This window comes from Tunturiibacter gelidiferens, from assembly GCF_014201335.1.
Taxonomy (GTDB): Bacteria; Acidobacteriota; Terriglobia; order Terriglobales; family Acidobacteriaceae; genus Edaphobacter; species Edaphobacter lichenicola_E.
Genome location: NZ_JACHEB010000003.1, coordinates 519,045 through 574,669, shown reverse-complemented (window position 1 = coordinate 574,669; position 55,625 = coordinate 519,045). Strand labels below are relative to the sequence as shown.

The 55,625-nt window shown below is 57.7% G+C and carries 59 protein-coding genes and 1 tRNA gene (2 of these 60 cut by a window edge); 29 read left to right on the top strand and 31 right to left on the bottom strand.

Going from position 1 to position 55,625, the window contains the following annotated elements; translation table 11 throughout:
- Positions 1-18 carry the end of a hypothetical protein gene (locus HDF14_RS08705; protein WP_183975508.1) on the top strand. It extends 1,200 nt beyond the left edge of the window, so only the last 18 of its 1,218 coding nucleotides appear in the window; the start codon falls outside the window, past its left edge; it ends in the stop codon at positions 16-18.
- A 129-nt stretch (positions 19-147) separates the two neighbouring features.
- On the opposite strand, the gene HDF14_RS08700 is transcribed toward HDF14_RS08705, so the two are convergent.
- Positions 148-744, bottom strand: a complete 597-nt coding sequence (locus HDF14_RS08700; protein WP_183975506.1) for a hypothetical protein — start codon at positions 742-744, stop codon at positions 148-150.
- Between the two features lie 187 nt (positions 745-931).
- Here HDF14_RS08700 and HDF14_RS08695 point away from each other — a divergent pair.
- Positions 932-1,008 (top strand) — tRNA-Arg (locus HDF14_RS08695).
- 69 nt (positions 1,009-1,077) lie between these two features.
- Here HDF14_RS08695 and HDF14_RS08690 read toward each other — a convergent pair.
- The 3 genes from HDF14_RS08690 to HDF14_RS26015 form a co-directional block, all read right to left on the bottom strand.
- Positions 1,078-1,458 carry a hypothetical protein gene (locus HDF14_RS08690; protein WP_183975504.1) on the bottom strand — a complete coding sequence of 127 codons (381 nt, stop codon included), beginning with the start codon at positions 1,456-1,458 and terminating at the stop codon, positions 1,078-1,080.
- 110 nt (positions 1,459-1,568) lie between these two features.
- Complete coding sequence (locus tag HDF14_RS08685) at positions 1,569-2,291, bottom strand: GNAT family N-acetyltransferase (protein ID WP_183975502.1); 723 nt, start codon at positions 2,289-2,291, stop codon at positions 1,569-1,571.
- A gap of 50 nt (positions 2,292-2,341) precedes the next feature.
- Entirely contained in the window at positions 2,342-2,929 is a 588-nt protein-coding gene (locus tag HDF14_RS26015) for a hypothetical protein (RefSeq protein ID WP_221304600.1), read from the bottom strand.
- 197 nt (positions 2,930-3,126) lie between these two features.
- Here HDF14_RS26015 and HDF14_RS08675 point away from each other — a divergent pair, with 197 nt between their 5' ends.
- From HDF14_RS08675 to HDF14_RS08660, 4 genes are read left to right on the top strand one after another with little or no spacing between them, the layout of a single operon-like run.
- The gene (locus HDF14_RS08675; protein ID WP_183975500.1) at positions 3,127-4,401 is read left to right on the top strand and encodes a Fe-S-containing protein; all 1,275 of its coding nucleotides are present in this window, start codon (positions 3,127-3,129) and stop codon (positions 4,399-4,401) included.
- A complete protein-coding gene (locus HDF14_RS08670) occupies positions 4,401-5,705 on the top strand; it encodes an ABC transporter permease (protein WP_183975498.1) in 1,305 nt (434 codons plus the stop codon). Before HDF14_RS08675 ends, HDF14_RS08670 begins: the two co-directional genes overlap by 1 nt.
- Entirely contained in the window at positions 5,705-6,808 is a 1,104-nt protein-coding gene (locus HDF14_RS08665) for an ABC transporter permease (protein ID WP_183975496.1), read from the top strand. The genes HDF14_RS08670 and HDF14_RS08665 overlap by 1 nt, the downstream gene beginning before the upstream one ends.
- A 13-nt stretch (positions 6,809-6,821) precedes the next feature.
- The gene (locus HDF14_RS08660) at positions 6,822-7,580 is read left to right on the top strand and encodes an ABC transporter ATP-binding protein (RefSeq protein WP_313899524.1); all 759 of its coding nucleotides are present in this window, start codon (positions 6,822-6,824) and stop codon (positions 7,578-7,580) included.
- 287 nt (positions 7,581-7,867) lie between these two features.
- On the opposite strand, the gene HDF14_RS08655 is transcribed toward HDF14_RS08660, so the two are convergent.
- From HDF14_RS08655 to HDF14_RS08645, 3 genes are all read right to left on the bottom strand, one after another.
- Complete coding sequence (locus HDF14_RS08655; RefSeq protein ID WP_183975494.1) at positions 7,868-8,725, bottom strand: NAD(+)/NADH kinase; 858 nt, start codon at positions 8,723-8,725, stop codon at positions 7,868-7,870.
- Between the two features lie 581 nt (positions 8,726-9,306).
- Entirely contained in the window at positions 9,307-9,606 is a 300-nt protein-coding gene (locus HDF14_RS08650; RefSeq protein WP_183975492.1) for a hypothetical protein, read from the bottom strand.
- Positions 9,607-9,675: 69 nt separating this feature from the next.
- Positions 9,676-10,215, bottom strand: a complete 540-nt coding sequence (locus HDF14_RS08645) for a hypothetical protein (RefSeq protein WP_183975490.1) — start codon at positions 10,213-10,215, stop codon at positions 9,676-9,678.
- Positions 10,216-10,413: 198 nt separating this feature from the next.
- On the opposite strand from HDF14_RS08645, the gene HDF14_RS08640 reads away from it, so the two are divergent.
- Entirely contained in the window at positions 10,414-12,660 is a 2,247-nt protein-coding gene (locus HDF14_RS08640; protein WP_183975488.1) for an AsmA family protein, read from the top strand.
- A 105-nt stretch (positions 12,661-12,765) separates the two neighbouring features.
- Here HDF14_RS08640 and HDF14_RS08635 read toward each other — a convergent pair whose 3' ends face one another.
- The gene (locus tag HDF14_RS08635; RefSeq protein WP_183975486.1) at positions 12,766-13,560 is read right to left on the bottom strand and encodes a TlyA family RNA methyltransferase; all 795 of its coding nucleotides are present in this window, start codon (positions 13,558-13,560) and stop codon (positions 12,766-12,768) included.
- Between the two features lie 233 nt (positions 13,561-13,793).
- Here HDF14_RS08635 and HDF14_RS08630 point away from each other — a divergent pair, with 233 nt between their 5' ends.
- Both HDF14_RS08630 and HDF14_RS08625 read left to right on the top strand, forming a co-directional pair.
- Positions 13,794-14,360, top strand: a complete 567-nt coding sequence (locus tag HDF14_RS08630; protein WP_183975484.1) for an RNA polymerase sigma factor — start codon at positions 13,794-13,796, stop codon at positions 14,358-14,360.
- Complete coding sequence (locus HDF14_RS08625; protein WP_183975482.1) at positions 14,357-15,247, top strand: anti-sigma factor; 891 nt, start codon at positions 14,357-14,359, stop codon at positions 15,245-15,247. Before HDF14_RS08630 ends, HDF14_RS08625 begins: the two co-directional genes overlap by 4 nt.
- 351 nt (positions 15,248-15,598) lie before the next feature.
- Here HDF14_RS08625 and HDF14_RS08620 read toward each other — a convergent pair whose 3' ends face one another.
- Positions 15,599-17,197: a YncE family protein gene (locus tag HDF14_RS08620; protein WP_260698120.1), complete on the bottom strand. Its 1,599-nt coding sequence runs from the start codon at positions 17,195-17,197 to the stop codon at positions 15,599-15,601.
- A 76-nt stretch (positions 17,198-17,273) separates the two neighbouring features.
- Between HDF14_RS08620 and HDF14_RS08615 the strand changes: the two genes are divergently transcribed.
- Positions 17,274-18,122, top strand: a complete 849-nt coding sequence (locus HDF14_RS08615) for a DUF92 domain-containing protein (RefSeq protein ID WP_183975480.1) — start codon at positions 17,274-17,276, stop codon at positions 18,120-18,122.
- A gap of 192 nt (positions 18,123-18,314) precedes the next feature.
- Here HDF14_RS08615 and HDF14_RS08610 read toward each other — a convergent pair whose 3' ends face one another.
- Complete coding sequence (locus HDF14_RS08610; RefSeq protein ID WP_183975478.1) at positions 18,315-18,989, bottom strand: YdcF family protein; 675 nt, start codon at positions 18,987-18,989, stop codon at positions 18,315-18,317.
- Positions 18,990-19,121: 132 nt separating this feature from the next.
- On the bottom strand, positions 19,122-19,766 hold the full coding sequence (locus tag HDF14_RS08605; RefSeq protein ID WP_183975476.1) for an L-threonylcarbamoyladenylate synthase: 645 nt from the start codon (positions 19,764-19,766) through the stop codon (positions 19,122-19,124).
- An 86-nt stretch (positions 19,767-19,852) separates the two neighbouring features.
- On the opposite strand from HDF14_RS08605, the gene HDF14_RS08600 reads away from it, so the two are divergent.
- The 3 genes from HDF14_RS08600 to HDF14_RS08590 all read left to right on the top strand — a co-directional run bounded on the left by HDF14_RS08600 (position 19,853) and on the right by HDF14_RS08590 (position 22,725).
- Complete coding sequence (locus HDF14_RS08600) at positions 19,853-20,704, top strand: TrmH family RNA methyltransferase (protein WP_313899523.1); 852 nt, start codon at positions 19,853-19,855, stop codon at positions 20,702-20,704.
- A 161-nt stretch (positions 20,705-20,865) separates the two neighbouring features.
- A complete protein-coding gene (locus HDF14_RS08595) occupies positions 20,866-22,221 on the top strand; it encodes a replication-associated recombination protein A (RefSeq protein ID WP_183975474.1) in 1,356 nt (451 codons plus the stop codon).
- Between the two features lie 48 nt (positions 22,222-22,269).
- A complete protein-coding gene (locus HDF14_RS08590; RefSeq protein WP_183975472.1) occupies positions 22,270-22,725 on the top strand; it encodes a VOC family protein in 456 nt (151 codons plus the stop codon).
- Between the two features lie 18 nt (positions 22,726-22,743).
- Here the strand turns inward: HDF14_RS08590 and HDF14_RS08585 are convergent, their stop codons facing one another.
- The 8 genes from HDF14_RS08585 to lnt form a co-directional block, all read right to left on the bottom strand.
- Positions 22,744-23,502, bottom strand: a complete 759-nt coding sequence (locus tag HDF14_RS08585; protein WP_183975470.1) for a class I SAM-dependent methyltransferase — start codon at positions 23,500-23,502, stop codon at positions 22,744-22,746.
- A gap of 102 nt (positions 23,503-23,604) precedes the next feature.
- Positions 23,605-24,003, bottom strand: coding sequence for a YybH family protein (locus tag HDF14_RS08580; protein WP_183975468.1), 399 nt, complete (start codon positions 24,001-24,003; stop codon positions 23,605-23,607).
- Entirely contained in the window at positions 24,000-26,105 is a 2,106-nt protein-coding gene (locus HDF14_RS08575; RefSeq protein ID WP_183975459.1) for a protein-disulfide reductase DsbD family protein, read from the bottom strand. The genes HDF14_RS08580 and HDF14_RS08575 overlap by 4 nt, the downstream gene beginning before the upstream one ends.
- Positions 26,106-26,143: 38 nt before the next feature.
- Positions 26,144-26,566 carry a CoA-binding protein gene (locus tag HDF14_RS08570; RefSeq protein ID WP_183975457.1) on the bottom strand — a complete coding sequence of 141 codons (423 nt, stop codon included), beginning with the start codon at positions 26,564-26,566 and terminating at the stop codon, positions 26,144-26,146.
- 9 nt (positions 26,567-26,575) lie between these two features.
- Complete coding sequence (locus HDF14_RS08565; protein WP_313899522.1) at positions 26,576-27,109, bottom strand: DinB family protein; 534 nt, start codon at positions 27,107-27,109, stop codon at positions 26,576-26,578.
- A gap of 51 nt (positions 27,110-27,160) precedes the next feature.
- On the bottom strand, positions 27,161-27,910 hold the full coding sequence (locus HDF14_RS08560) for a class I SAM-dependent methyltransferase (protein WP_183975455.1): 750 nt from the start codon (positions 27,908-27,910) through the stop codon (positions 27,161-27,163).
- A gap of 108 nt (positions 27,911-28,018) precedes the next feature.
- A protein-coding gene (gene prfB, locus HDF14_RS08555; protein ID WP_183975453.1) for a peptide chain release factor 2 occupies positions 28,019-29,153 on the bottom strand; the annotation gives its coding sequence in 2 pieces (ribosomal slippage) (positions 28,019-29,083 and positions 29,085-29,153; 1,134 coding nt in all).
- Positions 29,154-29,163: 10 nt separating this feature from the next.
- Complete coding sequence (lnt, locus tag HDF14_RS08550; protein WP_260698119.1) at positions 29,164-30,819, bottom strand: apolipoprotein N-acyltransferase; 1,656 nt, start codon at positions 30,817-30,819, stop codon at positions 29,164-29,166.
- Between the two features lie 68 nt (positions 30,820-30,887).
- Between lnt and HDF14_RS08545 the strand changes: the two genes are divergently transcribed.
- From HDF14_RS08545 to HDF14_RS08535, 3 genes are all read left to right on the top strand, one after another.
- Positions 30,888-31,025, top strand: a complete 138-nt coding sequence (locus HDF14_RS08545) for a hypothetical protein (RefSeq protein WP_183975451.1) — start codon at positions 30,888-30,890, stop codon at positions 31,023-31,025.
- Between the two features lie 143 nt (positions 31,026-31,168).
- A complete protein-coding gene (locus tag HDF14_RS08540; RefSeq protein ID WP_183975449.1) occupies positions 31,169-33,568 on the top strand; it encodes an APC family permease in 2,400 nt (799 codons plus the stop codon).
- A 125-nt stretch (positions 33,569-33,693) separates the two neighbouring features.
- Positions 33,694-33,954, top strand: a complete 261-nt coding sequence (locus tag HDF14_RS08535) for a hypothetical protein (protein ID WP_183975447.1) — start codon at positions 33,694-33,696, stop codon at positions 33,952-33,954.
- Positions 33,955-34,061: 107 nt separating this feature from the next.
- On the opposite strand, the gene HDF14_RS08530 is transcribed toward HDF14_RS08535, so the two are convergent.
- Positions 34,062-34,604, bottom strand: coding sequence for a class I SAM-dependent methyltransferase (locus tag HDF14_RS08530; RefSeq protein ID WP_183975445.1), 543 nt, complete (start codon positions 34,602-34,604; stop codon positions 34,062-34,064).
- 118 nt (positions 34,605-34,722) lie between these two features.
- The gene (locus HDF14_RS08525; RefSeq protein ID WP_183975443.1) at positions 34,723-35,145 is read right to left on the bottom strand and encodes a bactofilin family protein; all 423 of its coding nucleotides are present in this window, start codon (positions 35,143-35,145) and stop codon (positions 34,723-34,725) included.
- Positions 35,146-35,304: 159 nt separating this feature from the next.
- On the opposite strand from HDF14_RS08525, the gene HDF14_RS08520 reads away from it, so the two are divergent.
- Positions 35,305-36,267: a hypothetical protein gene (locus HDF14_RS08520; protein ID WP_183975441.1), complete on the top strand. Its 963-nt coding sequence runs from the start codon at positions 35,305-35,307 to the stop codon at positions 36,265-36,267.
- 9 nt (positions 36,268-36,276) lie between these two features.
- Here HDF14_RS08520 and menC read toward each other — a convergent pair whose 3' ends face one another.
- The 3 genes from menC to mazG form a co-directional block, all read right to left on the bottom strand.
- Positions 36,277-37,407, bottom strand: a complete 1,131-nt coding sequence (gene menC, locus HDF14_RS08515) for an o-succinylbenzoate synthase (protein WP_183975439.1) — start codon at positions 37,405-37,407, stop codon at positions 36,277-36,279.
- A gap of 104 nt (positions 37,408-37,511) precedes the next feature.
- Entirely contained in the window at positions 37,512-38,306 is a 795-nt protein-coding gene (locus HDF14_RS08510) for a GNAT family N-acetyltransferase (protein ID WP_313899521.1), read from the bottom strand.
- Positions 38,261-39,118 carry a nucleoside triphosphate pyrophosphohydrolase gene (gene mazG, locus HDF14_RS08505; RefSeq protein ID WP_183975436.1) on the bottom strand — a complete coding sequence of 286 codons (858 nt, stop codon included), beginning with the start codon at positions 39,116-39,118 and terminating at the stop codon, positions 38,261-38,263. The genes HDF14_RS08510 and mazG overlap by 46 nt, the downstream gene beginning before the upstream one ends.
- A 131-nt stretch (positions 39,119-39,249) precedes the next feature.
- On the opposite strand from mazG, the gene HDF14_RS08500 reads away from it, so the two are divergent.
- The gene (locus HDF14_RS08500; RefSeq protein WP_313899520.1) at positions 39,250-39,414 is read left to right on the top strand and encodes a DUF3311 domain-containing protein; all 165 of its coding nucleotides are present in this window, start codon (positions 39,250-39,252) and stop codon (positions 39,412-39,414) included.
- An 81-nt stretch (positions 39,415-39,495) separates the two neighbouring features.
- On the opposite strand, the gene HDF14_RS08495 is transcribed toward HDF14_RS08500, so the two are convergent.
- The gene (locus HDF14_RS08495) at positions 39,496-40,257 is read right to left on the bottom strand and encodes an OmpA family protein (protein WP_183975434.1); all 762 of its coding nucleotides are present in this window, start codon (positions 40,255-40,257) and stop codon (positions 39,496-39,498) included.
- Positions 40,258-40,522: 265 nt separating this feature from the next.
- Between HDF14_RS08495 and uvrC the strand changes: the two genes are divergently transcribed.
- On the top strand, positions 40,523-42,517 hold the full coding sequence (gene uvrC, locus HDF14_RS08490; protein WP_183975432.1) for an excinuclease ABC subunit UvrC: 1,995 nt from the start codon (positions 40,523-40,525) through the stop codon (positions 42,515-42,517).
- Positions 42,518-42,519: 2 nt separating this feature from the next.
- Here the strand turns inward: uvrC and ypfJ are convergent, their stop codons facing one another.
- Positions 42,520-43,434, bottom strand: a complete 915-nt coding sequence (ypfJ, locus tag HDF14_RS08485) for a KPN_02809 family neutral zinc metallopeptidase (protein WP_183975429.1) — start codon at positions 43,432-43,434, stop codon at positions 42,520-42,522.
- Between the two features lie 214 nt (positions 43,435-43,648).
- On the opposite strand from ypfJ, the gene HDF14_RS08480 reads away from it, so the two are divergent.
- Positions 43,649-44,971 carry an APC family permease gene (locus HDF14_RS08480; RefSeq protein ID WP_260698118.1) on the top strand — a complete coding sequence of 441 codons (1,323 nt, stop codon included), beginning with the start codon at positions 43,649-43,651 and terminating at the stop codon, positions 44,969-44,971.
- Here HDF14_RS08480 and glgA read toward each other — a convergent pair.
- On the bottom strand, positions 44,968-46,416 hold the full coding sequence (glgA, locus tag HDF14_RS08475) for a glycogen synthase GlgA (protein WP_183975425.1): 1,449 nt from the start codon (positions 46,414-46,416) through the stop codon (positions 44,968-44,970). The genes HDF14_RS08480 and glgA overlap by 4 nt on opposite strands.
- A gap of 71 nt (positions 46,417-46,487) precedes the next feature.
- Between glgA and rsmA the strand changes: the two genes are divergently transcribed.
- Positions 46,488-47,303 (top strand): 16S rRNA (adenine(1518)-N(6)/adenine(1519)-N(6))-dimethyltransferase RsmA, encoded by an 816-nt coding sequence (gene rsmA / locus HDF14_RS08470; RefSeq protein WP_183975423.1) that lies wholly within the window; start codon positions 46,488-46,490, stop codon positions 47,301-47,303.
- Positions 47,304-47,334: 31 nt separating this feature from the next.
- Here the strand turns inward: rsmA and HDF14_RS08465 are convergent, their stop codons facing one another.
- The 3 genes from HDF14_RS08465 to HDF14_RS08455 form a co-directional block, all read right to left on the bottom strand.
- Positions 47,335-48,051, bottom strand: coding sequence for a hypothetical protein (locus tag HDF14_RS08465; RefSeq protein WP_183975421.1), 717 nt, complete (start codon positions 48,049-48,051; stop codon positions 47,335-47,337).
- Entirely contained in the window at positions 48,051-48,557 is a 507-nt protein-coding gene (ruvC, locus tag HDF14_RS08460) for a crossover junction endodeoxyribonuclease RuvC (RefSeq protein ID WP_183975419.1), read from the bottom strand. The genes HDF14_RS08465 and ruvC overlap by 1 nt, the downstream gene beginning before the upstream one ends.
- Before the next feature lie 71 nt (positions 48,558-48,628).
- The gene (locus tag HDF14_RS08455) at positions 48,629-49,399 is read right to left on the bottom strand and encodes a thiazole synthase (protein WP_183975417.1); all 771 of its coding nucleotides are present in this window, start codon (positions 49,397-49,399) and stop codon (positions 48,629-48,631) included.
- Positions 49,400-49,788: 389 nt separating this feature from the next.
- On the opposite strand from HDF14_RS08455, the gene HDF14_RS08450 reads away from it, so the two are divergent.
- The gene (locus HDF14_RS08450; RefSeq protein ID WP_183975415.1) at positions 49,789-50,010 is read left to right on the top strand and encodes a DUF3185 domain-containing protein; all 222 of its coding nucleotides are present in this window, start codon (positions 49,789-49,791) and stop codon (positions 50,008-50,010) included.
- A gap of 63 nt (positions 50,011-50,073) precedes the next feature.
- Here the strand turns inward: HDF14_RS08450 and HDF14_RS08445 are convergent, their stop codons facing one another.
- Positions 50,074-50,349 carry a metal/formaldehyde-sensitive transcriptional repressor gene (locus HDF14_RS08445; RefSeq protein ID WP_183975413.1) on the bottom strand — a complete coding sequence of 92 codons (276 nt, stop codon included), beginning with the start codon at positions 50,347-50,349 and terminating at the stop codon, positions 50,074-50,076.
- A gap of 152 nt (positions 50,350-50,501) precedes the next feature.
- Here HDF14_RS08445 and HDF14_RS08440 point away from each other — a divergent pair, with 152 nt between their 5' ends.
- The 7 genes from HDF14_RS08440 to nuoE all read left to right on the top strand — a co-directional run.
- Positions 50,502-51,980, top strand: a complete 1,479-nt coding sequence (locus HDF14_RS08440) for a carbohydrate porin (RefSeq protein ID WP_183975411.1) — start codon at positions 50,502-50,504, stop codon at positions 51,978-51,980.
- A 115-nt stretch (positions 51,981-52,095) separates the two neighbouring features.
- Complete coding sequence (locus HDF14_RS08435; RefSeq protein ID WP_313899519.1) at positions 52,096-53,058, top strand: prepilin peptidase; 963 nt, start codon at positions 52,096-52,098, stop codon at positions 53,056-53,058.
- Between the two features lie 63 nt (positions 53,059-53,121).
- Positions 53,122-53,529, top strand: coding sequence for an NADH-quinone oxidoreductase subunit A (locus HDF14_RS08430; protein ID WP_183975593.1), 408 nt, complete (start codon positions 53,122-53,124; stop codon positions 53,527-53,529).
- Entirely contained in the window at positions 53,529-54,020 is a 492-nt protein-coding gene (locus tag HDF14_RS08425) for an NADH-quinone oxidoreductase subunit C (protein WP_183975409.1), read from the top strand. Before HDF14_RS08430 ends, HDF14_RS08425 begins: the two co-directional genes overlap by 1 nt.
- Positions 54,020-55,297: an NADH dehydrogenase (quinone) subunit D gene (nuoD, locus tag HDF14_RS08420; RefSeq protein WP_183975407.1), complete on the top strand. Its 1,278-nt coding sequence runs from the start codon at positions 54,020-54,022 to the stop codon at positions 55,295-55,297. The genes HDF14_RS08425 and nuoD overlap by 1 nt, the downstream gene beginning before the upstream one ends.
- Positions 55,298-55,303: 6 nt before the next feature.
- Positions 55,304-55,606, top strand: coding sequence for a transcriptional regulator (locus tag HDF14_RS08415; RefSeq protein ID WP_183975405.1), 303 nt, complete (start codon positions 55,304-55,306; stop codon positions 55,604-55,606).
- A protein-coding gene (nuoE, locus tag HDF14_RS08410; RefSeq protein ID WP_183975403.1) for a complex I 24 kDa subunit family protein crosses the window boundary here: on the top strand, positions 55,599-55,625 show its beginning. Its footprint extends 483 nt past the window's final position; 27 of the gene's 510 nt are visible here — the first part of the coding sequence; the start codon lies at positions 55,599-55,601; the stop codon falls past the right edge of the window. The genes HDF14_RS08415 and nuoE overlap by 8 nt, the downstream gene beginning before the upstream one ends.

Genomic DNA, 55,625 nt, shown 5'->3' with positions numbered 1-55,625 from the left:
CTCAAAACGTTTGCATAGCTGGCGGAGCTTTAGCTCTGTACCGAGCGGCTTGAAGAGGAAATTCGCGCGCCAGATTTCTAGAGACTATTAGATAGACGAGGGTCCAGAAAATTGCCCGGCCCCTCGTTGACTTTGGATGTGGAAGGTTCAACAGCGATAGAAAGCGCCGCCTACCTCCCATTGATATTGAGAGACCAGGTCGAACCAGTCCAGCTGGTTTGTCTCGATATTTTGATGGAAGCGATGCTGCCTGTTCCAGCCGCAGACAAGCGCAAAGTCTTTATCGAGTGCCCAATGGTAGACGAGCCCGCCTGAGGAGTTTCGGAAGTAGATATTGTGATAGAGGTTGTAATCCTCCCGGCCAGGATCGAAGTCATGAGTCGCCCCCGGGAACGGGCGGCCATCCGGCGTGCGTGCCCCATCCGAGGTGATGAGGTATTCGAGAGACATCTCGATTGAGACAAGGCCCGTGTTTGGATTGGTCAGGCGGATGATAGTGACCGTTACGTTGATGAGGTCAGCGATCCGTCCGCTGCCGTCGTTCCAATGAATTTCGCCCTGATCGGGGCCGAAGGTTTTCATTGGTATCTGCATGTCGGCCTGGATTCCGCGGAGCTTGGTAAAAGCCTCCAGGGGACCGACATGAACCAGCTTAGGTTTTGACGTTGCGTGAAGTCGCAAGTCGCCAGGCCTGAGTTGCATACTCGGAGAAGAGGAGACAGCTTTTTCTTTTACAGATTTCATTTGATTACTCCTGCAATACCCTGTTTGCAGCAGATGGTGGCAGGATGGTTGCCTCTGTTACTGTGCCATTCTCAGGCTATGTAGACAGTGTTTGTCATGTCATAAACCTTGGTGCGGAGATTAGGGCGGCAGCTTGATAGAAGGGGGAAATTCCTATATCTTTAAAAGGTTGCAACCCACGCAATGTGCGCCCGTAGCTCAGTTGGATAGAGCATTTGGCTACGAACCAAAGGGTCGGAGGTTCGAATCCTTCCGGGCGCACCATTCAATCGCAAAAGCTCAGACTTGTAACGGATCGCAACCACTGACTCTTTCGTGGCGGGCTTCCTGTTCCTAGTCGAATCGCCGCATACGGATGAACTCTTCGCGGACGAGTACGACGATCAGCCCGAAGACAACGCCAAGTGTGTCTATCCGGATGTCGGATCGCTCGAGTGCGTTGGTGTAGACAATGTGCTCGACGTATTCCAAGAAAAATCCGAAGGACACGATAACAGCCGCCAGGGCGAATCGAACCCTCAATGAAGTTACGCTGCCGGCGAGCAGGAGGGTCACGATAAGAAAGGCCACCAGATGGCCCCAACGATGATAGTGCCCGCTTGTGTGCAACAGGAGCTTGTCGTGATTGGGCAGGAACGACAAGACGGCAAGCATCATCATCCAGATGCAACCCATGACAATGGCCACCGTGCGGCTCTTACGTTCTTCCGACATATTCTGATCGTCTCATTTGGCGGTGGTTCACGTCGACGGGATTTTCGACTCTATTTGCGGAGATCGAACTTCCGAATCGCGGAGGGACGGGCCCTCGAACTATTCAAAGTTTAGACGTCTCCGTTACCCAACCGGTATCGCCAGTCTTTGCGAGAGACGAGGTGGAGCGTGACTTTACGGACCTCAGTGAATCCCATCCGTCGATAGAGGTCGATGGCACGCTGATTGGTGGCGCTGACATGAAGCCAGGAGACGAGCCCTTCGCGACGATGGCTTCTCGCAAGATGCCAGATCAGATTTTCCGCATAGCCTTTGCCGCGGTGATCGGGGTGTGTACAGATGCCGCTGATTTCGGGATAGCCGTCGAGGGTGAGGCGCTCGCCGCCCATTGCGATCAGTTGCCCGTTGGAGCGAATGCCGAAGTAAGAACCCATCTCGCAGGTTTTGGCGCGGAAGAAGCCGGGAAATGCGAGGTCGGTGAGGGCCACCATCTCGGGTGCGTGGTCGCTGGAGAGCGGAAGGATTTCAATGGTTGGCGCTGGGGGTGCGATATCTGCAGGAAGAACCATCTGGAGACAGAGCAGGGTCTTTTCGAAGGTCAGTTCCGAGGCTTGGGGGTAGCTTTCTCCTATGATCCAGACGGATTCGCCGGGCGCGAGGAGAGAGTGAAGTTGGAGGAGGGCGTCTGCGCTCGGAGAAGCTACAGCCGCGAAGGGAGCGACGTCGGCAGGATAGCGGCAGGCGTCTCCAATAGTGTGAGCGAAGTGGCGATGTCTGGTGTGCAGGGCGCTCCACACTGGATTGGCAAAGAGGCTTTCTGGCAGGTCGGTCATTCTTTTAGAGGATACGTCGTGCCTGCCGTTCGGTTCGATAGCCCGGTGGTTTATTGGGAGTCGCCGGGCATGAGCGCGTAGGGGAGATCCTGGATCGTGACTTTCCCGTTGACGTAGTCGATGCGCCAGATGCGGTCGTATTGCTGCTCAGGCCAGGGCTTGTAGGGCGGAGTCGCACCGAGGGCGGTAGCGAGTTGGGGGATCTTGCCGTGATGCCAGACTACGAGTACTACTTTGCCCGCGTACTTGCCGCTGAGAAGAGTGGATGCCAGGGCGCGATAGTCATTGTCCTTAAAGCTGTCATCGATGGGCAGGTGGAGTGCGGCAGCAAGCGGGGTCACCGTCTGAATGGGCCGGTTGGAGTGTGGGCTCTCGCGGGTGGCGAAGAGGACTTGAGGCGTTGGCAGATCAGGTCTTGCGCCGGAGGCAAAGACTTTGGGCAGGAGACGAGCGCGTTCGAAGCCGATGGGCGATAGATCAATGCGGCCGTCGGTGAGCTTCTCTGCGTGGCGAATGAGAAGGATGGTGGCGGGCGGTGGCCCTGTTTGTGCGACCTTTCGGGAGCAACCTCCGATCAGACCAATCGGGAGGAGGAGAAGGAGGGGCCAGAGGAGACGAAACCGTGCGCGGGGAGACATCCCGCAAGGATAACCGGCGACATTTGTTACTGGGGTAAGAAAATTGCGGCGGATAATCGAGGCGCTTTGATTGACGACCAAATTAGTCCTCAATACACTAGATACTGGAACGAGGGGGCAGCTCCAACCTCGTAGAGAGGCGCTCGGGGTTGGCGGTTGCCGGCTTTCAGGAGTGCCGCCAGGAAGAGAAAGACGTTATGTTACAGGCATTTATCATCACGCTCCGCGAGGGGGTCGAGGCATCGCTGATCGTCGGCATTGTCTTCGCCTACCTGTCCAAGATCGGGCGGTCGGAGCTGAAGCGGACGGTCTTCTGGGCACTCGGAGCGGCGATTGCCGCGAGTGTGGCGGGAGCGGTGGTGATCGCCCGGAGCAACTTCAACACCGACGTATTTGAGGGCTGGGTGATGTTGGCGGCAGCGGTGTTCGTCATCAGCATGGTCTGGTTTATGCATAAGGCCGCACGCACAATGAAGGGGTCGATCGAGGAGAAGATTTCGCAATACACCGGCACGGCGGGGGTGTCGAAGGCTGGGCTGTTTTTCTTTGTGTTTCTGTTGGTACTTCGCGAGGGCGTTGAGACGGTGCTGATTCTGTCGGCGGTGACGCTGAACTCGACGGAGTTGCTGAGCTTCACCGGAACGTTGCTGGGGATTGCGGTCGCGGTTGTGTTTGGAGTGCTGTTTATTCGCGGCAGCGTAAAGATTAACCTGCAGCGTTTTTTTCGTGTCACGACAGTCATTCTTTACTTTGTGGCGTTTCAGCTGATTGTGAGTGGGCTGCATGAGCTGAGCGAGAATGGCGTGCTCCCGTCGAGCCCGACAGAGATGCGTTTGATCGGGCCGATTGTGCGTAATGATCTTTTCTTTTTCGTCACGATGCTGGCACTGGCCGGGTTGATGATGCTGATGGAGTACAGGCGGCGGTTGCCTGCGGTTCTGACCGCAAACGCTACTCCTGCGGATAAGCGACGGGCAGAGTGGACGCAGAGACGCGAGAAGATGTGGATGACAGCCGTGGTTGCGACGAGCTTTGTTTTCATCTTTCTGTCGACCGCGGAGTTTATCTACGCGAAGAGTTCTACTGCGCTTTCGCCGACAGCAGCGGTGACGCTGGTGGGTTCGCAGGTGACGGTGCCTACGGCTGATGTCAATGATGACAAGCTGCATCGCTATGGCGTGCATCTCGACGATGGCAAGGGCGGGAATGTGGAGATACGGTTTCTGCTGTTCAGGAAGCCGGATGGGAATATTGTTTCCGTTGCGGATGCGTGCCAGATCTGTGGGCCGGTTGGGTTTTATATCGGCGATCAGGGGATCACGTGCAAGATGTGCGCTTCGCCGCTGAATGCAAATTCGATGGGGACGAAGGGTGGATGTAATCCGATTCCGCTGAAGTCGACTGTGGGTGGTGGGCAGTTGGTGATTCAGGCGGAGGACCTGCGGGCGCTTGCGCCGGTGTTTGAACGGTAATGTTCTTTCGGCTGCTCATGGAGAGCTTTCGCAGACAGCGTCGGCGCAAGATGCTGGCGGGTGTGGCGATACTGCTTGGGACTACTGCTGTAACGGCGATGCTGGCGCTGGCTACTACGATTGGGGATCGGATTCATAAGGAGTTGGCGGTGTATGGAGCCAACATCGTTGTGTACCCGAAGGCCGATCTGCTGGATGTGAAGGTAGGCGGAGTGGATGTGAAGCCAGCGAGCGGTGGGGTTTATTTGAAGGAGTCTGATTTAGAGAAGTTGAAGACGATTTTTTGGGCTAACAATATTACGGGCGTTAGTCCAGAGCTGCCGCTGCAGCTTACGGCCACTCGACAAGAGGATGGTCGGCTGTTCCCCGCTAGGACCGTCGGATACTGGTTCGATCATGACTTCGGAACTTTGAAGACTGGAGCTCAGGCCTTGCACCCTTGGTGGCGGCTGCAAGGAACATGGCCGCTGGTACACAGTAGGGACGTCGTCGTCGGAGCAACTCTCGCGAAACAGATGGAACTAAAGATTGGTGACAGTTTTCGTTTGCAGGGCATGGCGGGCAATGCCGGCCAACCAATATCACTCACCGCAAACATAGTTGGCATTGTGACTACGGGCGATGGGACCGATAGCGAGATCCTTTTGTCGTTACAGGACGCGCAGCTTTTTGCTGGAGCGAACGACGCTGTGCGGCGTGTCGAAGTAAGTGCGCGGACGAAGCCAGAGGATGCGTTTGCGCGGGTCGATCCTGATTCCCTGCCGCCAAAGCAACGGGAGATTTGGTACTGCAGGCCTTATGCGAACTCGATTGCTTATCAGATTCGCGAAGCGATTCCTGGAGCGCAGGCGGAGCAGGTGCGGCGAGTAGAGCAGAGTGAAGGGAATGTGCTGAAGCGTATTAGCGGGCTGATGTGGCTGATCAGTGCGGCGGCGTTGTTGGCTGCGGGGTTTGCGGTGAGCGCTGCGATGGCAACGGCGATTCTTGAGCGACGTGGGGAGATTGGGTTGATGCGTTCGCTCGGCGCGAGTAAAGGCTCGATTGCCCTGTTGTTCTATGCGGAGGCTGGGTTGTTGGCGGTGCTTGCCGGGACGATGGGCTATCTGCTTGGCTCGGGGCTTGCAGCGTGGTTGGGCGCGAGGATCTTTGCGGGTGATGGTGGTGCTGCGGAGGCGGTGTTGATTCCGGTGTTGCTGCCGGTGGTGGTGGCGCTGGCGCTGGTGGTGGCGATTGCTGGAAGCACGCCGTCGATTCGTGCGGCTTTGCGGATGGAGCCTTCGGCGATTCTGCGAGCGGATGCGTAATGGCTAAGCTGAGCTTGTTCGGGATGTTGCGGCGGTCGCTGGTGCATCGCAGGGCGCGAAGTGTGTCGGCGCTGGTGGCGATGACAGTGTCGGCTGGTGTGGCGACGGCGCTGTTGACACTCTATGCCGATCTCGACGCGAAGTTGCATAAGGAATTTCGTAGCTTCGGCGCGAACGTGGTGATTACGGCTCCCGCTTTCGCGCGACTAAGTGGAGATGCTCTGGCAAAAGTGAGAGAGACGGCTGGTGCGGATGCGCTGGCGGCGGAGTTTGCGTACGCCGTGGCTACGACGGATACGGATACACCGGTGGTGGTGGCCGGTACGGATTTTGCTGCTGTGAGGCGGCTGGATTCATGGTGGCAGGTGGATGCTTGGCCTGAATCTGCGGCTGAGGATGTTGCGTTGCTTGGGCAGCGGGCGGCTCAGTTTGTGGGCAATGAGCACGCGGTTGCGCTTACTTATGCGGGACACTCCGTGACACTGCGTGGAGTGGGACGGATCAAGACTGGTGGCGATGAAGATAGTCGCATTTACATGCCGCTTGCTGCGTTTACGACGTGGACGGGCGTGGGACCGAGCGTGATTGAGTTGCAGGTGCCGGGTGGGGCGGCGAGCGTGGAGACCACGATGGCGCGGCTGCGGAAGGCTCTGCCGGAGATGCAGGTGCAGCCAGTGCGTCAGCTTGTTGAAGGCGAGTCGAAGATCGTGGATCGGACCCATGCACTAATGTATGGTGCGGTGCTGTTGATTGCGCTGACGGTGGCGGTGAGCGTGTTGGCGACGCTTTCAGCGAGTGTGCTGGAGCGACGGCGCGACTTTGCGTTGATGAAGGCGCTGGGTGGATCGCAGATGCAGTTGATGGGGATGTTTTTGCTTGAGGCGCTGGTGCTTGCGTTAGCGGGTGTGGCTGCGGGGTTTGTGGTGGGGTCTGCGGCGGCGTGGGCGATTAGTGAGGGGAATTTTCATACGGCGACGCTGCCGCATCTGTCAGTATTGCCGTTGGTGCTGCTGCTGAATGTGGCGATTGCTGCGATGGCGGCGCTGTTCCCTGCTCGTGTGCTGCGTGGGTTGCAGCCGGCTGCGCTGTTGAAGGGCGAGTGAGAGGATAGAGAGTGTGAGCGAAGCTAAGATACAGACCGGGCCGTTGGTCGATCCACATGGAGAGACTCGCGACGACTGCGCCGTGATTGCGTTGAAGAATGTGACGCGAGAGTACGCCGGGCATGGCAGTACGGTGCGGGCGCTGGCGGATGCTACGTTCTCGATTGTCGCGGGCGAGTGGGTTGCGATTACGGGGCCTTCGGGTTCGGGTAAGAGTACGCTGGTGAATTTGATTGGGTGTCTTGACCGGCCTACGGCGGGGCAGTTGAAGATCGATAACGTCGATGTGGCTTCGATGACGGCGACCGAACTGGATCGATTTCGTGCGGACAAGATTGGTTTTATCTTTCAGCAGTTTCATTTGATTCCTTATTTGTCGGCGATTGAAAACGTCATGCTGGCGCAGTATTTTCACTCGATGACGGATGAGGCTGAGGCGCGAGCGGCGCTGGTGCGGGTGGGTTTGGGGGAGCGGGTGTCGCATCTGCCGAGTGAGCTTTCGGGTGGAGAGCAGCAGAGAGTTTGTATTGCGCGGGCGCTGATTAATAATCCGCCGATTTTGCTGGCAGATGAGCCTACGGGGAATCTGGATGCGGCGAATCAGACGATTGTGGCGGAGTTGCTGCAGGATTTGCATAGGAATGGCCACACGATTGTGATGGTGACCCACGATCCGGAGATGGCGGGGTTGGCGCAGAGACGGATTGCGCTGAGTCATGGGAAGGTTTTTTGTCACCCTGTCGGTGGGCCGATGGTTACTTTGCGGAGATAATTTTGTTTTGTGGTGCGGGCGCGTTTTTGCTGGGGGTTTTGGCGAAAAGGTGTGTTTTGTTGTGGTGTTTTGGTGGTGTGGGTGTGGTGGATTGCGTGGCTGATGTGGTGTTTTGGCAATCAGTGTTTTGCCGGCTAAAAATGCGCCAGGTTTTTTTTATTTTTTGTCGCTTGCTTCGCTGCGCGGGTGTCCTGCCGGACGGGCCTCCTGCGCGGAGAGCGGTCACTTCGTGACTTGTGTACCTTTTCTTGCCAAGTGATTTGCTTTGGGCCTCCCGTTGGTCGGCTTTAGCGCTCGCCCCATTTGAGCTTCGAGCGGAGGACGCTGAAGAGCCCGTTGGGACGGTGACGGAGGAGACGGACGGCTGCGTCGGACCGTTGACAGCGGACGTGGTCCCCTAGCTTGAGCTGGACCGCCTCCTGGCCGTCTACGGTGAGGTAGATCTCGTTGGGGACTCCCACCACTTCTACGCTGACGACGGAGTCGCCGGGAACGACGATGGGGCGGATAGTGAGCAGGTGAGGACAGATAGGGGTGACCAGCATGGCGTTGACGCTGGGCATGACGATGGGGCCGTTGGCGGCGAGGTTATAGGCTGTGGAACCGGTGGGCGTAGAGACGATGATGCCATCGGCGCGGAAGGTGGCGACGGCCTGCTCATCGATCTCGACCGAGAAGTCGCCCATGCGGGCGATGGTTCCCTTGGCTACGACGACGTCGTTAAGGGCGTCCCACTGTTTGACAAGACGGCCGTCGCGGATGATCTCGGCGCGCATCATGCTTCGGACTTCGATCTCGGCACAGTTGTCGCACCAGGCTTCGAGGGTGGCGTAGAGCTCGGTGAGGGGGATCTCGGTGAGGAAGCCGAGAGAGCCGAGGTTGATGCTGAGGATAGGGGTGGTGGTGCGGGCGAAAGCTCGTGCTGCGGCCAGGAGAGTGCCGTCGCCGCCGAGGACGATGACGAGATTCGGCTTGTGTTTGGGGAGATCGACGCGTGGGATGGAATGGACGCCTGAGACGTAGGCTGCGCTGTCGGGATCGAGGAGGTAGTGATAGTGGCGGGCATCGAGCCACGCGATGAGGTCGCGGAGGATGCCGGCGAGTTCCGGCTTGAGCGGCTTGGAAATGATGGCGGCCTGGAGCATTGATCTCTAGTGTAACTGGATGATGGCAATGGTACGTAGAGGATCTGCGAGTGAGAGTCGGTCGGGTTTTTGGATGCCGGGCGTTGGGTGATGGTGGCGGTTAGTTTGCGAATGGGTGGACGTTGTACAGGTAGTATCCAATGAAACCAATACTTCTGAGGTAATACCCTGCGAGCGCCGACCAATACCGCTTTGGATCTTTGGTTCGATAAGATACATCGCCAAAGCGACCTGGGAGCTTTCCCGTGCACGTTCCAATCACAGCCATAGCCAACATCAGCATTCCGAAGATAATGCAAAGTCTGAGCGACTGAACGACGAAATATGCACCGAAGACTCTCCCTTTCCTTTCCGTCATTGTTACTGTAGCAACGAGTGTAGCCAACATGTGCCTGCTGCGACACACTACGCTTCAAAAGTTGGTGTAGAGGTGCCGTTTTACCTTACGATGTTGCGGCGTGTGACGGGGTAAAAGCAAAAACAAATACAGGGATCCTTCGCTCCGCTCAGGATGACGACTCTTTGTAGTTGACCTCCGTGCAGCTTATGTTTTGTTTTCCCTTTTGTCCTGGTGCACAGGCTTATGGCTTCTTTGGGAAGAGGAGAGCTATCTGGAGTCGCATTCCCCAGGAGGATGCGCCGGGAGGGTGGACGGCGTTGCCGTAGAAGTTTGCTGAGAGGTTGACTGGCTGCATCCCAAGGCGCATGACGCGACCGACTCCGCCGCCGAAGGGTATCGTCCATCGGCCGCCTGGGGTGGTGTCGTCTCCGTCTGCCGCATCGCCTTCGGCTCCGTTATGCCAGTTGGCTGTGACGATGGGGCCGCTGTTGATGTTCCAGCCTTTTTTCAGGTTGTAGGTGATGAAGTATTGCAGCGTCATTTGGTTGACGGAAGGGCGATGCGAGGAGCCGACTACGGAGAAGACGTTGTTGACGAGAAATCCTAAGGTTCAGTGTCCGGGTTGGATGAGAGCGACGACGGAGGGACCGAAGCTTAGTTTTCCCTGGCCGAGGGTGGTGCTGGTTGCGGTGGGAAAGACCATCGCTGGGCCCACGCCCCAGATGATCTTTCCGGGCTTGGCGGGAGAGAGGAAGAAGGTTGGGCTCATGTCTCCGATGCCGTACTCGCCGCCGGTGGCTTCAGCGGCGTACGGCTGCCAGACGATTGGCTGAATGATTCTGGAGATGAGCATCCAGTTTTCGCTGATGCGAGCGGGGATGATGGGTTGGATGTTGAGTATGTCCTGGGTGCGGTTATAGGGTCCCACGGCGAAGTTGGAGTTGTTCTGGATGGGAACGCTGATGAGGCTGGCTACGGGGTTTTGTGTGGCTTTGGCGAGAGCGTCGGCGTCGCTTGCGGAGGGTGCTGTGGCGGGGGCCGCAGCTTGCACCTTGGGCGCTGGGGTGACAGGTGCGTCCTGCGCGAAGAGGGTTGCGGCGGATAGCCCCAGTATTACTAACAAGACAGTGCGGTCGCTTCGTGTCGCCATGAGACGTAACCTCTAGCTCTGACGTTGAAGGTTCGCTGAGTGGTCCTCCATACGGGAAGTGCAAGTGTGGGGGTTAGGAACAGGATAATATCACTCGGCGGTGAAATCCCGGGCAGGAAAGTCCTTTCACGATTGGCCGTGCAACATCGAATTTATCGGTCGCATCACAATTAGATACGGTACGGACGAGGTGATGGCATGGGAAAACCGGTTCGGTTGGTCCTGATTGCGGTGGGTGCCATTCTGGCGCTGATCGTCCTTGCGGCAATTTGTGTGCCGCTGTTCCTCAACACGGATAGCTTCAAGGCAAAGATTGAGTCGACGCTGACAAAGTCGCTGGGGCGGAAGGTGACGATTGGGAAGGTAGACCTGTCGGTGCTGTCGGGTAGCCTGAAGGCGGAGAATACGGTGGTTGCGGACGATCCGCGATTCAGCACGCAGCCCTTCATACAGGCAGATACGTTGAAGATCGGGGTGGAGCTGTTTCCTTTGATCTTCAATAAACAGGTAATTATTCGGGGGTTCTCGATGGAGTCGCCGAAGATACAGCTGTTGCGTGCGGCGAATGGGACGTGGAACTACTCGACGATTGGGAACAATAGTCAGCAGACTGCTCAAAGCGACGAGACGAAGCAGGCGTTTCCTAATCTGTCTGTAGGCGAGGTGAATATTGAGAATGGGCGCATCACTGTGGCCGCCGGTCCGGGAACGAGCGGGGCTGCGAGTGCGACAAGCCGCGTTTATGAAAATTTGAATTTGAAGGTGAAGGATTTTGCGTTTACGAAGTCGTTTCCGTTTGAGGCTTCGGCTGGTTTGCCGGCGGGCGGGACGGTGGAGTTGAAGGGGTCGGCGGGGCCGATTAATCAGACGGATGCTTCGGCTACGCCTTTTTCGGGGCATCTTGAGATTAAGCATCTCGATCCGCTGGCAGCAGGATTTGTGGAAGCATCCGATGGCGTTACCGGGACGATCGACAACCTGGTGCTGGATGCGGCGTGGAGCGGCACGCAGATGCATGTGACGAAGCTGGTGGTGGATACTCCGAAGCTGACGCTGGTGCAGAGTAGTGGGCCGAAGCAGCCGAAACCGAAAGATCCGAATGCGGAGGGGGCGTCGATGTTGAATAGCCTCTCTGTGGATGATGCGCAGATAAAGAATGGAACGATTACGCTGGCGACGGCGGGGAAGCAAGGGACTGCGGTGTATAGCCAGGTGAATGCTCAGCTGACGAATCTGTCGCCGAAGAGTGCTTCACCGTTTAGCTTGAGTGGGCAGTTGCCGAATGGCGGGAGCGTGAGCGCGAGTGGAACCGCGGGTCCGTTCAACCAGGAGAACAATGCGAGCACTCCGTTGAATGCAACAGTGAGTCTGAAGCATGTCGAGATTGGCACGGCTGGATTTGTGCCTCCGGATGCGGGGATTAGTGGTGTGGCGGATGTGCAGGCGAAGATTCAGTCGAATGGTCAGGTGTTGAATGCGCAGGGAGCGGCGACGGTTGTTGGAATCAAGCTCGCGAAGGATGGTGTGCCTTCGGCTAAGCCGGTGCAGTTGCAGTTCACGCTGGCGCAGAATGAACAGGCGATGAGCGGGAATTTGCAGCAGGCGGTGATTACGATTGGCAGCGCAGTGATCAACGTTGCGGGAACGTATCAGTCGAGCGGGCCTACGACGGCACTGAATTTGAAGGTTGTCGGTAATGGTGTTTCGATCAATGAGCTGGAGGCGTTTTTACCTGCGTTGGGAGTGCATCTGCCGCAGGGTTCGCGACTGCAGGGAGGGACGCTGACGACGGATCTGGTGGTAACGGGCACGACGGCTACTCCAGTGATTAGTGGGCCGGTGAAGATTAATAATACGCAGCTTGCGGGGTTTGATCTGGGATCGAAGCTGCAGGCTCTTTCTTCGTTTACGGGAGGGCGGATTACTTCTGCAACTGGATCCGGCACAAATATCCGCTCGCTGAGTATGAATGTGCGTGAGGAGGGCGGAAATATTCGGACGGATAATATTGCGCTGGATGTAGCTGGAGTGGGGACGGCGACGGGCGCTGGGAGCGTGAGTGCTGGTGGCGCGCTGGCCTACAATGTGGTGTTGAAGCTGACTGGTTTGTCGGTTGGCGGAGGAGGGACACAGCAGGCTAGCTCCGGCGGCGGCGCGGCGGGGGCGATTGGTGCTCTCTCTGGATTTATTCCGGGTGGAGGTGCTGGTGGTGCAGGCGGTGCGGCGCTGGGAGGGATTGCTGGAGGGGTATTGAAGAATGGCATCCCTGTCGCCATTGGCGGGACTACGAGCAATCCTACGTTTAGCCCGAATGTGGCGGGGCTCGCGGGGGCGGTGGGAGCGAATGCGGCGAAGGGTCTGCTGGGTGGCGCGACGGGGCAGAAGAAGGGGAACGCTGCTGATCCTCTGAGCAATGCTTTGGGTGGTTTGCTTGGGAAGCACTAGATGTGCCAGATGTGCCCTATGCGGGCGGCGGTCACTTCGTGACTCGTATACCGGCTTCGCCCCGTGGCCTCCCGTTGGTCGGCGCAAATATGGCTGATCGGGACACTAGAGGAAGCGGGCGTAGAGGAGGTATTCGTGGTTGCCCTCCATGCCGAGGATCGGCGAGTCGATGAGGTCGATGCTGGTGCCGTGCTGCTCGAGGACGCAGTCACGGACGCGCTCGATTGCGGCTTGGCGGGCGTCGGGGTCGCGGACGATGCCGCCTTTGCCGATGTTGGCGCGACCGGCTTCGAACTGCGGCTTGACTAGGATGACGGTGGTGCCTTGCCACGGTTGAGTGGGAGTGCCGAGAGCCGCGAGGACGGCGGGGAGAACTAGCGTCGCGGAGATGAAGGAGACGTCCATTGCGATGAACGCTGGCGGGTGCTCGTTAGGTGTGAGGAGTTCGCCTGGAGTGAGGAGGCGGGCGTTGGTGCGCTCGCGGAGGGTGACGCGTGGGTCGTCGCGGAGCTTTTGGGCGATCTGGCCGTAGCCGGTGTCGACGGCTAAGACGGATAGTGCGCCGGATTGGAGCATGCAGTCGGTGAAGCCGCCTGTGGAGGCGCCGATGTCGACACAGGCGAGATTGGTGAGGTCGATGGCCCAGTGGGCGAGGGCGCGCTCGAGCTTGAGGCCGCCGCGGCTGACGTATTTGAGATCGGAGCCGAGGAGGCGGATGACGGCGTCGGAGAAGACGGGGGTGCCTGGTTTGTCAATACGCTGCTCGTCGACGAGAACGCGGCCGGCGAGGATGAGAGCTTGTGCGCGCTCGCGTGAGGCGGCGTGCCCTTGATCGACGAGAAGCTTGTCGATGCGGAGCTTTGGTGATTTGTTGCGTTGGGGTGGTGTGGGATTGCTCATGCGTTGGGATCTTTCATGGGTGTTGCTGAGTGCGAAGTTAGCGCGTTGCTTTATGAGAATGAGATTGCAATTTCGCCAGTGGAAGAAGATACCGACTGTGCTGTTTCTTCTTTTCGGGTAAAGTAGCTCTGGTGAATGTTTAGCAAAATCATTCTTTATGGTTACATGGGTTGCATGAGTCGACCTAAATAGTTAACGGTTTGAGCAATCTGCAACAGTAGTGGGTGCGTTTTATGTACAGAGAAACGGGACTCGTGAATTCACCACCGCCCTCGGGGCAGGACGATGCTGCCCTGCTTGCCCTTGTGCAGAGGGGGGACGAGTACGCGATGGCGGCGCTGTTCGACCGCTATTCAAAAATTGTGTACTCGGTCGCGCTAAGGGTCCTGAGAGATCCTGCGGCGGCGGAAGACGTCCTACAGGAAGTATTCATGCAGATCTGGCGTAATCCTGATGGGTTTGTAGCAACTCGCGGCAGCCTTGGCGGCTGGCTCGCGGTGGTATCGAGAAATCGGTCGATCGACGCGCTTCGTAGAAAGCGGCCGGCCGAGTCAGTGGACGATATTGCACTGGCTTCGAACTACAATCTTGCGGACGAAGCGGAACGAAACAGTTTGATGGAGAAGGCGCGGGAGGTCATTACGCTGCTGCCGGTGGAGCAGCGGAAGACGCTGGAGATGGCATTTTTCGATGGGTTGACGCACTCCGAGATTGCGGAGATGACGGGCGATCCACTAGGGACTGTTAAGACAAGAATCCGCAGCGCGCTGACCTCGCTGAGAAAGGCGTTCCCAGCATGAGCGAGCCACGGCGTATCACATCAGAAGATCTGGCGTTGTTTGCCATGCAGCTGCTTCCACCGGAAGAGATGGCAGAGGTTGCCGCCTATGTGGAGCAGTCCGAGGACGCACGGCGCGAGTTGGCGGAGATTCAAGGCGATCTTGCGGCGTATGCCCATACGGTGGATATGCAGTTGCCGCCTGCGCAGGCACGCGAGCGGTTGATGAAGCAAGTGGCGCGCGAGAAGAAGGCAGTTCCTATTGATCGACCTGTCGAGACTGCGGCTTCAACAGTTGCGAGTGAAGGCGTAGCTGCGACCGAAGGATTTGGACGCGGTGCTGGGAGCATCTACTCGAGCGAGGAGGAGCTGCCGAAGCGCGGATTTGCGGGCAAGGTACTGCCGTGGGTCGGCTGGGCGGTTGCTGCCGGTCTGTCTTTAGTTGCGGGCGATCTTTATAAGCAACGTGAGACACTGCGAAGCGCAGTCACCGAACAGGCAGGCAGGATCGATCAGCTAACTGCGGATGAGGCGGCGGCGCGGCAGGTTCTCGACGCGATGACAGACAGTACGGCGCAGCGAGTGACTCTGAACGTGAAGGGAGCGCCTCCGGCTGTTCCGCAGGGGAGAGCCACGTATGTTGCCAGCAAGGGAACGCTGATCTTTACGGCGACTAATCTGACTCCGTTGCAACCGTCGAAGACGTATGAGCTATGGCTGATTCCGGCCACGGGACAGAATCCGATTCCGGCGGGTACGTTCCGTCCGGATGCGCGTGGGAATGCCAGCGTGATTCTGCCGCCGCTGCCAAAGGGCGTGGAAGCGAAGGCTTTCGGCGTGACGGTAGAGGACGAAGGTGGCGCGACGACACCGACTCTGCCGATCATTCTGGTGGGAGCTGCCGGATAATGGACCGAACCTTTCCTTTTTTGCGGAAACGAAAAAGAGTAGTGAGTCAGTTTGCGATTTCATGAAAAAGCTCTTCATTTTTCTTGATGCGATCTCTGTTGCGGCCTGGCTCTTCCTGTTGGTTGGGGGACTGGTGCTATGCATAATGCATCCCAATCAAAAGTGGCACTTTACTATTCCCATGCTTGCCATCGCATACTTATTTTGGCTACAGTTGGGGTCTTTGCGTCGAAGACTAGCGAAACAAGAATATTCAAACTGAGCCACTACCCGAAAGAAGCCATCCTTTGCGGATGGCTTCTTTTTTTGACTGGTTTGTTGCGAGCTTGATGTTTTGTTCGAGTCTTTTGATTAGGGTTGCGTGATACGAACGGCGACGCCTGCACCCTGCAACGCGACGGTGGTGTCGATGGCGTCGATATCGGTGCGGATGATGGTCATGAAGTTGGAGTCCGGCGATACGACGTAGACCTTGCCGGTGGGAGTGCCGCTGGTGACGGCGATGTAGTTCGGATGACCGTTTTTGGCCGGTGTCGCTGCGTCGGTGCTGATGCTGAGGGGAAGTGGGATCGTAGCTGAGACCGTATTGGTGCTGAGGTTAATCACGGAGACGGAGCAAGTGGTGGTGGCGGCTGTGACTGCAGCGCCCGGTGCGGCGCAGGGCAGATTTGGATTGCCACTGTTGATGACGTAGGCGCGGCTGTTGCCAGTGTCTTGCAGGACACCTACCATGACGGGGTTTACACCGACAGGGACCGTCGCAACGACAGTGCCGAAGCCTATCGCGTCGACGGGATTGGTGAGATCGCAGTTAGGATTGCCGACCTGAGCGGTTGCCGAACAGAGTGGGATGCTGATCACGCTGAGCGATCCTGGATTGACGCCATCGCCTGCATTTGCGACGAGCAACTCATTGCGGACCGGGGCAAAGTCTGCCCAGAGCGGGTTGACAGTTGCGGGGTTCGTACATGCCGGGGCGACGCAGAGTGCGATCGGGTTGGTGGTGCCCGGGGGAGTTGTGGGAACGATATCGAGCGCGTTGGTTTGTACGTTAATCACCGAGACTGTGCCGTCACCCTGGTTGAGAATGAACGCGCGTTTGGCGTCGCCGCTCATGACGCCGTAGACGGGGTTCAGACCGACGGGAAGCGCAGTGGGATCGATGGTATTGCTTGAGGTTTCGATTGTGGAGACCTGACCGACGCAGCCGCTACCGACGGGCTTACTGATGGCATAGACGCGAGGCGCGGCAGGGATACCGACGGTGTAGACAGGAGTGAAGGGCGTCGAAGCCGGGCAGGGAGAGATGGGGGGAGCGGGATTCAGCTGTTGGCGCAGGGCGAGGGGAGTGCCGGTGAACTGGGAGATGACACCCTGGCCCGGGTGGATCGTGGGGTCGGTGACATAGGTGCTCAGAGTCGTGGGAAGGATCGCAACAGGATTGGCGCCGGGAAGCAGCGTGGTCTGGAGGATCTGACTGGTGAGCAGGGTGGTGTCGATGTCGAAGCTGGTGAAGGTGTGGTCGCTGTTGAGCGTGAAGCCGAGGCTGGCGTTGGAGGCGACCGTGGTGCCGCTGGTGGAGGTGGTAGTGCTGTTGCCACCATTGAGGATGAGGTAATAGGGATCCACGCCCACGTTAGCGGTGATCAGGATTGTGTCACCTGAGAAGTCGACGAAGGTCAGCAGGCCGGGGGTGGGATTGGCCGGGGTGCCGGTGCTGGAGATCGCTACGGCGAACTTTTGCGGCTGGGCGGCGGGGCCGACAGGGTTGATGGCGCTGACGACGGGGCGGTAGTTGTTGCCGCAACCGGTGATCAATCCCAGACCCGGTGCCAGAACGGCAAGGATCGCTGCGAGGCTGAGTTTAGACCGGAGGGCTCGAGGTCGAACCGGGTTCTGGTGTGGCCGCGACTGGGTGGTTGCTTTTGCTTCGATGGCTGCTAAGTGCAAAACTGCTCCCGCGTTGGTGCTGGTGTTGGCTATGCTCAAGGTTCGATTGTAAATCACGAAGAGACGTGAGGCCGGAATGGACGAGGAAATACAAGGGGGCGCGAGAGATACACACTGGGGGAAGGCGATTCCGCGGGCGCGGGACCGGATGCAGTCCCTGTGGCTGGTTGTGGTGGTGGTTCCTGCGCTGGTGTTGGCGGCGGTGGGGAGTTGTGTTGGTTTGGTGTTGTCGGCGCAGGGGGGGCTGCCTCGCTTCCCTGTTGCCTTCAGTGTGGCGTTTGCGGCTTTGGTGTGGGCGATGCGTTCGGCGACGCTACCTGCGGCTGGCGTGGGACTGCTGGTGTGCCTGACTCTGTCGCTGAGGGGTTCGGGTGTTTTTTTTGCGCGGCCGTCGCTGTCGGCTTTGATTGTTTTGTTTGTACTGACCTTTGGTGCGACCAGGTATGGGAGGAGGAAGAAAGAGGCGCGCGGGTTGGCGGAAGCGAGGAGCGGGCGGAGGGCTTCGCAGGTTGTGGCGAATCTTGGTGTGGCCGCGCTTTTTGCCGCGCTGGGATGGGACGGCGCATGTTTGGCGGCGCTGGCAGAGGCTACCGCGGATACTCTGTCGTCGGAGATTGGGCAGGCCTTGGGTGGAACGACGTGGTTGATCACGAAGTTTCGACGGGTGCCCGCGGGGAGAGACGGGGGCGTAAGTGTCGCCGGGACTCTGGCGGGTGTGGTGGGTGCGGGTTTGGTGGTGATGGTGGGATTGCCGGGTCTTGTGCGCTGGAGAGATGGTGTGGTGGTGTTTGTCTGTGCTTGTGCGGGGTTGGCGTTCGACAGTGTGCTGGGGGCGACGGTTGAGGAGCGAGGATGGCTGGGGAATGATCTGGTTAACTTTTGCTCAACGCTGTTTGCGGCGGGGTTGGCTCGGTTGTGGCTGTGATTTTCATGGGTTCATACGCTTCGACAAAGTGAAGACGAATACGGGGTCTCTCCACTGCGCAATCGACGGTGAAACTGTCGATTGCTTCGGTCGAGATGACGGAGTTTGTGGGTTGGGAGAGAGGCAACAGCAGATCCCCTTCGGGGATGACAACAAGAAAGGCAATAGCAGACTAGACGCGAGTTTGCCGTCCTAGACTTCGGGTTTGCCTTCGAGCCAGCTGTGGAGGAAGCCTACGTTGACGTTGAGACGGAGGGCGGTGTAGCTGATGATCTCGTGCACGTAGCGCATGAAGAGATCGTAGTTGCTGATGTGGCCGAGCGAGGGGCGGGGTGAGGTGTAAACATCGAGGCCGGCGTCCTCGCAGAGCTTGCGGATGCGGAAGAGATGGGTGCCGTCGGAGACGACGACGATGTGGTGGAGATTGTTTTCGCGGGCGATGGCGGCGAGACGATGGACCTGTTGTTCGGTGTCGATGGAGCGGGTCTCGGCGATGATGTTGGCGAAGGGAATGCCGTTGGCGAGGAGATAGTCGCGGCCTACGCCGCCTTCGGTGTTGCCGGAGTCTTTGTCGGTTCCGCCGCCGAGGGTGATGACGAGGGGGGCGATCTGTTTGCGGTAGAGCTCGACGGCGTGATCGAGGCGGGCGTGGAGGACAGGCGAGGGATGGCCGGAGTACTCGGCTGCGCCGAAGACGGCGATGGCGTCGGCTGGTTGGGCGTTGTCCTGGCTGGCGACGTTGTCGATCTGCACGTAGACCCAGATGCACCAGGCGGTGGCGATGATCAGAAAGAGCGCGAAGAGGCGGCGGAGGAGAAGACCGCGTGTGGTGCTTCCGCTGCGCAGATTGGATTGAGGCGCGATCATGTTTTCCCCAGAGAGCGTGCGAGGGCCCAAGGCTATGCCAGAGAGTTCAACTTTTGCATCGAGCTAGTCTACAGGGTCGGGCCTGTGACGCTCGACGCAAAAGTTGTAGAAGGTTCGGCTGAAGGGAGATTGCTAGTGCTGGAGGGCGAGGGCGATCTCGTGGGTGGGAATGGCGCCTTCGCGGAGAATCATCCAGGAGTTGCCACCGCCGGAGAGATCGACGATGGTGGTGGCGGTGGTGCGGGCGGTGGGCCCGCCGTCGACGATGAGGGGAATCTTGTCGCCTAGTTGCTCGCGGACGCCGGTGGCGTAGGCGCATTCGGGGTGACCGGCGAGGTTGGCGGAGGTGGCGGTGATGGGCAGGCCGAGGCGGGTGACTACGGCGCGGGGGATGGCGGCCTCGGGGACGCGGAGGGCGAGGTTGCCGGTGTTGGCGGTGACGCGGAGGGGGAGTTTGGAGCCGGCTTTGACGACGATGGTGAGTGGGCCGGGCCAGAACTTTTCGGCGAGGCGATCGAAGGCGGAGTCGAGCTGGCGGGCGAGCTCGTAGGCCTGGGCGACCTCGGCGATGAGGAGCGAGAGGGGTTTGTGGCGGGCGCGGGCTTTGAGGTCGTAGATGCGATCGACGGCCTGGAGGTTGACGGGGTCGACGGCGAGACCGTAGAAGGTGTCGGTAGGGAGGGCAACGACGTTGCCATTGTTGAGGCTGGCGACGACGTAGTCGATGAGCGCTGGTTCGGGCTCGTCGGGATGGATACGGAGTGTTTCGGCCGTCAAATCTTGCTCCTGTGCCGGATAACCGGTCCGGTTGGGCCGGGTGCTGCTGGCGATGCCGCAGTCTCGCACCTTAGCATACCGCCTCTGTGGACTCAAGAACAGCGGAGAGGGTGAGAGGTGCGCGACGGCGTAAGATTTGGGAGATGCAGACTCCGGAGTTGGTGGTTTCGAGCAGGGCAAATGCGCGGGTGAAGCAGCTGCGAGCGGCGTTTCAGGGCCACGCGCGGTTGAGTGGTGGGATGGTTGCGATTGAAGGGGATCATCTGCTGGAAGAGGCTCTGCGGAGTGGGATGGTGCTGAAGAGCGTGTTTGTGAGTGAGCGGCGCGCGGTTCCGGGAATTGTGCCGCGTGGGGTGGAGGTGCTGCGACTGACGGATGAGGTGTTTGGGAGTGTGGTGGAGACGCAGTCGCCGCAGGGGGTTGCGGCTTTGATGGTGCCTCCGGTGAGGACTTTGGCGGACTTGTTTGATGGCGCGGGGGCGGCTTTGATTTTGATTGCGGCGGGAGTGCAGGATCCGGGGAATCTGGGGACGCTGGTGCGTTCGGCGGAGGCGTTTGGGGCTAGTGGAGTGCTGACAACGCCGGGGACGGTGAGTGCGTGGAATCAGAAGGCGCTGCGGGCTAGTGTGGGGAGCGTGTTTCGCGTGCCGGTGGTTGGGGTGACGGCTACGGAAGTTGCAGAGTTGAAGGGGCGGGGGGTTCGGTTGATTGCTGCTGTGGGTGCGGAGGATTCTGGTGTGATTGCCGCGCAGGAGATGGATTTTACTGCAGCCTGCGCGGTGATGATTGGGAATGAAGGCAGTGGGTTGGCGGTGGAGTGGATGAAGATGTGTGATGCTCGGGTGACGATTCCCTGCCCTGGGCCAGTGGAGAGCTTGAACGCGGCGGTGGCGGGGTCGTTGTTGTTGTATGAGGCGAGTCGGCAGAGGGGTATTTGATATTGCTGTGATGGTGCATCAAAGACGAAATACGGGGGTCTCCCCACTGCGGCGGCAAGTACGCCGCCTCCGGTCGAGATGACGATCATCTTGCCGGGGTTGAAAGACGACGATTTTACAGAGATTGATAGACGACGATTTTGTTGGGTCCGAGGGATTGAATGAGTTTGTTTGATGCTAGTCCGATGAGTGCTCCGGCTGCGCGTGGACGGCAGACGCCGCTGGCGGAGAGGATGCGGCCGCGGACGCTTGGTGAGTATGTGGGGCAGGATCATCTGCTGGGGCCGGGGAAGCCGCTGCGGTTGGCGATTGAGGGTGATGATCCTACGTCGATGATTTTTTGGGGTCCTCCGGGGACTGGGAAGACTACGCTGGCGAAGATTATTGCGCAGATGACTGAGGCTAGTTTTATTGAGTTCTCTGCGGTGTTGAGTGGGATTAAAGAGATTAAGAATGTGATGGTGGAGGCGGAGAAAGCAGCGAGCTTTGGGTCGCGGACGATTCTGTTTGTCGATGAGATTCATCGGTTCAATAAGGCGCAGCAGGATGCGTTTCTGCCGTATGTGGAGCGGGGGACGATTCGGCTGATCGGGGCTACGACGGAGAATCCTTCTTTTGAGATTAATGCTGCGCTGCTGTCGCGATGCAGGGTTTATACGCTGGTGGCGTTGACGGAGGAGCAGGTGGTGGGGCTGCTGCGGCGGGCGCTAACGGATGTTGAGCGTGGCCTGGGAGCGAGTGGCGTGGAGGCGGATGAGGAGGCATTGGCCACGATTGCTTCTTATTCGAGTGGGGACGCACGGAATGCTTTGAATGCGCTGGATGTGGCGGCGAAGCTTGCGGAGGGGCGTGGGGAGAAGCTGATTACGAAGGCGCTGGCTGCGGAGGCTTTGCAGCGCAGAGTGTTGCTGTATGACAAAAAGGGCGAGCAGCACTACGACATTATTTCTGCGCTGCATAAGAGCGTGAGGAACTCGGACCCAGATGCGGCGATGTATTGGCTGGGACGGATGCTTGAGGCGGGCGAAGATCCGATGTATTGCGCGCGGCGGATTGTGCGGATGGCGGTAGAGGATATTGGGTTGGCCGCTCCTGAGGCGTTGAATCTTTGTTTGAGCGCGCGGGATGCGATGCACTTTCTGGGGCATCCGGAGGGAGAGTTGGCGTTGGCGCAGGCGGTGGTTTATCTGGCGCTCGCGCCTAAGTCGAATGCGGTTTATACGGCTTATGGTGCGGTGAAGGCGGATATTGAAGCGACGGCTGCGGAGCCTGTGCCGCTGCATCTGCGGAATGCGCCGACGAAGTTGATGAAGTCGCTCGACTACGGCAAGGACTATCAGTACGCGCATGATGTGGAGGGGCGCGTGGCGGATATGGAATGCCTGCCGGCGGGGCTGGCGGGGCGTCGCTACTATCACCCGACCAATGAGGGGCGGGAGAAGCTGCTGGCGCAGCGGATGGAAGAGATTTCACAGATCAAGATTTCACAGACCAAGGGACGAAAGCGGGAGTCGTAACGTGATAGTTTAAGCCGGTTCCCGGATTCGCTTTCTTGAGGTGCTCGCTTGGAATCGTACCCTCCGCTTATTCCTTATCTGGTTGTTCCTGACGCCGCAGCTGCGATCGAGTTTTACAAAACTGCGCTCGGCGCCATGGAGATCGTGCGGCATCACGTGCCGGAGTCAACCAAGATTACGCATGCCCATCTTGTGATCAACGATGGAAGCATCATGCTTTCGGATGATTTCCCCGAGATGAGGGGAGGCAAGGCGTCGACGCCAGAGGCGCTGGGCGGCTCCCCGGTGACGATTCATCTGCAGATGGCCGATGTGGACACCTTCTGGGAGCGGGCGGTGGCAGGTGGTGTCAGTGTAACGATGCCGCTGGCCGATCAGTTCTGGGGCGACCGTTATGGTCAGTTCACCGATCCGTTTGGGCATAAGTGGTCGGTGGGACAGACCAAGGCTTCGTTGAGCGAAGAGCAGCTAAAAGAGGCCGCGCGGGTGTGGTTCAAGATCTGACGGCGATGTGGCAGCTGTCTACTTTGTTGCAAAGACGAAGGAGTGGAGATCGCCGTTACTTCTCACTGGAAATGACCTGAATTGGATGTCCTTGAAGCCTATGGATGTCAAGAAGTCATACAGGGGTTGAACGGGGTATGAGGTCATTCGCATTATCTTGATGCCGGCGCGTCGCTTTCTATCGGCGCGGATATTGCCGAGGCGACGAGTGAGACTGTGCATGGTTTGCGTGAGAGCCCGCATCGTTTTTGAGCGGTAGGGGAAATGATAGAGCGGGAGCTGAATCATCAGGGTTCCTCCAGTCGCTAAGACGCGGTGGAACTCGCGGAAGTAGGAGAATCCAATTTCGACGTCGTCCAGATGTTGAAGGACGAAGGCGGAGAAGACGGCTTCGACGGAACAATCGAGTTGCGGCAGGTGCATTCCATCGATTGCTGAAAACTCCACATTCGCGCCGACGGACTTTCGAGCGTAAGCGATCATATCCTCGGAGACATCGACGGCGTAGACATGATGGAATGCGTCTGCAAGCTGCCGGGTCAGACGGCCAGCGCCGCAGCCTATCTCTAAACAGCTCTCGAGATTGACGCCGTAGTGCTGCCAGTGGTGAAAGAGATCCTTGAAGTCAGATTCGCCAAGCGCGTAGAACTCCTCGTCGGTCCAGGGCAGCTGCTCGCCTTTTCGCTTGTTCGACCATGAGGAGACTGCCCACAGGGGGTCGTCTTTTCCCCACTGCTGCCATTCGGCATTGGACTTGAGCCGTGCCTTGCCACTCACCTTCACTCTCCTGTCGAAACCGGCATACCAAACATTTGCGTGATTTCGTCTTCGATCCGAGTCATTGTGATGATCGAAGAAAAATCTTCAATCAAGATACCGTCAGACGAGGGTGAGTAGGTTAGCGTCGCGCCAGATGCGCCATTGGCCGTCGGCGCCACGGCGGAGGGCGGTGAGGACGTTGCCGGCGTGTTTGCGAGTTTCGCCTTCTACGCGGGTGAAAGAGACTTCGAGGAGATTCCAGCAGAGGGCGAGGTCGCCGTTGATGGTGATCTCCTGCACGTTGGAGCGGCAGGTGAGGTCCATGATTACACCCATCGCGGAGAAGACTTCGGCGAACTGCTTGCGGCGCATGGGCGCGCTGCCGGAGGTGAGGAAGACGACGTCCTCGGCCATGAGTTGCATCAGGGCGGTGAGGTCTCCGGCTTCGCAGGCTTCGCCCCAGGCGTTGATGAGGTCGCGGATCTTTTGCTCGTCGGATTGTGTGGATTCGGTCGTCATTGCTTCACGTCCTTTTCGAGGGCAGTGAGAACGATGTCTTTGGTGAGTAGCTCAGGTAGGACGTCGGCAGAGGAGTTTTTGATCGCTGGATAGATGACGTAGGTGGGGACGCCGCTGCGGTTGACCGAGGCTAGCTGCTTGGTGATTTCGGGGTCGTACTGGGTCCAGTCGGCCTTGAGGAGGGTGACGTTATTTTTGCTGAACTGGTGCTGGACGTCGGCGGATTTGAGGACGGCGCGCTCGTTGACCTGGCAGCTAAGGCACCAGGCGGCGGTGAAATCGATGAAGACAGGATGGCCGGCGGCGCGGGCCTGGTCGAGGGATTGCTGCGAGTACGGGGCCCAGACAAGGCTGGTGTCTTTGGGCTGGTAGAGGGGGATGGCTAGGCCAACGGCGGCGATGAGGAGGGCGGCGATGGCGCTCTTCCAATTGGCCGGCCATTTGCCGAGAGCCCAGCCTGCGATGGCGAGTGCGAGGAAGCACCAGAGGAGACGGGTGAGGTGGTCGACGCCCTGACTGTTGCCGCCGTGGAGGTTGCCGTAGACCCAGGCCAGCCAGATTGCTGTGCCGAAGAGAGGGACGGCGGTCAGCTGCTTGAGGATCTCCATCCATGCGCCGGGACGGGGGAGGATGCGGGTCCAGGCGGGTTGGAAGCTGAGGAGGAGATAAGGTGTGGCGAGGCCGAGGGCGAGGGCGGTGAAGACGGCGAAGGTGATTCCTGCTGGTTGCGCGAGAGCAAAGCCGATGGCGGCTCCCATGAGCGGCGCGGTGCAGGGCGTGGCTACGATGGTGGCGAGGACGCCGGTGAAGAAGCTGCCGGCGTAGCCCTGCTTCTGCGCGAGGCCGCCGCCCACGCTGGTGAGGGAGAGGCCGAGGTCGAACTGACCGGCGAGCGAGAGGGCGAAGAAGAAGAGGCCCGCGGCAAGAACGGCGATGAAGGTTGGGGATTGAAGCTGGAAGCCCCATCCGGCCTGACTGCCGGTGGCGCGGAGAATGAGGAGGGCGGCGACGATGATCCAGAAGGAGACCAAAATGCCGAGCGTGTAGACGAGGCCGTGACTGCGGAGGTGTTTACGCTCCTGCCCGGAGGACTGAACGAGAGCGAGGCCTTTGAGGAAGAGAACGGGAAAGACACAGGGCATCAGGTTGAGAATGATGCCGCCGACGAACGCTAGGCCTATGGCGCTGATCGTTGTGACGCTGCTGGTTGCGGGACTACCTGCAACTTTGCTGCCGGGGGAGGGGGCGACTTCGCCGGGGGTGACGGGAGCGGTGACGTCGTAGGCTTCGTTGTCAGAGAGTTTGAGCACGCCGTGGAGCTGGGCGGGGAGGGTTTTCAGGTCTTCGGAGCGACGGACGCGTAGGCGAACGCCGTCGGAGGTTGGCTCGATCTGCTGGGGGGCAGCGTTCGCGATCTGGTCTTGATCGGCGGGGTAGAACTCGGCGTTGGTCTCGCGGCCGCCGGTGGTGAAGTTGAGGACGAAGTCAGTTTTGCCGCCTGTGACGGTTAGTTTCGCGTCGGGTGGGAGGGGCTTGGGGATGAGGCCGAGGGCTTCGCCGAGGGCCCCGACGGGCTGTGCGGCAGCGGCTTCGGGGACCACGTTGAGGTTGAGGCCGAGGTGGGCTTTGCCGGGGATGCAGACTTCGCGGCAGACCAGGTAGGTAACCTTGGCGTCGATGTGGGTGGGGCCGGGCTTGAGAGAGCTGGCGGCGGTGAGCTGCACGGGGAAGGCGACTTCGTCTTCGTAGCCGAAGTCCATCAGCGGACCGAGGGGAAGGCGGCTGGGGATGGGAAAGAGCATGGGGCCGGCAGTAATGCCTTCGGGGAGGGTCCAGGTGATTTTGGGCGGCTCGCCGGAGTCGCCGGCGTTGATCCAGTACACGTGCCAATGCTCTTCGAGGGTGAGGACCAGGCCGACCTGGAGGGTGCCGCCGGGGGCGATGTCGGGAGAGAGGGAGACGAGTTCGGCGGTGAGATGCTGGGCTTTGATGGGGCCGGGGCCGCCGTCGCCGACGACCTGGAGCTGGGCGCGCGCGGGTGCGAGAAACAGGGAGGCGCAGGCGAGGAGCAGGAAGGCGGAGAACTTGCTTACGTTATTCATTCAATCTCAATTGTAGGACCTTGGGACAGGGGCGTCTGTCACCTGGGGGTCAAGTGACGGTGTTCGACCATGATGCAGTGATCCATGACTACGTGGATGCCGGCGGCTTCTGCACGGGCGGCGGCTTCGCGGTTGACGATTCCCTGCTGAACCCAGAGGTTGGGGAGGCCGAGCTTAATCATCTCGTCGACGATGGCGGGAATGAACTTCGGCAGGCGGAAGACATTGCCGATATCCGGCTTGATGGGGAGGTCTGAGAGAGAGGCATAGGATTTTTCGCCGAGGACCTCAGGGATAGCGGGATTGATGGGGTAGATCTTGTAGTCGTGCTGCTGCATATAGGCGGAGACGTAATGGCTGGGTTTGGCGGAGTCTTCCGAGAGACCAATGACGGCAATGGTGCGCGGGTTTTCTGGTGTGGTGGTGCCTAGAGTGCTTCGGATGACCTCCGGTTCATTCATTGTGTGCCTTTACTTGTGCCATGCGCCCAGGACGCGGCGGAGAACGACGAGTTCGCCGAGGTGATAGGCGGTGTGGTCGGCGACGAGGAGAGCTTCGCGAAGAAGGTTTTGGCCCTCGCCCCAACGGAAAGGTTTGAAGAGATCGGAGTTGGGGTTTTGGATGAGGGTTTTGAAGTGATCGAGGTCGGAGGCGATGATGGCGATCGACTGCTCCCAGGAGTTGGTCGCGGGCGGCTGCGGGGACTTTGGCCAGTAGTCGTCGGGCCATTTAATGGGGTGGTAGCCGCCGGTGGGAGGCGCGGAGAAGTTGAGGATGTCGCGCTGAGTAATGCGCAGGTGCTCTAGGAGCTGCCAGGCGGAGTAGGGAAGATTGGGCGGAACGGTGCCGCGGTGTTGGGCTGGGAAGTCTCGGACGGCTTCATCGAATGTGGCGTGAGCCTGGCCGCCGTCTAAAAGTGCAATCAACTGCTTGCGCAATGGCTCGTTTTCGTCTGGCGTATGTTTTGAATCAGCTGCCTTGATCGTCGGTTTGGATCCGCTCACTTCGATATGCCTCCCGGTACTCCCTTGTTGGATGCGACGGAGGCCGAGCGGTTACATTGGTTTGCGGGCGATGACGACAGTGAGGGGTGGGAAGGTCGTCAGGAAGCTGCCTCGTTTCTTTTCTACTGCGAGGCCTGCGTTACGAAACTCTGTGGCGTACTCCTCAGTGAGCTTGTAATCGGAGATTAAAGCGACACCTCCCGGCTTGAGGACGCGGACGATCTGCTGCAGGGCTTTGCGGCGGGTTGGCTGATCGTAGATGTTGTGGATGCAGAGGTTGGAGACGACTACGTCGAAGGTGGCGTCGGGGAAGGACATCTCCTGCGCGGGTTGGCTGAGGAGGGTGCAGTAGTCGGAGATGCCTTCGAGGCCGAGGTTGCGTTGGGTGGCGACGGCAGAGTTGCCGCCCATGTCGACGTTGGACCAAACATCGATGCCCGTGGCGTGCCCGGTGCCAGAGAGAGCGGCGATGCGTTTGGCTGCTCCTGCGAGGAGAAGGCCTCGGCCGCAGCCTACGTCGAGGACGTTTTCGTCACCACGCCATGGGTGCAGGCTGAGCATGAAATCGCGGTGGCGGAACTTGCCGACCTTGACGTAAAGGAGGAAGAGAAATCCTTCGGCAAGGAGAAAGCCGGCTGGCCAATAGAAGCTGCGAGCATTCAAATCGACGGGGCCGATATGGAGAATGGGAGGAGAGAAGATGGCCACCAGCAGAAAAGCAGAGCCGATGAGAAAGAAGTTGCGCATGACGGCAGGTGCATCTACGCCGTAGTCGAGTTTGTTTGAGGCCGTGGTTAACAAGGGATTCTCCGAGGTGAAGTTTTGGATGCCTTACGTCAACTTGAGTGAGTATCCCTTGTCCCTTCCTGCTGCAATAGTGCTGCTTGTCACGCTATGGAGTGACAGATGTCATGCGACGTCGTCATCCTCCACGGCCTCTGCTGGAAAGTTGCCTTCGCGACGCATGCGGAGATAGCCGCGGATGAAGGGCTCGAGGTCCCCGTCGAGGACTCTGTCGACATCGCCGACTTCGACGCGGGTGCGGAGGTCTTTCGCCATGCGATAGGGCTGCAAGACGTAGCTGCGAATCTGCGAGCCGAATTTTATGTCGAGTTTGGAGTCTTCAAGCTTGCGGGCCGTGGCTTTCTTTTTATCGAGCTCGTACTCGTAGAGCTTCGAGCGCATCATCTTCATGGCTCGCTCTTTATTTTTGTGCTGGGAGCGCTCGTTTTGGCAACCAGTGACGAGGCCTGTGGGGATGTGGGTGATGCGAACGGCAGAGTCGGTGGTGTTGACGTGCTGGCCGCCTTTGCCCCCGGAGCGATAGGTGTCGATGCGGAGGTCTTCCGTCTTGATGTCGATGACGATGGTGTCGTCGATCTCGGGCGAGACAAAGACGCTGGCAAAGCTGGTGTGGCGGCGCTTGGCGGAGTCGAAGGGCGAGATGCGGACGAGGCGATGAACGCCGGTTTCGCCGGAGAGAAGGCCGAAGGCGAAGTCGCCGGAGATGGTGAAGGTGGCGGATTTAATGCCGGCCTCGTCTCCATCCTGAACTTCGTTGATCTCAACCTTGAAGCTCTGGCGCTCGCCCCAGCGGATATACATGCGCATGAGCATCTCGGCCCAGTCCTGGGACTCGGTTCCACCGGCGCCCGGATGTACGGTGACGATCGCATTGAGCGGATCGGTTTCGCCGGAGAGCATGGTCTTGGATTCGAGCTTTTCAGAGAAATCGACTAACGCGGGAATCTCACGGACGAGGTCGGGCTCGGTGTTTTCGCCTTCGCGAGCGAGTTCGAAGTAGGCTTCGATGTCGTCGGAGCGGCGAGCGAGTTCGGCGTCGTCGGCGAGAAGGGTTTCGATGCGCTTACGTTCCCGCATGAGCGGTTGCGAACGCGAGGCGTCGGCCCAGAGAGTGGGATCGGCTATTTTTTCTTCAATGACGGCGAGTTCGCGGCGGAGTCGGGCCGAGTCAAAGATACTCCCGCAGATCGCGCACTTTGTCGCGGACCGGGGAGTAGGAGTATTCGAGATCGCTAAGCATGATCTCTAGTTTACGTGAATTTCGATTTAAGGCTGAAGGCTAAGCCGAAAGCGGTGACAAGAGCGCAGGCGTAAGCGAAGAGATCGCCATGAGCGGCATAGAAGGTGAGGTCGTGCTCATAGCCGAAGTGGACGCGGAGGCTGGATCGCAGATGGCGCGGCAAGGCGGATACGACTCGGCCGTAGGGGTTGACGGCCGCGGTGACTCCGGTGTTGGTGGCGCGGAGGATCCAGCGATGGTTTTCGATGGCGCGCATGCGAACCATGTTGAGGTGTTGCCATGCGGCACTGGTGTTGCCGTACCAGCCATCGTTGGAGATGTTGATGAGGACGTCTGCTCCCTGCTGGGTGAGATGGCGAATCTCGTCGCCGAAGATGGATTCGTAGCAGATGAAGACGCCGTAGGTATGGCCGCCGGTAGAGAAGACGGTGCGGTGTGCACCGGGCTCGAAGCTGCCTACTTCGTTGAGCAGATTTTTGGCGAAGAAGAAGAACTCTTTGAAGGGAACGTACTCGCCGAAGGGGACGAGGTGCATCTTATCGTAGTGGCCGACGAAGGCGCCGTCGGGATCGATGAAGGAAGCGCGATTGTAGGGCGTGTAGCCGGATTTGTTCGCGGGATTTGGTTCGAAGCCGATGTTGCCGACGATGATGGGAGCTTGCGCTGATCGTGCCAGAGCCGACATTGCAGAGCGAAACTGCGGGTCGATGTCTTCAAAGGGCGCTGGAGATTCTGGCCAGACGATTAGATTGGTGGCGGCGGGAATGGTGTCGTCGGTTTCATCAGCGCGGGGACGGAGGAGATAGACCGTCTGAGTGCCGGGGAGTTCGGGCGTTCCCAGAAGAAATTTCTTTGAGGGGTAGTGGCTGAGGTAGGAGAAAGAGTCAAGGAACTGCTGGGTTGTCGGCTGCGGGCCGGTGTTGGCGGCTCCTACCTCGAGATTCTCCTGTACGAGGGTGGCTGTTGCGGTGGTGGGCGACGGCTTTGGGTTTGCGATGAGGCGAAGCCCGATGATGTAGACAACGACGATGATGACTCCGGCCGTGGTGAGCAGAGGCCGGGTGTAGCGGCGCTCGCGGAGGCGGATGCGAAGGAGCCATAGAGCGTTGACCGCCGCGATGACGAAAGAGAGGCCGTAGGCTCCTGTAATGGGCGCGAGGTGGATCAACATCGGGTTATCAACTTGAGCGATGCCGAGAATATCCCAAGGGAGACCGGTGATACGGGCACGGGCGAGTTCTACGGCCACCCATGCGAAGGGTACGAATATCAATGCGGCCTGACGGCCGAAGCGGCTTCGATAGGCGGCGAGCAACGTACTAAAGAGAGCGTAATAAAGGCCGAGGTATAGACAAAAGAGGATGAGAATGCCGGCGGCAATAGGCTTGGCAAGGCCGCCGTAGAGATACATGGTCTGGTAGATCCAGTAACAGTTGCCCATGTACCAGACGAAGCCGCAGAGATAGCCTATGGCTGCTGCCTGGCGGAGGGTAAGTGGGTTGTCGTTCTTGTCGTTAGCGAGAATGGCCCAGATCAGGGGTAGTAGTGCGATCCAACAAAAGGTGGTTCGCCAGACTGGCACTGGGCCCGCGATTGGGAAGGGTAAAACCTGGAGGACGCCCGAGAGCACAGCCATGGCCCAAAGTCGCAGGGGGATAAGTCGCATCGCGTCTGAAGTCTAACATTGAGGTGACAATTTCCAGTTAGTTTTCAGCTGTTTGAGAGATACAATGGATGCGCATGGATTTTGTCATTCATCTCGTTGCAAAGATCGTTGTTCCGCTGTTCTTCATCGGGATGGCGGGGTCTGCAGTCGTGATTGTGGTGAGTTTTGCAGAAGATTTGAAGGAGTTGCTGGGGGATGAAGAATAGCTGTCAACGGCGGAAGCAGGATCATACTCTGCTCTTGCCGGTGGGTGTTGGCAGTGTTCCACTTGAGGTTGGGGAGTGGCGGTCGCACGTGCTGAAGTTATTCAGTATCGCTGGCTGTTCGCGTTATCAAACAGCAAACCATAATGGGATCTAAACAAACTATCAATAAGCCACAATCGAACCGCGTCCGCCTGGTGGTGGCGTCGTCGGTCATGCTCACCTTTATTTCGTTCTGGCGGGCTGCTGCAATTGTGCTGAACGACCTGGGGTCTTCGGCGTTTTACGCAGGCGGCATCGCGGAAGAGGCGGTGGGGAAGGCTGCGCCGTGGTTCATTCTCGGCGTGATGCTGTTCAGTTTTGCGGTGCGCGCGGTTTATGTAGAGAGTTGCAGCATGTTCACGCGGGGCGGCGTCTACCGGATTGTGAAAGAGGCGCTGGGCGGGACTTTTGCGAAGCTGAGCGTCTCGGCGCTGATGTTCGACTACATTCTGACAGGGCCAATCTCGGGCGTCTCGGCCGGGCAGTACATTGTGGGTCTGCTGAACGAGCTGCTCCGGCTTTGTGCGACGCATCACTGGGCCAGCAGGCTGGTGCTGCATTCGAGCGGATCGGCTCGGCAGTTGCCGGTTAATGGAACTTCTGCTGCGATTGCCGCGCTGGTCACTACCTACTTCTGGTGGCAGAACACTAAAGGGATTGAAGAGTCCAGCGATAAGGCTCTAAAGGTGATGAAGATCACGACCGTGATGGTTGTGATCCTGCTTTCGTGGGGAGTATTTTCTGCGATCCATGTCGGGGCGCATCTACCGCCTTGGCCGACTCCTGACAACCTTCACTTCAGTGCGGACGCTCTTGGATTTCTGAAGCACACAGGATTTATGCGGACGCTGGGTTTGTTCGGCGTACTGATGGCGTTCGGGCACTCCGTGCTTGCAATGAGCGGTGAGGAATCCCTGGCGCAGGTGAACCGCGAGATCGAACATCCGAAGCTGAAGAACCTGAAGCGTGCAGCGATTGTAATTGCGATCTACAGCTTCATCTTTACCGGCATTGGCACGTTGCTGGCGGTGATGTTGATTCCCGACGCCGTGCGGGTGCCGGTGTATCGCGACAATTTGATCGCCGGGATGGCAATGTTCATGGTGGGTCCGCTGGCAGTGCGGATCTGCTTCCGTGTCTTTGTGGTTATCGTCGGGTTTCTGATTCTTGGTGGAGCGGTGAATACCGCAATCGTCGGTTCGACTGGCGTTCTGATGCGCGTGGCCGAGGATGGGGTGCTGTCAGATTGGTTTCGCAAGCCACAGCGCAAATATGGAACCAGCTTCCGCATCGTCAACCTGGTTGCCGGACTGCAGATGTTCACGATCTTTGTGACTCGAGGCAACGTCATCATGTTGGGCGAAGCCTACGCGTTTGGCGTGATCTGGAGCTTTACCTTCAACGCCCTTGCGATGCTTGTGCTGCGCTGGAAGTACAAGGGTGAACGTGGCTGGAAGGTGCCCCTGAATATTCGAATCGGAAAGACAGAAATCCCTCTGGGACTACTTTGTGTCTTCCTGGTTCTGCTTACGACTGCAATTGTTAATTTATTTACGAAATCGGTTGCTACGGTAAGTGGAGTTATTTTTGCTGCTGCATTCTTTGTCATTTTTTCTCTCTCGGAGAGAGATAACAAGCGTCGCCACGATCTGACTACGCTGCAGATGAAAGAGCATTTTCAGCTCGAGCACCAGGATAACGTGGGTCGTGAAGCGCTTGACATTCGACCGGGTGCGGTAGTGGTGACGATGCGCGATTCGGCCGCGCCTTTCGCTCTGAAGTGGGCTTTGACGCATACAAATACGGACGATCAAGACCTGGTGGTGCTGGCTGCCCGAATGATGGGTGCCGGAGGACCGGAGTATGTCGATGCGTCGGAGCAGTTATTCAGCGAGCATGAACAGATGCTGTTTACCAAAGCTGTTTCGGTAGCTGAAAGCTTCGGGAAGCATATCTCTCTGCTGGTAGTTCCTGCCGGAGATATCTTTTCGGCGCTGGTGCAGACGGCTAACTCACTGGATGCAGCGGCCGTGGTCTCTGGACTCTCGACCAAACTTACAGCTGAGGAGCAGGCCTACCATGTTGGTCAGGCATGGGAGGCACTCCCTGAGCCGAAGCGGCAATTTACTTTTTATGTCATCAAACCGGATGGCGAGTCACTTAGCTTCCACATCGGGCCGCACGCACCTACCATCGAACCGCACGAAGTACAGCTGGTGCATCGTCTCTGGCTTAATATTCGGCGTGCGCCGGATATGGAGGACCTGCATCACAGTGACATCCTTACCTACGCGCTGACCCGCATGGCGACTGAGTTTGCACGAGACAAACAAGGAACGCTGAAAGATCTGCAAAGGTGCATCGATGAGTCTCATCACCGTCGTGGCCTCGGGGGGGCGCGGCACGAGGAGCTGGATGAAGCAGGACCTGGGTATGCGATTCGCGCTTCGAAAACGGCACATAGAACCGACGACCATGAAGCTAACACCGTCAAAACTAAATAGACGGACGAGTTACTTATTGTTTGCATCATCTTAGCTACTTATGTATTGTCATGAGGTGGCAATAAGAATCGGTCGGCAGAGTATCCCCGAGTAAGTCGATCTACCAATGCCATTGGAGGTAACACGTGGAAGTTAGCCGTATCATTGCCGAGATTGATGGCCAGATAGCAAAGCTACAGCAGGCACGTGCGTTATTGGCCGGAACGACGGCAACAACTAAGCGCATCGGGCCTGGCCGTCCCAAAGGGAGCAAGAATGCCGCTGCCGCTGCATCAGCAGCTACGACCCCTCGCAAACGCAAATTGAGCCCTGAGGGCCGCAAACGAATCGCCGATGCGATGAAGAAGCGCTGGGCCGAGCGCCGGAAGCAGAATTCGAAGGGATAGCTCCGTAAGAATTGCTCCTTGAAAAAGCGAAGGCGCCTCGAATTGAGGCGCCTTCTCTTCTCCGCACTAACTAACGTCCGGCCAAAGACCGGCAAGTAGCCGTATCCTTATCGAGTGATAATGACCTCGCGAAGGCTGTCTTTTGCGAGAAAGAATCGAAAGTTACTAAACTCACTGAGCAGGTTTTCAATCTTGCGATTATTGAAGACGTTGAGCAATGGGTAGTTCCCCGCACGCTGCATCTCCACTACGTCGGTATCGGTCAGATGATATCGACAGAAGTATGTCTCCGGACTGCTTGTCTGGTGGAAGAAAGCAAGCATAAGACCGCCAGGTTGAAGCACCTTGTGGATACGGGACAGTACGGGCGCAATGAGAGGCTCCGGAAGATAATCTGCTGTGTCCCAGAAGATGACGACGTCGAATACGCGGCCGGAAAAGTTGAGATTGCTCTCAAGAAATCGATCGACATCGAAGCTGGGTGGCTCGCCGTCTTTGGCGGGAGTGAGCCATTCCGGTTTCGACGCTTCGTCGACGACGCTCGCCATGTAGATGCTGTGCCCGAGGCTGGTGATGTAGTTGATGTTGGTGGACGAAGTGGGTCCAATGTCGAGGATGCGTAGTGAATCCTGCGTCTGCAGGTGCTTCATCAACTCTTTCCATCCACTGGAATGCCGAGGAATGCGACCGGTGTCGCCGCCTCGTGGACTGCTTGTACTCTCGCTACTGCCGAAAAGGCTGCGCATGAGCCCGCTTCCCTTTCTGGTTCTATGCCTGTGGTTGAGTGAACAAAGGAGCGCTCGGCTCGGCTGGCGCAGAAGGTGTTGCGGCCGAAGTTGAGGACTTGGATTGCGTTCCGGAGCCTTGTTTGAGTTCGACACTCCCCTTCAGAACAGCACTCTCTTCGATGCTGAGCCGACCTGCGAGGATGTCCCCGTTGACGATTGCGGACTGGCGCAGGTCTACTCGGCCTGTGGCATGCACGTTGCCTGTAAGATGACCGAATACGGTGACGTCGCGGACGGTGATATCGGCGCGAACGCGTGCGTTGGGCCCGATGGTCAAACCGCTGTCCTTGAGCGTGATGGTTCCTTCGATGTCTCCGTCGATGTAAAGGTCCTCATCTCCGGAGAGTTGTCCCCGGATGACGACCGACTTACCGATGACGGTGGAACCCTCTGCTGGTTTCATAGACGTTTTTTTCTCCCTTGAGGTCCTGCCTGCTGCATGTATACCTTGCCCGAACTATACCCAAGCTCATGCCGAGAGGCAAACCGCGAATACTTTGCCGGGCTCCGTGAGTCTTATGAAAGACCCATAGAATGGGGAGATGAGAGGTATGGGTTGGTAATGGCTAAGGTGGATGCGCGGGAAGCAGCTTCGGCGGGCGGGCCACAATTCACGGCAGTTTTGGAACAAAGGAGGTCACGCTACCGGGTCGTTATCGGATCTCTCCTGCTGCTGTTGTCGGTAGCTGCGGGGCCAGCACGGGCGCAGGGTGGTGCTACGACAAAAGGTGTAGGCGAAGCATCCTTGCTGTCGATACCGCCGCGCTCCTGGATCGTCGACGCGTCGGCGAACGAGCTGAAAGCGCTTCATCATACTGACTCCTATTTTCGATATCGCACTCACACAATCAGTGATAAGGGCGATGTAGTCCGTGACGTCGTTGAGAGTAAAGAGGGAACGGTGGCGCGGTTGATCATGAGAGATGGAAAACCGCTGACCGATGAGCAGGATAAGGCGGAGCGGGAGCGCCTGAACGACATGATCGCGTCGCCGTCAGCGTTCTACCGGCATATCCGGAATAGCGAATCGGACCGCAAAATGGCGGATAAGTTGGTGCCTTTGATGGCTGATTCAGCAATTTTTACTTACGTACCGGGACAGCCGCAGTCAGGAAAAAATAAAGGCGCGTTAGAGATCGTAATCGACTACAAGCCGAACCCTAAGTTCAATCCGCCAAACACAGAAGCAGAGGCATTGACCGGTCTCGAAGGAAGGGTGTGGATCGATGCCAAGTCGCGTTACCTGGTTCGCATGGAAGGGACGATCTCGCGTGGTGTGAACTTCGGCTGGGGCATGCTCGCCCATATTTATCCCGGGGGCAAACTGGAGCTGAATCAAGCTGACGCTGGCAGCAATCGATGGATCTTCACTTACTTTTCGATGCGGCTCAGCGTGCGTGCTCTCATGCTGAAGACAGTCAACGTTCATACCGAATCAACCGGCAGCGACTTTCAAATGATAGGGCCGATGAGCTACCAGGACGCTATTCGTATGATGTTAGATACGCCGCTACCGAATCGATAACGAGATCTGTCAGGCCGTCACGCGGGCCTTCGCATGGAGCGTTTGCCGGCGGACTGTGAGCGCTTCGATTCGATCGCGCCGTATCTCGAAGCCCCTGCCTGGTGTGGTTGGTACGGTGATCTCCCCTCGATCGCTCACCGTGACCTCCGGCTCGATGATGTCCTGCTCCCAGTACCTGCTGGAGGCCGAGACATCACCCGGCAGCGAGAAGTTCGACAACGATGAGAGAGCAATATTGTGCGACCGGCCGATGCCCGTCTCGAGCATGCCTCCGCACCAGACCGGAATACCGCGCTCCACTGCGGCATTATGGACGGCGATTGCTTCGCTGAAGCCCCCGACGCGGCCGAGTTTGATGTTGATGATGCGACAGGACTCCATGTCGATTGCGGCGAGAGCGTCGCGGCGGTTGCGAATGGATTCGTCGAGACAGATGGAGGTGAGCAGACGCTTCTGCAGCATGGAGTGGAAGTAGAAGTCGTCGTACCAGAGAGGCTGCTCGATCATGAGCAGATCGAAACGATCCCATTCGACGATGTCTTCGACGTCCCTCATGCGGTAGGCGGAGTTGGCATCGCAGCTGAGCGTGATATCGGGCCACCGGTCGCGGACGGCTTCGAAGATTTTCACGTCCCAGCCTGGCTTGCACTTCAACTTGATGCGCTGATAGCCGGCGGCGAGTTCGGTGGCAATCTTGTCCATCAGATGGGCGGGCGAGGGTTGGATGCCAATCGAGACGCCACAGGGAATTACGTCGCGGGTTCCGCCGAGGAGGTCGGCGAGCGGGACACTCTTCACCTGTGATTCGAGATCCCAGACGGCATTTTCCAGCGCAGCCTTGGCCATACGATGGCCGCGGACCTGGCGAAAGATATCAGGACAACTGCCGCCGCTCTCTACATCAGCCTCGAGCAGGCGAGGGGCAAGCTCCGACTCAGTGATGATCCAGGCGGTATCGACAGTCTCATCGCTGAAGTAAGGGTGTTCGCCGGCGACGCACTCGCCCCATGCGGTGAGGCCTTCTGATTCGAGTTCTACAAGGAGGATGCGGCGGCCGGTGGTGAGGCCGAAGCTGGTCTCAAAGGGATGAGCTAACGGCAGGTTGATCTCGCGGAGGTGAATCGCATCGATGTTGAGCATTGCAGTCCTGTCTTTCCGAATTATTGGATCGGGGCGGGTCTGGTGCGCGGGGCTCAATGAAATTGTACTGCGGTGGGGTCCTGATATATCAGATCTGCCGGGTGTTATTTCCAGAGGCCGAGGAGGAAATTGCCATTACCCTGAGCATCCCGTTCGTAGCCAACTACGGCCAAACCCCGTTGGAATGCCGATTCGAGTGCCGCGCGGTTATTGCTCTGCAGGGACCGCGCAAGGCTTCGCTGCTGGGGGTCCTGTTTCCACTGGTAGATGGTGTGCGGGACGGTAATGCGTTCGAAGACCTGTTGAGGCTGAGGCTCGCCGCTTAGCAGATCGGTTACACGACTGGAGCGCAGCCACCATTCCGCATATAGCCTATCGGTCGGGAGGCCTCCCTGCAATGGGGAGGATGAGGGACCATAGAAATCGGCCTGATAGCGCCGCACGATGACGCCGAGACGGCTGATGTTCAGATGCGAGTTCCTGATCTCCAAGGGATCGAAGGTCCACTCCATGAGATCGAAGCCGCGTGCGATGGCATCGTCGCGCTGGGCGAGCTTGAGGCGGCGACCGATGCCGGAGTTTCGGTACTGCGGCAGTACAGCAAGCATGTGCGAGTGGAGATAGGGTTTGCCGTCGCGATAGCCCGGCAAGGACATGGCGAATCCGACGAGGGTATCACCGTCGAAGGCTCCGAGAACCTGTCCGCCGATGCGCTCAGCGACGACGAAGACACGCCGCGGGATCACATCGCCGTCACTGTAACCCCAGACTTCGAGTTGGAGAACGACACAACGCTCAAAGTGTTCGAGGCTGCTAAGAGACTGAATGTGGATTGCAGGTTGGGGGTTGGCGTTCATGACCTTGTCGGTTCTGTGGCGGCGTTCTTCGCCTGATTCCATAGTATTTCGAGCTGATCCGGAGTGGAGGCTGCCAGAGCGGCACTGCTGCCTGCGGCGGCCTCCATTGCGGCGAAGCGGCGACGAAACTTTGCGTTGGTGGCGCGCAGAGCCGATTCGGGGTCGATCTTGAGATGTCGGGCGAGATTGACGGCTGTGAAGAGAATGTCTCCCAGCTCTGCTTCGATCGCGGTTGTGGACCCAGCCGCTGAGGGCGGATCGAGTTCCGCCTTGAGTTCGCCGATCTCCTCCCGCAGCTTGTCGAAGAGGCCGTCGGTGTTAGGCCAGTCGAATCCCACTTTCGCTGCGCGGGAGCCGAGTTTACCCGCCTCCATCAAGGCCGGCATCGAACGAGGCATGTCGTCCAGCAGCGAGGTTTGCGTGGATTGCGATGCTTTCTTTTCGGATTGCTTGATCTGCTCCCAGTTGCGCAGAACGGCATTGGCGTCAGCCGCTTCAGCATCGGCAAAGATATGGGGATGACGGCGAATGAGCTTGGCATTCAGATTTTCAGCTACGTCATGGATGTCGAAGTGACCGGCTTCAGAGGCCATCTGCGCGTAGAAGAGAACTTGGAGGAGAAGATCGCCAAGTTCATCCTTGAGGTCGGGCCAGGCGCGGCGTTCGATGGCGTCGAAGACCTCGTAGGTCTCTTCGAGCGTGTGTCGCTTGATAGAGTCGAAGGTCTGCTCGCGGTCCCAGGGGCAGCCATCCGGAGCGCGCAGCCGTGCCATGATCGCTATCGCCTCTGCAATCGGGTCTGTGTCGTCGGGAGCGGCCCTCGGCGGGAGATTCTGGGGGGTGGACTCGGCCATATCTTCAACTTTACCCGATGACTTACCCGAAGTGATTGGCTTCCCACCTTCGAGACAAATGCATTATGCTTTGCACCATGACGCCTGAGCCCGAAGGAAAAGCTGAATCAAGGCCACGCAGGAGCCGATGGGTGCTGCTGCTTCTACTGCCCTATCTCGGCCTTTGTTTCCCGATTGTCTATGCGCGTTCGACGCCGGCGCTCTGGGGTTTTCCGTTTTTCTATTGGTACCAGCTTGTCTGGGTCATTTTGGCGTCTGTGCTCTTGGCGATTGTCTATCGAAAGCTCAAGACGTAGATCACTATCGAAGCTTGTGAGGGATTAAAAGCAAACGCGCCGACATGATGCCGGCGCGTTTGGTCTTGCGGATAGTTTTGATTACATTTGCCCGTTCGGTTTGGTGGCGGAGGCATTGCTCGGCTGATCGTTGCTCATGTTGGTCATCAGCTTGATGTCGACACGACGATTCTTCGCGCGACCTTCGGCTGTGCTGTCGCTCGCAACCTGCTGGTCCTTGCCGATGCCAATCAGGTAGAACTTGTGCGGCGGGATGTTGTATTTGGAGGAGAGATAGTTGACGACTGCGTCGGCACGATGCTGGCTGAGTTGGTAGTTATACTGCGCATCACCAACCGAGTCCGTTCCGCCAGTCACTTCAAGAATGTAACCACGGGTATTGCCGAGGTTTGCAGCCAAATCATCAAGCTGCTTCTTGTCAGACGCGGTCAAGACATACTTGTCAAAGGCAAACGTGACGCTCACATCCGAGATCTGCTTGTAGTTGTCCAAATTCGCGACGACACCGCTTAGGCTGTCGACCCGGTTGTAAGCTTCCTTGGCGGATTGATTTGCCGCATCCGCGGACTGACCCGCTGCGAGAGCATGCTGATCGGCTGTATCGGCGGCAGATTGTGCGCCGGCGATTCCGGTCTTGGCCCGCTCATCGGTGTCAACGATATTGCGATGGTCAGCGGCGGTCTTAGTATCGAGGTCGTTAGTCTGCTGGATGATAGGCGCGGTTTGGGACTTGACATAGTTCTTGGTCGAGCAGCCAACCGTGAAGGTGAACGCGAAGGCACTGGCGAACATAACGGCTGAGGCAGATTTAATCTTCATTCGTCTCTGATTCTTGGAGTTCATTTCTTTCACTCTCCTGGTTAGTAAGGCGTTCCAATAACTTCATCCACAACGGTTGAAAGCTGCAATTGGAATGCCAATCTCAAAACGCCTTCAACCATAACATTTTATTACACTTACAACGATCGGCACGTTTGGACTACTCTCCCTGTAAGCGCTATCCGGGAACTTTTGATAGGTTGCCGCGTCAAATCTACTGAGCAAACCTGTGCACACGCAGATTTATAAACCTGCATCTACACTAAGATGCGGACTTTGATCGACACGCATGGATCTTCACCAGAAAATTCGAACTCTCCCCACCCAGCCTGGTTGTTATCTCTATAAAAACGCCGAGGGTGAGGTTATCTATGTGGGTAAGGCGAAAAACCTGCGTGCGCGGGTGCGTTCCTACTTTCTGGAGGCTTCGCAGGCCAACGCCAAAACAGGCTCCCTGATGCGGGAGGCCGTCGATGTGGAGTACATCACGGTCGCGAATGAGCATGAGGCGCTAGCGCTCGAGAACAACCTCATCAAGCAGAAGAAGCCGCGCTTCAACATCCTGCTGCGGGACGATAAAACCTACCCCTACATCAAGCTGACGATGAACGATCGCTATCCGAAGGTCTTCGTGACCCGCCGATTGCGCAAGGATGGCGGGGCCTACTACGGTCCCTACTTTCCAGGAAACCTCGCGTATCGGCTCGTCGATCTGATCCATCGCAGCTTCCTGATTCCAAGCTGCAAGGTCGATCTATCGCGATACCATCCGCGGGCGTGCCTGCAGTACTACATCAAGCGCTGCCTGGGGCCGTGCCTGGAGGGACTGACGACGCCGGAGACTTACCGCGAAACCATTCGCGACGTACAGCTCTTTCTGGAGGGGCGTCCGAATGAACTCGAGCAGGCACTGACTAGACGGATGGAGGCTGCGGCGGAGGCGGAGCAGTTCGAGACGGCTGCGCGCCTGCGCGATCAAATCGTCACCGTACACCAGATGCAGGACAAACAGCGAATGGCCGGCACCGATAATGAAGACGCCGACGTCTTCGGCTACCACTTCGAGAACGAGATGCTGGCGGTGAACCTGTTCCACATGCGCAGCGGAAAGATCGTGGACCGGCGCGACTTCTTCTGGGAGGATCTCCCGGAATCCGCGCCGGATGCGGTGACGGAGGCCATTGCGGAGTTGGATGAGTTGGAGGCGCTGCCGCGCATGGAACCCGATCCTGCGACTACCGCGCCGGAGATTGGAGAGGGCATTCCCGTCGTCCAGCATGCTGCCGTGTCGGAGCTCGGAGCGGCGTTCAGTCCGGCGGTGTTTTTTTCCGCGTTGCTGAAGCAACTTTATCTCGATCAGAGTTATGTGCCACGGTCCATTCTCGTTCCCGTAGAGTTTCCCGATCGGGCGCTTTTGGCGGAGGCACTCACTGAGCGGACGGGCAAACGCATTGAGATTCTTGCTCCGCAACGTGGTGAAAAGCGCTCGCTCGTCGATCTTGTCTGTCAAAATGCGAAGCAGTCGTACGATCAGCGGTTCCGAGTGCTGCAGCCGGGTATGAAAGCGATTCAAGAGGCGTTGCAGGACGCGCTCACGCTGGAAGAGCTACCGCGCCGGATCGAATGCTTCGACATCTCGCACATTCAGGGCGCCGAAACGGTGGCTTCTATGGTTGTGTGGGAAGATGGCGCGATGAAAAAGTCCGACTACCGAAAATTTCAGGTGAAGACAGTCACGGGCGTCGATGATTTTGCCAGCATGCGCGAAGTTATTCAACGCCGTTACAAACGGCTGCAAGAAGACAAGAAGCCCTTCCCTTCCTTGATCCTGATCGATGGAGGGCTCGGACAGTTGCATGCAGCGTATTCGGCGCTCGAGGAGATCGGCGTCACACTGCAGCCTCTTGCTTCAATCGCAAAACGGGAAGAGATCATCTACGTATACGGGCAGGAGAATGAACCTGTGGTGCTGGATCGACGCTCTCCGGTGTTGCACCTGATGCAGAAAATTCGCGATGAGAGTCATCGATTTGCCGTGAGCTACCATCGCAAGCGACGCCAGATGCGCGACCGCGACAGCGAATTGCTCGCAATACCTGGTGTTGGGCCGAGAACCCGGCAACGGTTGATCGAACACTTCGGCAGCGTGCGTGGGATCAAGCAGGCTGGACCCGACGCGCTCACTGCAGTGGTGAATACAGCGACTGCGGAGAAGATTCGTAACTACTTTGCAGCGGAAGCTTCAGGCAAAGCGGTACTTCCCGTGTTGAACGAAGCTTCCTGAGGCTACTCAGCGCTGTCTGTCGGCGGAACTGCACCGCCAGTTTTGAAGGTGTTGCAGGCTGCGATGGTTCCCTGCTGGAAACCACGCTTGAACCAGCCAACGCGTTGCGCGGAAGATCCGTGAGTGAAGCTCTCAGGGCTTACCGTCCCTCGTTCCAGGCGCTGGATATGGTCGTCGCCAACCGAGGCTGCTGCTTGCAGACCAGCCGCGATATCAGAGTCGTGAACGATGTTACGCTGCGCCGTGCTGTGCGCCCACACACCGGCGAAACAATCAGCCTGAAGTTCAAGATCCACGGAGAGACGATTTCTCTCCGATGGGTGTTGGGCGGATAGCTGCCTGACCTGTCGTTCGATGCCGAGAAGATCCTGCACATGGTGGCCTAGCTCGTGAGCAACGACGTAGGCCTGAGCGAAGTCCGCATTGCTGCCGCCGAGCCGTCTCAATTCATCCCAGAAACTAAGGTCGATGTAGACTTTTTCATCTGCCGGGCAGTAGAACGGACCGCTTTGCGACTGAGCAGTACCGCAGCCTGAGTAAGTTCGTCCGCGGAATAACACCAGAGTGGAGCGCTGGTAGTTTTTTCCCGTCTGCGTGGGCAGAAGCTTCGTCCAGGTATTCTGCACATCGTCCAGCGTCCAGGAGACAAGCTGCGCCGCTCTCTTCTCTTGAGGAGATTCAGAGGTCACCGGCCGATTGCCTGCGGAAGGTGCGCTCTGCTGTGTGGAGGGAGACGCACTATGCCCAGACAGATAGCTGCCGATGTAGTTACGTCCTGTGACAAGGCTGATGACTAGAAGGAACAAAAAGCCGACGATGCCGATCCCACCGCCGCCAAAGCCTCCGCCGCCTCCGCCAGAGGAACCACGTCTGTCTTCGATGTCCCCACTGAGTCCGCCACCAGGTGTCCAGTCCATAGTTCACTCCAGGAAAGTTCGTCTCTCATCTTATAAGTAAGATGTTTTATTGCGCCCCACCCGAGTTGTAATATCTCGTTTCGATCTCAACTAGCGCCCAGCCCGTCTGAAATGTCGGACGCCGTGGAAGCTGCAGTTATTTGCGGGATGACAGCGCGGGTATGCTACTCTCCCAAAACCGATGCCAAAAAGCCAGTCTGAGCTGCCTCGCGTTTTGAACGCATCCCACGCAACCTCCATTGTCGTGGGCATCATTATCGGCAGCGGGATTTTTTTGGTGCCCAGAGAGATGATGGCGGCGGTCGGCTCGTCCCGCATGGTTTACGTCGTGTGGATCGTGGGTGGTCTGCTCTCGCTCTTCGGCGCAATGACCTATGCCGAGATCGCTGCTGCGCGACCACGCTATGGCGGCGAATACGCTTTCCTTCGCGAGGCCTACGGAGACCTTACCGGCTTCCTATATATGTGGACGCAAATCACGGTAGCCAAACCCGCATCGCTTGCTACCATCGCCGCAGGATTGGCGCGGGTGCTGGGCACCTTTGCATTCTTCAGTCTTTTCGCGCAGCCAGCCTTTCTGCATTTGTACTGGGGGCAGATCTTCGCTATCGCGGTGACTTGGCTGATTGCTGGTCTCAACATCATCGGGACGAGAAGATCCGCCAATGTACAGCTTCTGCTCACGTGGCTCAAAGGTGCGCTGATTGTCGTAATCGCAGGTTTCTGTTTCGGAGCAGCCGGCGCGCATGGATCGTGGCAAAACTTCAGCACTAACTTTACGGGAGCGCGCGGAGGCTTTACCGGTTTCATGATCGCGCTAGTCGCTGCTCTCTGGGCCTATGACGGATGGAGCGACGTCGTGACCATGGCTGGCGAGGTGCAGAAGCCACAACGGAGCATGCCGCTGGCATTGGTCGGAGGCGTTGCCATCGTCGGGGCGCTCTACATGCTGACCAATGCGGCTATTCAATATGTACTGCCCGCAGCAGCAATTGCCACTGCGGATCGACCCGCCGCCGACGCGATGCGCCTGGTCGCCGGACAATGGGGAGCAACACTGGTGTCGATCGGGATGGCAGTCAGTATCTGCGCGACCTTTGTAGGATCTTCGCTCTCCGGAGCACGTGTGCCGTTTGCAGCCGCCCGCGACGGGCTTTTCTTCAAGCAGTTGGCGCACGTTAGTTCACGATTTCAAACACCATCCGCAGCATTGATCCTCCAGGCAGTGCTGAGTTCACTGCTGCTGCTGGCCATCGGCAAGTTTCAGGCGCTCTTTTCGCTGGCCATCTTCGGTGAATGGCTCTTCTACATGCTGACCGCGAGCACGATCTTTGTGTTCCGCCATCGCGAGCCAGATGTTGCTCGCCCCTACAGCATATGGGGGTACCCGGTGCTACCCGCCCTCTTCATTCTTGCGGCGACTGTGCTGCTGGTCTTTTCATTTGCAGATCAGCCGCGGAACTCCGTCATCGGAACTGGCATCATCCTGTTGGGAGTTCCGCTGCATTATCTATTGCAACGAAGACGAACCGCCTAACTGCGATTGGTGATGACACGCTCGTAGACGCGCACATATTCGGCGGCCGGCTTGTCCCATGAAAAGTCTTGCATCATTCCCCGCAACATCATTGCCGTCCACTGCTCCTTGTTGCGGAAGGTTCCGAGAGCACGTTGAACTGCCTCGAGGAATGCGTCCGCGCTATAGCCCCAAAACTTGAAGCCATTGCCCTCGCCGTTTGGCTGTTCGTCTATAGTGTCGTCCAAACCGCCCGTCGCGCGGACGACAGGAATAGTTCCGTACTTGAGACTGTAGAGCTGGTTCAGGCCGCCAGGCTCGTAGCGGGAGGGCATAAGGAAGATATCGGCGCCGGCTTCGATCTTGTGCGCCATAACATTGTCAAACTTCACCTGCACGCGCACCTTTGCGGGATGGCGCTCGGCCATCTCTACCAACAGACGCTCGTAGTACTCTTCGCCACTACCCAGTATCACCAACACCATGTCTTCCTTCGCCAGCCGATCCATGATTTCGACAATGAAGTCGGAGCCTTTTTGCGTGGCGAAGCGGGAGACGACTCCGATAACGGCGGTGTCATCGCCGACATTTTCGAATCCAAAAGCGTGAAGCAGATCGCGGCGGCACTCCTTTTTTCCCGCGAGGTTTTGTGCCGTGTAGTGGGCCGCGATATGGGAGTCGGTCGCAGGATTCCATTCGTCAGAATCGATGCCGTTTGTAATTCCGAGGAGATCTCCGCTTCGCTTCCGAAACACTCCATCAAGTCCGTTTCCAAACTCGGTCGTCTGAAGTTCTTCGGCGTACTTCCGACTCACCGTCGTGATGGCATCGGCATACACGACGCCGCCTTTCAAGAAATCAACTTTTTCGAAGTGTTCGAGTTTGTCAACCGTATACAAATCCCAGGGCAGAAGCAGCTTTTCGATGGTTCGTGGAGAAAACCACCCCTGAAAACCGGCATTGTGAATGGTCTGAACTGTGGGAACGTGACGAAGGACTGGATCGAAATAATAGATGGATCCCAACATGATCGGAATCATCGACGCCTGCCAGTCATGCACGTGAAATACGTCTGGAACGCCGAGTATCTTTGAGGCTTCTATGACAGCACGGCAGAGAAGTCCGAAGCGTTCCGCGTTGTCGGGATAGTCGCCGGAGGGCGTGCCGTAAAATTCTTCGCGATCGAAGAATTCGGTGCAATCGACGAAATACGTCTGAACTTCTCCGGCTATACCTCCGTCAAGAATCCGAACGAAGCGGTTATACGAAGGAAACGGAATCGTGATACTAGGCAAGACAACCTTAGGCTTCGGCACAGCCTTTGCAACCTGACGATAGTAGGGCAGAAAAACACTCACACGATGGCCAAGTTTGGCCAGGGCACGGGGAAGTGCGCTCACCACATCCGCCATACCGCCCGACTTTGCCCAGGGGGAACACTCCGACGCCGCGAAAACAATATGCATACCTTCGTCCTTATCTTTCCAACCAAACCGTTAGTCTATAGAAGAGCACAGGAACAAACCGCAAACATTGGATGCAGATGAAACGTAAGCCGAAGCTGGGACAAAATTTTCTTGTCGACGACACTGCCCGTCACGCTATCGTCGATGCTCTTGGTGATCTTAGCAAGCGGACCGTTATCGAGATTGGCCCCGGTCATGGGGCGATTACCGACATTCTGGCAGGACGTTGCTACAAGCTCATTGCATTGGAACTCGACCGGGCACTTGCAGCCGAATTGACCTTCCGTTTTCGCGACCAACCGCAGGTACAGGTTCTTGAATGCGATGTGTTGAAGACAAACCTGCAATCGCTCGTGCCCACAGGGGAGACGGCGGACGTGATCGGCAATCTGCCGTACTACATCACTTCGGATATTCTGCTGCAACTGTTCGCGGTTGGGAGCGCAGGCACTCTCGCACGCGCCGTTCTGATGATGCAGCGAGAGGTGGCGGATCGTGTCTCGGCTGCTCCCGGAGTCAGGGACTATGGCTTACTCTCTGCGACGGCTCAAATGAACGCACAGGTCGACCACCTTTTTACTCTGCCGCCGTCCGCGTTCTCGCCGCCTCCCGACGTCTACTCTACAGTTTTGCGACTTCACTTCGCGCAACGGTTTACTGAGTTAGGAGTAGATCCTGAAGGGTTCAACAAATTTCTGAAGCAGTGCTTTGCACAGAAGCGCAAGACCTTGCAGAACAATCTTCGCGCCGCGGGACACACTGCCGAACAACTCTCCGCCACGTGGCCCGCCAGTATTCCAGCGCAGGCACGTGCCGAATCGCTTGCACTGGAGCCGATGGCAGAGCTTTACCGGTCTCTGTCGCAACTCGTCTTTCGTAACAACTGAACTGACTGTACCTGCAGGGCTTACTGAATCTTCAATGGCTGCCCTCAGCCGCCAGCTCCAGCATCTTTGCGGCCTTTAGTCGAACGCGCTGAATCACTGCAGTGTCGTCTGCAACTGCGGCCAGCGTCGGCGAGATCGTCCCCAACTCGATCGCATGCCCCTCCTTCACCTCATCCGCGAAGGAGTTTATCTCCGCATCGAGGCCGAGACGATCGTATCGATGCAGAAACTCCAGCTTACGGCCCTCATCCAACGTGGAGACGATTCCAAGGAAGATGTCGGTCAATGATTGAACAGTCTTGTTCTCGGAATAGTTGTAAACGCATGATCCCGACCCATCCGAACCGGCGTATGTGAGCGTCTTGGTGCCCGTATCGGCTATATTTTTAGCCTTTGAAGCGCATTCAACATTGAAGCGATTCAGTTCCCTTGCATCCTTGAAGATCTTTGCAACGGTGCCGGAGGTCAGATTGATTGGCCGGTCGACGTGTTGCGCTGCTTGGCCTCGCATCGCTGTCGGCGTTGCTGGAATCTCTGCCTGATCCGCCTGATAGGTTCCCACACCGTTCTCATGGATCCGCAGAGTGAACTGTGGGACCGGCAATCCTACGCGGTCGAACTTGAAGCTAACCTCAGGCGAACTCGTGGTGACGGGCGGAGTAGGCACTTCAGACGTTTGAGCAGTGGCCACGAAACTGAAACATAAAGAGAGTGCAGTGCCGAGCACCATGCGCGCTATTGCTCTCATCAGCGCGCGCCCTGCAGTTGAAGCGTCTGCGCAGTATGAATGTGACAGATCGCGATTGCAAGCGCATCTGCAGCATCCGCGGAGTCAAAGGCGTCTTCGTTGTTCAGCAGACGCCTGACCATGAACTGCACCTGTTCTTTAGCGGCCAATCCGTAGCCAACCACCGAGCTTTTTATCGAGAGCGGGGCGTACTCGACCACCGGCATCCCGCAGGTTGCTGCTGCCAACATCGCTACGCCCCGCACTTGGCCAAGTTTGAGCGCAGACTTTGCGTTCGCCGAAAAGAAAACTTCTTCAATAGCGATGACCTCGGGCTGATGCAGGGTCATCAGTGCCGTCAGTTCGGCATAAACCTGCGCGAGCCGTTGCGGTGTCTTCTCTTTCTTGTTGAGCCGAATCGTACCGGCAGCAAGGTGAACGAGACGCGGTATGCGGGCGTCGCAATCTACCTCCACGACCCCGTAGCCGGTAAACTCCGTTCCGCAATCAATGCCGAAGACTCGCATGGGCGAAGTTTACTGCATCTCGCGGCAGCTTCGGACTATCGAAGTTGAGTCCACCGCAGGATTGTTGCTCACTAGCGAGAAATTCCTTCAAGCGGCGAACTAGCGGTGGCATAAAGCTTGCGCGGCATTCTGCCTGCCAGAAAGGCTTGCCGCCCCGCCAAAACCGCATGCTGCATGGCTTCGGCCATCAACAAAGGGTCTTTGGCGACTGCGATTGCGGTGTTCATCAATACGGCATCGAATCCCAACTCCATTGCAACGGCAGCATCGGAGGCGGTTCCCACTCCTGCGTCTACGATCAACGGGACCTCAGTGATCAGCTCCCGCAGAATGCGCAGATTGGCCGTATTCTGCAGTCCGAGCCCGCTGCCAATGGGCGCACCGAGAGGCATGACGGCCGCTGCACCCGCGTCGATCAGCCGCTTGGCGAAGACAATATCGTCCGAGGTATAGGGCAACACGGTAAAGCCTTCTTTGACCAGTACGCGGGTCGCCTCGAGTGTCGCCTGCACGTCGGGATAGAGCGTCTGCTGATCCCCAATGACCTCGATCTTGACCCAATCCGACAGCCCCACCTCGCGCCCAAGACGTGCAGCGCGAATCGCCTCGTCCGCGGTGTAGCACCCGGCCGTATTGGGCAGCAGAAAATAGCGCCTGGGATCGATGAAATCGAGGAGAGACTCACTCGATCGGTCGAGGTTAACCCGGCGGACCGCGACGGTCACCATCTCAGCTCCCGAGGCTTCGATGGCAGCCTGGGTCTCAGCGCCATCTCTGTACTTTCCTGTACCAACGATCAACCGCGACTGAAAGGCTCGTCCTGCAATCACCAGAGGTTTCATGATTAATATCCTACCGTTAGGATGCGGGTAAAACGCAAACGGCTCGCACTCTAAAGAGAGCAGCGAGCCGTCTGGCGGTGAACTGTTGAGATTGACCTGAGGCGTCCATACTCGGACTTGGCCTCGGCGTGGACTTTCGACTACAAAGACCGCCAGGACTAGAGCTATGGACGCTCTAAGCCTCAGTCACCTCACGTATTGTTGTGCAACTACTACTGTCAATTTTCATAGGCTGGACCATCCTCCTTTCCCGTGTAAAAGCAGATTACTCCGAGGCTCGGTTGCATGCAAGTGTGCCTGCAAAGCTGCAGCGACATACATCTGCACAGGTTGTAGTCGGCATCAGAGCTGGAAGTCGCGATCCTCGCTCAAAGAAGAAAGGTCGACCTATGAAAGCAACAACCATTGTTGGAATTCTCCTTATCGTCCTTGGAATCATCGGGTACGCTACCGGCGGACTCTCGTTTACCCACGAGAAGAAAGTTGTCGACGCAGGGCCGGTTCAAATCTCACATAAAACTCAGGACACGCTCCCACTGTCTCCTATCCTTAGCACGGTGGCGTTGCTGGCTGGAATTGGTTTGGTCGTCGTTGGAGCGAAGTCCAACTGAGTCACGTTTCAGTGCAGCGATGAAGCGCTGAGTCTCGTGATGTTGAAAGACAAAGCATCTCTGTCATTTCAGATAAGCCCGGACTAGGTCGATCAAATCTTCGCCTAACTCCGGAGTTAGAGGGGCGTGTCCATCCCGCAGCAGATGCAGCCGGATATGATCCTCAAGAACCTCAGCCATCAACCCGTTGATTCCGCCACGCGCCGTCGCGAGCAGCATTAGCACTTCTGCGCAATCATGATCCTCTGAAGCCAGGGTACGATCTACGCGATCTATCTGACCACGGATTTTTTTGACTCGGTTTAGCAATTTAATTTGAGCGGATTTGGTATGAGACATTTACTCAACTCCTGTGTACCCTACCGGGGTATACTATCTCGAGGGAACAAGCAAAAACAATTCACGCCCCGGACCATCGCGCCTTCGAAAGGGTCTCATTCGCCTGAACAATTTGCATTCTGTTCACTTTCAGGCCTGAAGATAACAGTTCAATGACACGGAACCTCAACCGAAGCTGCCTGCTTGTGGGCGCGTACATCTTGTGGCTCTTAGCCCCCCTTATTCTGGCCGCGCAGGCCCCGTCCGCAACAGACACGCAGGCCCCACAGATCGACGCTCCGGCTCCCTCCGTTGAGGCGGATAAATCGACGGACCCGGATGACGACACGACGCCGACCATGTTTCCGCACTGGAAAGATTCACGTTTCCTCATCGGCGGTCAGGCGAACATTATCTTTCAAGCGCATGGGCCCTTTCACTCCCCTTATCAGGGTCCCAACAGCCTGCTACCGCGCGGCGAATACAAGACCTCTCTGCTTGGCACGCTCTATCTCGCCGCGCAGGCGATCCGTAACCCAAAGTTCGCGATGGACGGCCTCTTTGATCTTGAGTCCGCGGGTGGCAGAGGCGACAGTGAAGCCTTGGGCCTCGCGGGCTTTACCAATCTCGATGTCGTCCGCAATCCTAATCTTGGTTCGACGCCCTACATGGCCCGCGCGCAGGTTCACCAGACCATCGGCTTTACCGACAAGATGGTACCGAACACCCGAACACAGTTTTCTCTTGCCACCGAGGTGCCGGAGCGCCGCCTGGAGTTTCATGTTGGCAAGATGAGCCTACCCGACTTTCTCGACATCAACAGCATCGGCAGCGATAGCCACCTGCAGTTCATGAACTGGACCGTCGACAATAACGGCGCTTGGGACTATGCCGCCGACACTCGGGGCTACACCTACGGCGTCGTCAGCGAGTACGACGACAAAGTATGGTCCGCGCGATACGCTCTCGCACTGATGCCCACCGTGGCCAATGGCATCGATCTGGATTGGGCACTGCGCCGTGCCAGCGGACAGAACTGGGAGTTCGAGCTTCGCAAATCGCTTCTGGGCAGTCTGCAACCGGCCGAACGCAAAGGCGCTCTCCGCATCTTGAGCTACGTGAACCACGCTGACATGGGTTTGTATCGTGACGCTAATAAGGAGTTTCTTGCCGGGGTGGGCACGCGGCCAGTCATCCAGAACGTTGAGAAGTTCAGCGAGGTGAAGTACGGCTTCACCTTGAACTTCGAACAGGAGCTAACCGAGAACATACGGATGTTTGGCCGCTTCGGATGGAACGAAGGCCAGCATGAGTCTTTTGCTTATACCGAAGTCGATCAGACTGTAGAGTTTGGTGGCGACTACTCCGGCCGCAGGTGGTCCAGGCCTAACGACAAGGTCGGATTGGCATTCGTCTCGAACGCCATCAAAAAAGATCATCAGGAGTATCTGAAGCTGGGCGGCCTGGGTTTTCTCCTGGGCGACGGCAACCTGAACTATGCCCGCGAGGACATCCTCGAAAGCTACTACAACATGCACGCGTGGCGCGGACTCTACTACGCGCTTGACCTTCAGTTCATAGATCATCCCGGCTACAACAAAGACCGCGGTCCCGTGCTGGTTGAATCTGTCCGGATGCACGTGGACTTCTAGGCATAGCGCCTACCCATACTTTTTAGTGCAAAGTCTTCGATTGACGAGGCTTAGGTCTGGACTTCCGCTTTTAGCATGTTCTGTAGGCACGGTCGCAAAACCGTATACTCATTCAGTGGATACAGCTGGCATTATTCAAACCGTTTCGCTGGTCTGCATTATCGGGCTTCCAATCATCGGACTTCTCTTCGGTAGTTTTTTGAATGTATGCATTTCACGTCTTCCACAACACCAATCGGTAGTCCGCCCTCGTTCCAAGTGCCCGCAATGCGGCGCTGCCATTCGCTGGTATGACAACATTCCCATACTTAGCTGGCTTTTCCTGAGAGCACGCTGCCGCGATTGCCAGGCGGCAATTCCATGGCGTTATCTCTTAGTCGAACTTGCTGTCGCGGTTTGGTTTCTGCAAATAGCGATAAGTATCGCCAGGACCATCTCCTTCCGTGTAGCGCCCCCTCGCGATCTAGCCGGCTGGTATATCAACTTTGGGATCGAAGAAGCTGGACTTCTGATCCTCGGCTTTCTGCTCATCGGGCTTATGGTCATGGATTGGCAAACCATGACTCTCCCTGATTCCTTCACGCTTGGCGGCATTGCCATTGCGCTCTTTCTTATCTGCACGCAGGCGCTCTTCCTCGGGCCAAACGAAGATCAGGTCGTCCTGAGCAATCACCACATTCAGCTCACCAGTCCAGGCGGCGTCACGGACCACGGCAATTTATTTTTCACTGGCCCCGAGAGCCTCATCTTCGGTCGCGTAGCAGCCATCTGTGGAGCCGCACTTCTGCTTCTGCTTGTCCGTTGGGCCTATCGAGCGATCCGTCATCGCGATGGCATGGGCCTTGGCGATGTGAAGCTGCTCGCCATGATCGCCGCGTTCCTTGGCTTCTGGCCGGCGATCCTTTCGCTCTTCGTCGGAACCCTGGCTGCTGCGGTCTATGGGGCTGTTCTTTTGTCACGTGGCAGGGCTGGAGCGACCTCAAGACTCGCCTTCGGGAGCTTTCTTTGCATTGGTGGACTGGTGAGCGCATTGTTCGGTAATCATTTGATCAATATGTACATAGCATTACTTCGATAGCCGCACACCATCCCGACAATCGCTTGACACTTGCCAGCCGCAATCTTAGAGTCGAAGATGGCCATGCACAGTTACCCCTACATTTGGAACTACCTTCCACTCGTGCTTCAGGTCCTGGTCGCCCTCGGACTTGCTGTTGGCATGGTGGGCGCCTCGTTTTTCGTTGGAAAACATAAAAATTCACGCACCAAGGCCCAAGCTTACGAGTGCGGAATGGACGCGATCGGCGACGCGCGCGGCCGCTTCACCGTCCGCTTCTACATGGTCGCCATGCTGTTCATCCTCTTCGATGTCGAAGCCGTCTTCATGCTTCCCTGGGCCGTGATCTTCCGTCGCCTACCCGCCATTACCGGCTCACGCATGTTCGGCTTCTACGAGATGCTCGTTTACCTCGGTTTCGTTGCTGTAGGTCTGTTCTACGTCTGGAAGAAAGGCATTTTGGACTGGGCGAACGATAAAGGGGACCTCTAATGTACGATCCAGCCTCTGCCATCAAAGGCAAACAGGCCGTCTTCGAGGCGCATCCTGAGAACGCGGCTGTAAAGGCCCTCGCCGACCTTGCAACCGATGCCAAATTCGACCGAGGCGAACTCACCATTACTGTGGCTCGCGAGAACATCATCGCGGCGGCGACGGCGGTTCAACAAGCTGGCTACAACTTCTTTGAGGATGTCACCGCGGTCGACTGGTACCCCTCCGAGCCGCGCTTTCAGATCTCGTACAGCATTCTTTCGCACAAGTTGAAGCAGCGGATTCGCCTTGTCGTTCGACTCGATGGGGAGGGGCCTTCCCTCGACAGCATTACTTCGGTATGGCCCGCCGCCAACTTCTATGAGCGCGAAGTCTTCGACCTCTTTGGGGTTCACTTCAGTGGCCATCCCAACCTTCGTCGAATCATGATGCCGGAAGACTGGAAGGGGCATCCATTACGCAAGGACTACCCCGTGGAGGGCTACCGCTAATGACTCCCCCTGTTGAAGAACTTCCCGGAGTGACGCCTGTTAATGCTATTAACCCGGGCATTGACGACTTGATCGCCAACTCAGCGCGGAATCGCCAGAACCCTCCCCCCAGCGATCAGACCATGATCATCAACATGGGTCCGCAACACCCGTCGACCCATGGCGTTCTCCGGCTAGTCATCGAAGTCGATGGCGAGACCATCGTCGGGCTGGCCCCGGACATTGGTTATCTTCACACCGGCATCGAGAAGACCTGCGAGGCGAAGTTTTACCAGCAGGTAGTCCCCATGACCGACCGCATCGACTATCTCTGTCCCATGACCAACAATCTCGCCTACGCTCTTGCGGTTGAGAAGTTGTTGGGGCTGGAGATTCCCGAGCGTGCACAGTATCTTCGTGTCCTGTTCAACGAACTCACACGTATCCAGTCGCACCTGGTCTGGCTCGGCACCCACGCCATGGATATCGGCGCGCTCACCGTCTTCCTCTACTGCTTCCGTGAGCGCGAGGACCTGCTGCGTATCTTCGAAGCAGTAGCGGGACAGCGCATGATGACCAGCTACGTCCGCGTCGGCGGCCTCAGCGTCGAACCGCCGCGAGATATCTACGCCAAGATCCGTACCTTCCTCAAAAACTTCCCCGCGCACGTAGAGGAGTATGAAGGCCTACTGCAGACGAATCCGATCTGGATGAACCGCCTCAAGGGCGTCGGCCACCTTTCGGCAGAAGACGCAATTGCCTTGGGCGTGACCGGACCGCCTCTGCGCGCTTCCGGCGTCGACTTCGACGTCCGCCGCGACATGCCTTACTCCGGCTACGAGAAGTTCCAGTTCAACGTGCCGGTTTCGGATGTTGGCGACGTCTGGGCGCGATACATAGTCCGCATGCAGGAGTTTCGTGAGTCGGTCAAGATCTGTCTTCAGGCTCTCGACGGTCTTCCCGAAGGACCCATCGTAGCGGACGCACCGAAGATCATCCTTCCCAACCGCGAACAGATGAAGACCCAGATGGAATCTCTCATCCATCACTTCAAGATTGTGACCGAAGGTTTTGGTGTTCCTGCTGGTGAGGCGACCAGCTCCGTCGAAGCGCCACACGGCATGATGAACTACTACGTCGTCTCCGACGGAACCGCCAAGCCCTATCGCGTGCATATGCGCAACCCGGGATTCGCCACGCTGCAGGCGCTTGAAACCATGTGCAAAGGCCGTCTCCTCGCCGATGTCGTCGCCGTCATCGGATCGATCGATATCGTTCTTGGCGAGATCGACCGCTAACCTCTGATGCTCGAAGCACGCCTCAGAGCTGAACTTTGGACCTCGTGGGCTTCACTGCTTCGGTCTTACGCCGCCGCCCACGGAATGAATAGCACGCATCACGCAGTAGTCGAAGTTGGAGCTGAAGAGATTACACTTCGTGTGGCAAGCCGATGGCTTCGCTTCACGCACGAGATGATGGAATTGAGTGACGGTGGTCGTTCCACGTTCGAGATGCAGGAAGATGGAACGGTTAAACTGAACGGTATCGCCGAAGAGATGGACCTTGCCGCCGAACGGCTGGCGCGGGAGATGATGCAGAGTGAGTGAAATAGCCAATACGATCTTT

Bases quoted from the DNA above. Each gene is read 5' to 3' on its own strand.
- HDF14_RS08450 (WP_183975415.1), top strand. From the start codon at position 49,789: ATGAAAGCAACAACCATTGTTGGAATTCTCCTTATCGTCCTTGGAATC.
- HDF14_RS08675 (WP_183975500.1), top strand. From the start codon at position 3,127: ATGTTACAGGCATTTATCATCACGCTCCGCGAGGGGGTCGAGGCATCG.
- rsmA (WP_183975423.1), top strand. From the start codon at position 46,488: ATGCAGATGAAACGTAAGCCGAAGCTGGGACAAAATTTTCTTGTCGAC.
- HDF14_RS08525 (WP_183975443.1), bottom strand. From the start codon at position 35,145: ATGAAACCAGCAGAGGGTTCCACCGTCATCGGTAAGTCGGTCGTCATC.
- HDF14_RS08430 (WP_183975593.1), top strand. From the start codon at position 53,122: ATGCACAGTTACCCCTACATTTGGAACTACCTTCCACTCGTGCTTCAG.
- HDF14_RS08455 (WP_183975417.1), bottom strand. From the start codon at position 49,399: ATGAAACCTCTGGTGATTGCAGGACGAGCCTTTCAGTCGCGGTTGATC.
- nuoD (WP_183975407.1), top strand. From the start codon at position 54,020: ATGACTCCCCCTGTTGAAGAACTTCCCGGAGTGACGCCTGTTAATGCT.
- HDF14_RS08635 (WP_183975486.1), bottom strand. From the start codon at position 13,560: ATGAGCAATCCCACACCACCCCAACGCAACAAATCACCAAAGCTCCGC.
- HDF14_RS08510 (WP_313899521.1), bottom strand. From the start codon at position 38,306: ATGGAATCAGGCGAAGAACGCCGCCACAGAACCGACAAGGTCATGAAC.
- HDF14_RS26015 (WP_221304600.1), bottom strand. From the start codon at position 2,929: ATGTCTCCCCGCGCACGGTTTCGTCTCCTCTGGCCCCTCCTTCTCCTC.
- HDF14_RS08415 (WP_183975405.1), top strand. From the start codon at position 55,304: ATGCTCGAAGCACGCCTCAGAGCTGAACTTTGGACCTCGTGGGCTTCA.
- HDF14_RS08570 (WP_183975457.1), bottom strand. From the start codon at position 26,566: ATGAATGAACCGGAGGTCATCCGAAGCACTCTAGGCACCACCACACCA.
- HDF14_RS08440 (WP_183975411.1), top strand. From the start codon at position 50,502: ATGACACGGAACCTCAACCGAAGCTGCCTGCTTGTGGGCGCGTACATC.
- HDF14_RS08625 (WP_183975482.1), top strand. From the start codon at position 14,357: ATGAGCGAGCCACGGCGTATCACATCAGAAGATCTGGCGTTGTTTGCC.
- HDF14_RS08700 (WP_183975506.1), bottom strand. From the start codon at position 744: ATGAAATCTGTAAAAGAAAAAGCTGTCTCCTCTTCTCCGAGTATGCAA.
- HDF14_RS08465 (WP_183975421.1), bottom strand. From the start codon at position 48,051: ATGAGAGCAATAGCGCGCATGGTGCTCGGCACTGCACTCTCTTTATGT.
- glgA (WP_183975425.1), bottom strand. From the start codon at position 46,416: ATGCATATTGTTTTCGCGGCGTCGGAGTGTTCCCCCTGGGCAAAGTCG.
- HDF14_RS08445 (WP_183975413.1), bottom strand. From the start codon at position 50,349: ATGTCTCATACCAAATCCGCTCAAATTAAATTGCTAAACCGAGTCAAA.
- HDF14_RS08610 (WP_183975478.1), bottom strand. From the start codon at position 18,989: ATGATCGCGCCTCAATCCAATCTGCGCAGCGGAAGCACCACACGCGGT.
- HDF14_RS08645 (WP_183975490.1), bottom strand. From the start codon at position 10,215: ATGGCGACACGAAGCGACCGCACTGTCTTGTTAGTAATACTGGGGCTA.
- menC (WP_183975439.1), bottom strand. From the start codon at position 37,407: ATGCTCAACATCGATGCGATTCACCTCCGCGAGATCAACCTGCCGTTA.
- HDF14_RS08685 (WP_183975502.1), bottom strand. From the start codon at position 2,291: ATGACCGACCTGCCAGAAAGCCTCTTTGCCAATCCAGTGTGGAGCGCC.
- HDF14_RS08520 (WP_183975441.1), top strand. From the start codon at position 35,305: ATGGCTAAGGTGGATGCGCGGGAAGCAGCTTCGGCGGGCGGGCCACAA.
- HDF14_RS08545 (WP_183975451.1), top strand. From the start codon at position 30,888: ATGCGCATGGATTTTGTCATTCATCTCGTTGCAAAGATCGTTGTTCCG.
- HDF14_RS08575 (WP_183975459.1), bottom strand. From the start codon at position 26,105: ATGAATAACGTAAGCAAGTTCTCCGCCTTCCTGCTCCTCGCCTGCGCC.
- ruvC (WP_183975419.1), bottom strand. From the start codon at position 48,557: ATGCGAGTCTTCGGCATTGATTGCGGAACGGAGTTTACCGGCTACGGG.
- HDF14_RS08540 (WP_183975449.1), top strand. From the start codon at position 31,169: ATGGGATCTAAACAAACTATCAATAAGCCACAATCGAACCGCGTCCGC.
- HDF14_RS08425 (WP_183975409.1), top strand. From the start codon at position 53,529: ATGTACGATCCAGCCTCTGCCATCAAAGGCAAACAGGCCGTCTTCGAG.
- uvrC (WP_183975432.1), top strand. From the start codon at position 40,523: ATGGATCTTCACCAGAAAATTCGAACTCTCCCCACCCAGCCTGGTTGT.
- HDF14_RS08495 (WP_183975434.1), bottom strand. From the start codon at position 40,257: ATGAACTCCAAGAATCAGAGACGAATGAAGATTAAATCTGCCTCAGCC.
- HDF14_RS08630 (WP_183975484.1), top strand. From the start codon at position 13,794: ATGTACAGAGAAACGGGACTCGTGAATTCACCACCGCCCTCGGGGCAG.
- HDF14_RS08650 (WP_183975492.1), bottom strand. From the start codon at position 9,606: ATGACGCTGCAATACTTCATCACCTACAACCTGAAAAAAGGCTGGAAC.
- HDF14_RS08615 (WP_183975480.1), top strand. From the start codon at position 17,274: ATGGACGAGGAAATACAAGGGGGCGCGAGAGATACACACTGGGGGAAG.
- lnt (WP_260698119.1), bottom strand. From the start codon at position 30,819: ATGCGACTTATCCCCCTGCGACTTTGGGCCATGGCTGTGCTCTCGGGC.
- HDF14_RS08595 (WP_183975474.1), top strand. From the start codon at position 20,866: ATGAGTTTGTTTGATGCTAGTCCGATGAGTGCTCCGGCTGCGCGTGGA.
- HDF14_RS08670 (WP_183975498.1), top strand. From the start codon at position 4,401: ATGTTCTTTCGGCTGCTCATGGAGAGCTTTCGCAGACAGCGTCGGCGC.
- HDF14_RS08690 (WP_183975504.1), bottom strand. From the start codon at position 1,458: ATGTCGGAAGAACGTAAGAGCCGCACGGTGGCCATTGTCATGGGTTGC.
- HDF14_RS08640 (WP_183975488.1), top strand. From the start codon at position 10,414: ATGGGAAAACCGGTTCGGTTGGTCCTGATTGCGGTGGGTGCCATTCTG.
- HDF14_RS08665 (WP_183975496.1), top strand. From the start codon at position 5,705: ATGGCTAAGCTGAGCTTGTTCGGGATGTTGCGGCGGTCGCTGGTGCAT.
- ypfJ (WP_183975429.1), bottom strand. From the start codon at position 43,434: ATGGACTGGACACCTGGTGGCGGACTCAGTGGGGACATCGAAGACAGA.
- HDF14_RS08655 (WP_183975494.1), bottom strand. From the start codon at position 8,725: ATGCTCCAGGCCGCCATCATTTCCAAGCCGCTCAAGCCGGAACTCGCC.
- HDF14_RS08530 (WP_183975445.1), bottom strand. From the start codon at position 34,604: ATGAAGCACCTGCAGACGCAGGATTCACTACGCATCCTCGACATTGGA.
- mazG (WP_183975436.1), bottom strand. From the start codon at position 39,118: ATGGCCGAGTCCACCCCCCAGAATCTCCCGCCGAGGGCCGCTCCCGAC.
- HDF14_RS08580 (WP_183975468.1), bottom strand. From the start codon at position 24,003: ATGACGACCGAATCCACACAATCCGACGAGCAAAAGATCCGCGACCTC.